This is a genomic window from Flavobacterium sp. ST-158 (genome assembly GCF_058309975.1).
The window spans coordinates 1-57,671 of the sequence record NZ_JBZEEN010000010.1; the positions used below are offsets into that span (position 1 = coordinate 1).

Consider the following 57,671-nt stretch of genomic DNA (forward strand, 5'->3'; position numbering starts at 1 on the left):
AATTTTGCGGACTTGTTTCATAGGTTAAAATTAAGATTATTTCTTAACTTTCTGTGATGGCTAAGTTAGCATGTCCATTACGTAGTGTCTGGTGAGAAATAAATAGCTGCTTTCATACTTAATTTTGCTTATATAAACTTAAATTTGCTTTTTTAAGATGTGTTATCAAAGATTGGTTTGATTGATAATACGACTACGGTAAATAAGATCCTTTACAATAAAAAACAACCATGCAGTTCCTAATTTAGAACTGCATAGCTTGTTTTACCTCCGTATAAATAAAGGACATCATCTCAAAAAAAATAGATACTATTATATATTTGTTTTTTTCTTCCCCCACTTCCGATTATACCAAATGATAACTCCGGTTACGGGCAAGCTAGCACAAATCAAACTAGCTACAAAATAAATAATTTTTGTTGATAATCCTCCAATTGCACCAACATGTAAACCAAAGTTGGATCGAATTAACCATTTTGAAAATTGTTCATCACTAATATATTTGTGCGATTTAGGAAGTAATTGTAAAGTTTGTGAATCAAAATACAAATCCCTCCAAACACCATTATGCATATCCGTACACGCATAAAAATCTTCATTTGGTTTATCTGGAAAATGAATAATAACGGATTCTTTATTTTCTTTTGCGATTTCAGTTCGTACTTTTTTCCATATAAAATCAGCTGATGCTAGCCTATCCATTTTTGGAGTTGAAGTAGTCACTTTTTGAATCACTTGCTCTTTTTTCTCATTCTCATCGGCCCAGCCACCACTAATCCAATAAGTACTCTCTCTTAACCAATGAAAACTCATAATCAATCCAGTAAAAGCAATCAATGCTGCCAAAACAATACTGTAGAATCCTAACACATTATGAATATCATAATTGACCCGTTTGAATTTAGCTTTCCATTTTATTTTAAAACTACTATTAAAAGTAGTTTTATTCCATTTTTTAGGAAACCAAAGTATCAATCCACTAATGAGTAAAAAGAAGAAAATAACGGTTGCCCAAGCCGTTATTTGAGATCCAATTGCTTCATTCAACCAAAGATGACGATGTCCTTCATCAATGATATGAAAAAAGTCTTCATGATCCACCATACCCGTAATCTTACCATTATAAGGATTTACATAAATCAATGAATCCGACTCGATATCTACTTTAACTGATTTATCTAAACCATTATACCATACACCATGAATTTCTTTGTTAGGCAATGCTTTCTGTACCGCAGCATGAATTTGAGATGGCGGAAGTAATTGTTCTGGACTTTGCTGTTCAACATTTAGCCAAGGCGATGTGAGTTGTTTAATCTCTTGTTCGAATACTAAGATACAACCTGTAATTGCCATTATAAATACAATTATTCCAGAAACTAAACCCAACCAAAGATGAAACCATGCGTTGATTTTACTAAAGCGGGATTTAGGTTTTGATTTTGATTGTTGCTTTTTGATAACATTCATTATTATGCTTTTTAATAAAAAATAGATACTACAAAAAACCATATAACCATTACCTGTAGAGCAATGGTTATATGGTCAAAAATAAGGAGCTATTTTTATTTTATTTCTTTTTAGTTAATCTTGTTAATGATGGTAACTCTCCACCACTAACTACAGCACCTGATGTTGCAACTCCTGTAGCAATATCTATTTGATATACTCTTCTTTCATCATTAGTCACGAAACTTTTATATAATTTTCCACTTTCAACTAATACACTTCCAAAACCAAAGTAGTTATCACCTGAGTGGTCAGGCAAATTAGTGACTTTAGTTATTTTTTTAGAGCTAAGATCAATGATAGCACATTTTAATTTATATGATTTATAATTTAAGAAACCCCAATTAGGCTGATCGGCATCAATAGCAGTAGGAATATAATTAACCAATACTTTTTCTCCTCCGGCTGGGTAAGCTGATAAAACTTTTCCTTGAAGTTCACTTGTTTCAATATCTAAGAAGTAATCATCGTCAAACTCTGATTGTCCTTTTTTAATTTTAAGAATTCCTGAGTGAGAAGCAGTTGGAGTATAACCACATAAAACAGAATTTGAAGAGAATGTATAAATATCACCAGACTCTGTTTGAACCATACCTGTATTTGTATAGTATTGACCAATAGCAGTTGTGCGAGAATCTTCAATTGTTTTTAAGTATGTCAATGAAGGATATTCATATACTTTTACAACTGCTTTGTCCTGGAAAAGTTTCCAGTCTTTATCACGTTCAAAAGTTGAAACGAAAAGTCGGTTTCCTGATACACATACACTTGTAGGCCATAAAAAATGTCCATTAGATATCGCAAAATCATCATATTTACTATTCGTAATTTTTACAGTTTCAGGGTCGTAAATTTTAATTTCATTTTGAGTACTACTAGCATCCCAAGGTGAATTAATAGTAACTAATTTCCCATCATCAGTAGTACCATAAGCATAAGTATCTCCTGTAAAAATAGGATTAGTTTTAGCTATTACACCTTCTGAATTAAGATAAAAACCTAGTGATCCTTCTGCATCTCCTGTTAGTGCAAAAAAAGTATTTGCTACAGGTACGAATGAGCCTGCTTGTTCTGTTCCTTTTCCAACCATATCAATAGACCCGGTCATCAATTCATCTACCGACTCGAATTGCCAAACATAGGTATTCCACTCTGTATCCTGATATGATAATAAATAAGTTTCATCAGCCGGATTTCTTTGTTCTGAATTATCTTCATCATTACTACATGAAAAAAGTACTGCCGGCAATACTAATAAAGCTAAAAGTTTTTTAATTTTTGTTATCATTGTTCTTAATTTAAAATTTAATTAATAAAATATCTGAATTTAACCATAAATGATCTTCCTGGTTTTTGTACCCTATAGTAATCATACACTTTAGTATCTGTAATATTATTGCATTCTAAACCAATATTATATTTTCCTTTTCCAAATGTATAAGCAGTATTTATACTTTGTGTAAATTGTTCCGGTATTGTATTTCTATCACCCGGACTACCGTTTCTGGTAGATACCAAGAAGTATTCATCTATATAATTTGCTAAGAGATTAATACTTAAATTGTCATCTGCAGTTCTAATCTTTCTGAAGTTAAAACCTAAATTAGCGTTACCATAAAAAATTGGGGTATTAGCTATTTGATACCCTTTATCTGCATTTCGGGTATTAGACCCCACTGGATCGAAGATACTTTCATCAATTGTTTTCTGGTAGGTAGCATTTATTTCAAAAGTTACGCTGTTTTTATATCCATACTGAAAAGTTCCGTCTATACCACTTACTCTTACGTCAGCCTTATTTATAAAATTAGACTGAGCTCCTGTTGTTTCAGCTTGGATAAAGTTTTGTGCATTTCTATAAATGTAATTTCCCTGAAATCCAAAAGAATGATTTTCTAACTTTTTCTTAAAGCTAAATCCTGCATTAATATTATCACTAGATTCCGGTAATAAATTGGGATTAGCTAAAACAAGTAATCCATTTCCCAGCATTTCTTCGGCAATTGGTAAACGAAAAGCATGTTCATAGGACCCCTTAAGCTGTAAATTTTCACTTAGAAAATAAGACAAAGCCGTTCCATATCCTATATCATCAAAAGAATCACTAAATTCATTGTAAACCCAGTCTTCTTCATCAGCATATTGATCGTCTAGCACTACCATCGTAGTTTTCAAAAAATACTTTTTAGCAAAAGCTGTGAAAGACATTTTTCTATCAAAGGCAGCTAAATTATAAGATAAACCTAAAATATTCTTATTGATTGAAGGCTCACCCGGTCTGGTAATATCATAAAATTCATCATCTTCTTTTCTTTTTAAATTATTGATGGAATAATTTAAAGCAAAATACTGTTGCTCATTTAAATCGTATTTAAAAGTAGTATTTGCCTGAAAAGATTTGTCATCAAAAACATAAATCGATTTATTGTAATTTAATTCACCTCCACTTGTTTCAACTCCGCTCGGAATACTAGTACCATCCCATTTATACCTTAACGATGAAGTATCTACAGCTCTGGTTTTTACAATATTATAAGAAGCAATAAAGTTTACCGATAAGTTTTTAGTAAAAAGGCTGTCTTTTTTAAATTTCAAAGAAGGAACAAATGCCTTACTATCATTAAAAGCCTGTCCTACTACACGCTGCATATTTGTACCGGTTTGAATTTCTTTTTTATTAGCAGAAGCCATTAATCCAAACAATAAATAATCCGCATATTTTTTTCCTTTCACTCCAATCTCTGCCATTATAGCTCCAGATTTATAACCATCATGAAAGTGTTTGTATTCACGTTCTGGATTAAAAGTACCATCCGAATTAAACGTCTGAACATCTACTTTATAATTATTATCCGTATAATTTCCAAAAGCATTAATGTTAGCCACTAATCCATTTTTTCCCATAAATCGGGTGTTTACAGCTACTCTATGCGTATTAAATGACCCAAAACTATAAGAAGCATCAATATATCTTTTCACTGAAGGATTTGTAACAATATTTACAGCTCCACCCAGAGCGTCACTTCCTAGTTCAACAGGTACTACTCCTTTATAAACTTCAATCCTTTCAGCTAAATTTACCGGGATATTATTCAAAGAAAATGAAGATCCATAGCTATCAATAGGAATTCCATCCATAAAAAATTTCACCTGATTACCTGAAAATCCATTTAATGAGAATTTAAAATCAGATCCCATACCTCCAGTTTCTCTAACACGAACTCCAGTAGTAGTACCTAATACCTGATTCAAATCAACAGCTGAATTGTATACTTTTTTTAGATCAATTGCTGCTACATTATAAGCTTGCTCACGCACACGTTCTACCTTCGATTTTCCAGCCACTTGAACTTCATCTAAGGCAGCTGTATCTTCTTCGATTGTTATATTCGAAACTGATTTATCAGCTTCTCCTACAGTTAATTCAGTTAATTTCGATTTAAATCCTATGTAGCTAACCACTAAAATATAATTGCCAGGCTTCGTTGAAATTACATATTCTCCTTTCTCATTTGTTAATGCTGCATAAGCCGTTCCTTTTAATGCTACTGAAACTCCTTCGGCAGGTTTACCGTTATTTGTTAATATAATTCCTGATATTTTTACTTTGGTAGTTTGACAGTAAATATTTGTTATTGTTAAAAATAACATTGTTAAAACTATTATACTTTTTGCACGCATTATTTTAAAATTAGTTCTCATTAAATTTCGGCACAAAAGTATTATTTAAAAACAGTCTAAACAACATTATATTAAATTATTCTAAATAAAAATAACAAATAATAATTAAACAACTAGTAATCAATCTAATAATTACATTCTAAAAATCATTTTTTTCTTATTAAAAGTAATACTATCGAAATTGAGAGTAGAAAAAAGCTACAGCAAATAATCCAATTAGACGAATTCCACAATGCATTAAAATAATACCTAAATTTGTTTTAAAAAATTTAATATTGAAAACTATATTGATCATTGACGACGAAGAAAAACTTCGCGGACTTTTAGCCCGAATCATTAAATCGGAAGGTTTTGAAGTGGTGGAAGCACCAGATTTAAAATCAGGCTTCAAAAAATTAGAGCAAAACGATATTGATGTAGTGCTGTGTGATGTCAAACTCCCAGATGGAAATGGTGTGGATTTTCTTCAAAAAATAAAAATAGCATTTCCATTGGTAGAAATTATTCTTCTCACTGCTTACGGCAAAATATCTGATGGGGTTCAAGCGATGAAAAACGGCGCTTTTGATTACATAGTAAAGGGTGATGATAATGATAAAATTATTCCGCTTTTATACAAAGCAATAGAAAAATCAGAACTCCAAAAGAGAATAAAAAAGTTGGAACAACGAATTTCCGATAAATATTCTTTTGACTCCATTATAGGGAAATCTAAAGCATTGGAACAAGCTATTGATTTAGCCAAAAAAGTAGCGAAAACCGATTCCACAGTATTGTTGACTGGAGAAACAGGGACAGGAAAAGAAGTTTTTGCACAAGCCATTCACGAAAACAGCAACCGTGTAGGGAAATCATTTGTAGCCTTAAATTGCAGTACTTTTAGCAAGGAAATTATGGAAAGTGAACTCTTCGGGCACAGACAAGGAGCTTTTACCGGAGCTTTAAAAGACAAAAAAGGATTTATTGAAGAAGCCAACGGGGGTACTTTATTTTTAGATGAAATTGGCGAAATGCCTATCGATTTACAAGCTAAACTATTACGGGTATTAGAAACAAACCAATACATCCCGGTGGGAGATACCACACCTAAGAAGTCTAATTTCAGATTGATTGCTGCCACCAACAGAGATTTAAAAACAGAAAGTGACAATCATACTTTTCGTCTGGATTTGTATTTCAGACTAAACATTTTTGAAATTAAAATTCCTGCACTACGAGATAGAAAAAAAGATATTGCAACATTAACTACTTATTTTGTCAAACAGTTTTCAGATAAAATCAATAAAAAGCAATTGCTAATTTCAGCCGATTTTCTCCAAAAACTGGAAGCTTATCATTGGCCAGGAAATGTTCGAGAACTGAAAAATATCATCGAGCGTTCCGTTATTTTAGCTGATGAAATCCTTACTCCAGAAGTTTTACCTTATGAAATGCAACATATTCAGGATAATTCTAATAAAACAATGTCGGCTTTTTCAATGCAAAGTATTGAAAAACTCCACATTCAAAAAGTATTAAATTATACGAAAGGCAACAAAGCTGAAACTGCCCGATTACTCGAAATTGGGATTGCTACTTTGTATCGAAAATTAGATGAATACAATATTCATTAGTTATTTTTAAATTGAACTTCCAAAACAATAAAAGCCTATCATTTTGATAGGCTTTTTTTTGCTCCGTTTTTGGCATATCAATTACAAATAGAATAAATACAAGGACTTACCGAATTTTCATTTTATTGGAACAGCTTTTGGCATTAGGCAAATGAACATAAAAATTCATTCTAATGAAAAATCAGGTCACCACCAGCTACAAACAAGCCGAACGCTTTGCTGAAATAACAAAATCAGCGATTATTTCGGGAAATATTGTAAGAGCTAAAAAATGTTTGGCTTTAGCCGAAAAATTATTTACTACCGGAAGCTCCGAAACTAAAAATGCCATTTCTAATGTCTATGTTTTATCGGTTTCCACTTTTATGAAATTACGCCATTGCAGTATTTCTAATCTTTTTCCGAATTCACTCAAGACGGAATATCATAAACAAATAAACACTTCTGGAGTATGACGGCACTTATCCTTACTGCAAGCGGATGGATTGTATTCGCTCTATTTTTTAAAATGATTCTATTCTTTGAAAAAATCTAATTTATGATACCACTTTTCATTATCGCCATAGCAGTTTTTGTATACATCTGTTATGTACTAATTAAACCCGAAAAATTCTAAATATGAACTCTGAAATACTAGGAATTATCGTTATATACGGATTGGTCGTGCTTTTAGCCATTCCGCTAGGTCGTTACATCGGCAAAATATTCAATTATGAAAACACTTGGTTGGACAGAATTTTTAATCCAATCGATAAACTATTCTTTAAGATTGGTGGCATCGATCCATTCAAGGAAATGAACTGGAAACAGCATTTGTTTGCTCTTTTAACTATCAATCTGGTTTGGTTTATCATTTCGATGTTGGTTTTAACCAATATGGCCTGGCTGCCATTTAATCCAGATGGAAATCCGTCCATGAGTGGCGATTTGGCATTCAATACTTCTGTTAGTTTTGTAACCAATACCAATTTGCAACACTATTCTGGCGAAAGCGGATTGTCTTATTTAGGACAATTAACGTTGATGCTTTGGCAATTTATCAGTGCAGGCTGCGGAATGGCAATTTGTGCCACAGTTTTTATGGCTATGAAAGAGAAAACGTCTGCAACTTTAGGAAACTTCTATAGTTTTTTCGTGAGATCTTGTACCAGAGTTTTATTGCCTTTGTCATTTATAGTAGCCATTATTTTAGTGCTGAACGGAACTCCGATGACATTTGAAGGTAAAGATACCATTACCACTCTTGAAGGCAATGAACAAAATGTCAGTCGCGGACCAGTAGCAGCTTTTGTAGCCATCAAACAATTAGGAACTAATGGCGGAGGATTTTACGGTCCGAATTCGTCGAATCCAATGGAAAACCCAAATTACCTGACCAATATAGTGGAGAATGTTTCCATCTTTTTGATTCCGATTGCACTGGTTTTTGCTCTTGGATTTATCCTGAAACGTAAAAAGCTATCATGGACAATCTATAGTGTGATGACTTTAGGTTTTCTGATGCTGTTGATTCCTGCCGTAATTAGCGAAATGAATGGAAATCCTGCTATTTCCAATATGGGAATTGCTCAGGATATGGGAAGTATGGAAGGAAAAGAAGTGCGATTTGGTGCTGCTGCTTCCGCCAATTGGGCTACATATACAACAGTTACAAGTAACGGATCTGTAAATGCAATGCACGATAGTATGATGCCAATTGCAGGTATGACAACACTTCTCGGCATGATGATTAACTGTTTTTATGGCGGTGTTGGTGTTGGATTTTTGAATTTCTACATCTTTATAATCCTAAGTGTCTTCATTAGCGGATTGATGGTGGGTAGGACACCCGAATTTTTAGGTAAGAAAATCGAAGCCAAAGAAATGAAAATTGCCATGATTATAGCCTTGTTGCATCCTTTTCTAATCTTGGTTGGAACGGCTTTGGCTAGTCATTTATATGCATCTGATCCAGAAGCTTTATCCGGTTGGTTGAACAATCCGGGCTATCATGGATTTAGTGAAATGCTATACGAATTCACATCCTCTTCAGCCAATAATGGAAGTGGATTTGAAGGTTTGGGCGACAATACTCCGTTTTGGAATATTGCTACCGGGATTGTGATGCTTTTGGCTAGATATTTACCAATCATCGGACCAGTTGCTATTGCTGGAATGTTGGCTCAAAAGCAATACATCCCTGAAAGCAACGGAACTTTAAAAACAGATACCTCTACTTTCGGATTGATGGTTTTTGCAGTGATTTTTATTGTAGCTGCTTTGTCGTTTTTCCCAGCTTTAACTTTAGGTCCAATCGCTGAATATTTTTCAGCTAAATAATTACAACTATCATGAGTACATCTCAAAATAATTTATTTCAAAAAGAGTTGGTTAACGAAGCCTTCAAACAGGCGTTCGTGAAACTCAACCCTAAAATAATGTTCAAAAATCCAGTAATGTTTACAGTGGAAATTGGAACAGCCATCATGTTGTTTGTCTGTCTTTGGATTTTATCCGGAGAAGGTTCACAAGGAAGTTTCATCTACAATTTCACTGTTTTTCTAGTTTTATTTCTAACATTGCTTTTCGCAAATTTCGCCGAAGCCATTGCCGAAGCAAGAGGAAAAGCACAAGCCAATAGTTTGCGAAAAACACGTGAGGAAACGCCAGCAAAATTAGAAAACGGTCAGACCATTTCTTCCGCTGAACTCAAAAAAGGCGACATTTTTGTTTGTGAAGCTGGTGATATTATTGCAATTGATGGAGAAATTACCGAAGGTCTGGCCACTATAGACGAAAGTGCCATTACTGGCGAAAGTGCTCCGGTAATTCGTGAAGCTGGTGGCGATAAATCATCGGTAACTGGTGGAACAAAAGTATTATCAGATAAAATAAAAGTAATGGTGACATCGGAACCTGGCGAAAGTTTTCTGGATAAAATGATCGCCCTGGTGGAAGGTGCCAACCGTCAAAAAACACCAAATGAAATTGCTTTAACGATTTTACTGGCTGGATTTACTTTAGTATTTATCATTGTAACAGTGACTTTAGCTCCCTTTGCAGCCTATGCCCATGCTCCCATCACAATAGCTGCTTTTATTTCCCTTTTTATCTGCTTGATTCCAACAACCATTGGCGGATTATTATCGGCTATCGGAATTGCAGGAATGGACAGGGCTTTGCGTGCCAACGTCATTACAAAATCTGGAAAAGCAGTGGAAACTGCCGGAGATATTGATGTGTTGCTTTTGGACAAAACCGGAACCATCACCATTGGAAACCGAAAAGCAACAGCCTTTTATCCAACAAAAGGCGTTTCGAAGGACGATTTTATACAATCGGCGGTATTGAGTTCTCTTGCAGATGATACGCCAGAGGGTAAAAGTATCGTGGAGTTGGCTGGTCAGGATGTGGCTAACAAATTGTCTGTGGAAGGTGCGACTTTAATCAAATTCACTGCTGAAACCAGAACTTCTGGTGTGATTTTGAAAGACGGCACTAACATTAGAAAAGGCGCTCAGGATACTGCAAAAAATATCGCAATTCAAGCAGGAAATTCGTTTCCAGAAGATATTGCACAAAAAGTAATTAACATTTCCTCTAACGGTGGAACGCCTTTGGTTGTTATCAAAAACAACCAGGTTCAAGGAGCTATTGAATTGCAGGACATCATCAAAACCGGAATGAAAGAACGTTTTGAACGCTTACGCAAAATGGGAATCAAAACAGTAATGGTTACCGGTGACAATCCCCTTACGGCAAAATTTATTGCTGAAAAAGCGGGTGTTGATGATTTTATCGCTGAAGCCAAACCGGAAGACAAGATGAATTACATCAAAAAAGAACAGTCCGAAGGAAGATTGGTAGCCATGATGGGTGACGGAACCAATGATGCTCCTGCCCTTGCCCAAGCCAATGTTGGTGTAGCGATGAACAGTGGAACTCAAGCTGCAAAAGAAGCCGGAAATATGGTCGATTTAGACAATGATCCAACCAAATTAATCGAAATTGTAGAAATAGGAAAACAATTACTGATGACACGTGGAACGCTGACCACTTTCTCTATTGCGAATGATGTTGCCAAATATTTTGCCATTATTCCTGCACTTTTTATCACTGCTATTCCGGCGTTACAAGGTTTGAATATTATGGGATTACACAGTCCGGAAAGTGCTATTTTATCTGCAGTACTATTTAATGCAATTGTTATTCCGTTGTTGATTCCTTTGGCTTTACGTGGCGTTGCTTACAAAGCAATTGGTGCATCGGCTTTGTTACGTAGAAATTTATTCATCTACGGAATTGGCGGTATGATTGTTCCTTTTATCGGAATAAAATTGATTGATTTAGTTGTATCAATATTTGTGTAGTTAAAGTAATTAGAAAAATAGAATCTGAAACAAGTTCAGATTAAAAAAATAGAAATCATGAAAGAAAATATAAAACCAGCAATCCGCTTAACCCTTTTTTGTGCCCTTTTTTTCTCTGGAATTTACACATCGAGCATTCTTGGAATTGCACAATTGACTCCCAATCAGGGAAAAGGTGAAACTGTTACCGTAAACGGAAAAAATTACCCTATTAATGTGGCTCAGAAATTTACAGAAAATAAATATTTCTGGCCCAGACCATCTGCTGTGGATTATAATGCTGCAGGTTCTGGCGGAAGCAATAAAAGTCCTGATAATCCTGAGTATTTGACAGAAGTGCAAACCCGTATTGGTGCCTTTTTACATAAAAATCCATCCGTAAAACGTAGTGAAGTTCCATCAGAATTAGTTACAGCTTCAGGAAGCGGATTAGATCCAAATATATCTGTAAATGGTGCCACAGTTCAAATTAAACGTATCGCAAACAGTAGAAAATTATCAGAGAACAAAATAGCAGAACTAATAAAAAATAATACTGAGCGCCCTATTTTTGGAATGTTTGGACCTGCTAAAGTGAATGTTTTGCAATTAAATATTGAATTAGACAAATTGAATTAAGCATTAAGATTTTAGTATTAAAAATAAGATTGTGAATTTAAAATAAAGTTCTTTAAAAACGGAATGCCTACACCAGATTGCTTCGCCAGTTCGGCTTCTAGCCTTGGTGCTAGATTAGTTTCAAATAAAAAATAAAATTAGGATGCGATTGCTTCGTACCTCGCAATGACAACAAAATGAAAAAATTAATAATCACTGCTTTAGTAGCATTCGGATGCACAACAGTTAATGCTCAAGAAGCAGATAATCAGAAAAACCCACTAAGTTTTTCGGGATATTTTGAAACGTATTATAGTTATGATTTTGGTAAACCCGACAATCATACAAAACCCGGTTTTTTATACAGTTATAATAGAGCTAACGAAGTAAATTTGAATTTGGCTATGGCCAAAATGAATTATTCGAAAGAAAATGTTCGGGGCGATTTGGCACTTATGGCAGGAACTTATGCCGAATATAACTTGGCAGCCGAACAAGATTTATTGAAAAATGTTTTTGAAGCGAATGTTGGTGTCAAAATTTCCAAAGACAACAATCTCTGGATAGATGCGGGAATTATGCCGTCTCATATTGGATTTGAAAGCGCCATCGGTAAAGATTGCATGACTTTGACCCGAAGTATGGGAGCAGAAAACTCTCCCTATTATGAGGCAGGTGTAAAAATTGGTTACACTTCAAAATCTGAAAAGTGGTATTTGGCTGCAATGTATTTGAACGGCTGGCAACGTATTCAGAAAATCGATGGCAATCATACACCAGCATTTGGAACGCAGCTGACTTTTAAGCCAACGGCAAAAGTGTTGTTGAACTGGAGTACTTATGTTGGAAACGAACAGCCTGATGTGGATGCGAAATGGCGTTATTTTAATGATTTTTACGGAACATTCAAATTGACCGATAAAACGATTGTAATCGCAGGTTTTGATATTGGGGCACAGCAATCGGCTAAGGGAAGCCGTAAGTATGATCTTTGGTATACTCCAGCCGCAATCATTCACTATAAGCCCACGGATAAAATACAATTGTCAGCCAGAGGAGAATATTACCAGGACGAAAAAGAAGTGATTATTCCAACAGGAACACCTAATGGTTTTAAAACCTATGGTTTCTCGGCAAATTTTGATTATTTACCTGTAGAAAATGTGATGTTTAGAATAGAAACCCGAACTTTGAATAGCAAAGATGCTATTTTTTTGAAGGACAATAATCCAATAAACAGCAATATGTGTATAACAACATCTTTGGCTGTATCAATTTAGAAAAAGGTAATAATTATACTTTTTATTAGAAACCATTAAGAAATGAAGTTGTATAAAGCTTCGTTTCTTAATGGTGTAAAAAGTTGGGTTTAATAAATGATTTACATATTAGTTCATGTATGGATATCGAAAAAGATAATAATGTCAGGCATTTTCTCGATTTAATTCAAAAATCAAGAAGAGGAAAGTTTAAAGTGTACATTGGTATGAGTGCTGGTGTAGGCAAAACTTTTCGTATGCTTCAGGAAGCTCATATGTTGTTAAAAAAAGGAATTGATATAAAAATTGGCTATGTAGAAACCCATAATCGTAAAGAAACTCACGAACTATTGGAAGGTTTGCCGGTCATTCCCCGAAGAACTATTTTCTACAAAGGAAAGCAACTCGAAGAAATGGATGTTCAGGCCATTATTAATCTTCGTCCTGAAGTGGTAATTGTAGATGAATTAGCGCATACTAATATAGAAGGGAGTAAAAATGAAAAACGCTGGCAGGATGTTTTGGAAATTTTGGAAGCTGGAATTAATGTGATATCAGCAGTAAATATTCAGCATATTGAGAGTTTAAATCAGGACGTAAAACAAATTACAAATGTTGAAGTAAAGGAACGTGTTCCTGATAATGTTTTGCGATTGGCAGATGAAGTGGTAAATATTGATTTAACCTCCGAAGAACTGATCAATCGTTTAAAGGAAGGAAAAATTTACACCGAAGATAAAATTCAAATGGCTTTGAAAAACTTTTTCAAGTCAGATCAAATTTTACAATTGCGTGAATTAGCACTAAAAGAAGTGGCCAGTCAGGTGGTGCGCAAAGTAGAAAATGAAGTGCCGAAAAATGCAGCACTCCGGCAGGAAAAACTGCTGGCTTGTATTGGTACGAATGAGAAAACTGCTAAAACAGTAATTAGAAAAACGGCTCGTTTAGCGAGTTATTACAATAGCGACTGGTATGTTCTGTATGTGGAAACTCCTAAAGAAAGTAGTGACAAAATTGCACTGGACAAACAAAGGCATTTGATAAATAACTTTAAACTGGCTATCGAACTTGGTGCTGAAGTGATCAAAGTGCAAAACAAAAAAATAACCGATGCCATTTTAAATATAGCTGAACAAAAACAGATTACAACAGTTTGTATAGGAAAGCCTCATTTGAGTTTATTTAAAGTAATTTTGTCAACATCTGTTTTCAGACGATTATTAAATAATCTTTCCAAATCAAATGTTGATCTTGTTATTTTATCGTAATAGTCCATATTAAAACAATTAAATTTAGAGGATAAGACTTTTCATTCCTCGCAATGATGCCATGAGAATTAAAACCAAATTAAATCTGGGAGTTGGATTATTATTTTTACTAATAATTATCCTTACGCTGGTGAGTGCTTTTTATATCTTTTCGATTAAAAAAGACACTGGAAATATTCTAAAAGCCAACTATAATACACTAGAATATTCTCGAAATATGCTTCTTTCATTAGATGAAATAACTACTGATGAAAATAAAGCCATCAGCGTTTTTGAGACTAATCTCAAAAAACAAAGAGCAAACATTACAGAAATTAATGAAGATATCGCAACGCGAAATTTAGCTTTTAATTTTATATTATTAAAGCAAAACAAAAGCAACGAAAAAATTAAAGTTCAAATCCGACAAAACATTTTCGAGATTATGAAGCTTAATATGAATGCTATAAAAATCAAACATGACATTGCCAAACATACTGCGGAAACTGCTAATTTATGGATTGCAATAGTAGGAACTTTGTGTTTCCTGATTGCTTTTAATTTATTAATTAATTTGCCTAATAATATTGCCAGCCCTATCAAAGAGTTAACAGCAAGTATTCAAGAAATTGCAAACAAAAACTATTCGAAAAGAATTCATTTTTTGCATCATAACGAGTTTGGTGACCTGGCCAAATCATTCAACACAATGGCCGAAAAACTACAGGAATACCACAATAGCAATTTGTATAAATTATCATTTGAAAAAAAACGTTTAGATACTCTAATCAATAATATGCACGACCCTATTATTGGTTTAGACAATCAGAACATCGTATTATTTATCAATGATCAGGCATTGAAAATCATAAACAGAAAACAAGAAGAGGTTATTGGAAAATCAGCAACCGATTTGGCTTCAACGAATGATTTAATGAAATCTTTGATTAGCAAGGAACCTGACAGTCAAAAATCAAATCCAATAAAGATTTTTGCCAATGGTAAAGAAAGTTATTTTGAAAAAGAGATGGTAACCATTACCATTACGCCTACCGGAGAGGATCAATCTATAACTATTGGTGATGTGATTATTTTAAGAAATATTACTGTTTTTAAAGAATTAGATTTTGCTAAAACCAATTTTATTGCTACTGTTTCCCATGAATTAAAAACACCAATTTCATCCATAAAAATGAGTTTGCAGCTACTGGAAAACAAAACAACAGGAACAATTAACGAAGAGCAGCAACACCTGATTGACAGTATTAAAGAAGATAGCCAGCGACTGTTAAAAATCACAGGAGAATTACTCGAATTATCGCAGGTAGAAACAGGAAATATCCAGTTGAATATTGAAAAAAGTAATCCATACGAAATCGTTCACTATGCCACCGAAGCCGTAAAAGTAAAAGCGGAACAAAAACAGATTGAAATTAGTATCGATGTCGATACAGACTTACCCGCTGTAAAAGCAGACACTGAAAAAACAAGCTGGGTTTTAATTAATTTTTTAACCAATGCTATTACTTACTCATCAATGAATAGTAAAATTGAAGTTAAAGTAAAAAAAGACCAAAACCAGATTATCTTTCAGGTTATAGATTTTGGTAAAGGGATTGACAGTCGTTACAAAAACAAAGTTTTTGATAAATATTTTCAAGTTCCCGGAAGTAATAAATCGGGAACCGGATTAGGATTGGCTATCAGTAAAGAATTTATTGAAGCCCAAAATGGAAGTATCAGTGTAGAGAGCGAATTAGGTTTGGGGAGTACTTTTAGTATTAAACTACATGTAGCCTGATGATATATACGACTATACTATAACTGATTGAGAGAATAATCAACTAAACCTCTGTACTTTCAGTACAGAGGTTTAGTTTGAAAAAAATAACTTAATTAAAACAAATGGTTGGAAATTTGATAATTCATCATCCAACTAAAATCAAGATTGAATATATTATTTACAATAAATCAATTATCTCCACCAATCGCTCTAAATCCTCTACAAAATGGTTCCAATTTTGTTGAGTGATGGTCACAAGCAAAAAAGCTTGTTTTCAAAAGAAAACAAGCTTTTTTTATATCATTTCCCAACTTTTTAACAAGTTAAAAAATACAAAAACAAGTAATTCAATAATCCTGTAAAGATAACAAGATAGGAATTGAACCACTTTAATTAAAAAAATATTTCAATTTAGGTATGTACTAATCCAAATCAAAAATCTTACCTAAATGTTCCTCCACGACAAAGTATGGATCATTAGTTTGGGTTACAGATCTTATATGAATTAAACTGGTTTTACTCATCATTCTTAACATTTGTCGACGCTCACATTTTAAAATTTTACCGTTTTCTTCGCGCTGACCCGCTACAAAAGCATTTCTACCGTGGGCACATAAATGATTATTAACAAAGATAAGGTCTCCCGCATTCGGAATGTACTCGCTATTTATAAGTTTCTTTGCTTCATTCCAAAATTCCGTTAAATTATACAAGGCTTCCGGAGTTTGTCCGGCATATGGGTTGAATATTTGCTCGGCAGCATCAAATCGGATAAACGGAAGTTCACGATTTCCATATAGAACAGCAGTTGTTGGTCCTGGAACCAATTGCTCTTCGCCATAATTGGCATCTTTTGGACATTGATAAATAGAATCAAATAGTTGCTCCAGCGTTTCATTAATTTTGCCATGAGAACGAATGGAATATAAAGTAGAAGGAACTCTTTCTTCATTTCTCAAATAAAGAAAACTTAAAAAATCTGCCTGATTAAGCAAAAAAGCATCTTCAGTATGAACGTACAAATCAGTCTTTGAACCTGAACCTGTTTGTGTTTCAGCCATTTTCTCATCAGGAATCACTGCATGCATAAGCCCCCCACCTTTTCGCTGTGCATAATACTGGACAGGCTTCGAAGGTACTGCTCCGTGAAGAAGCGAACAGATAAAACCATATTTATTTAATTTACCATAATCAACCTCTTGCCAATTTTCCGGAGTAGGCCCTAATGTATCCTGATCAATCTCTAAAAGTCCCTGAAAAATAATAGCTCCATATTGAGTTGCAGAAAAATCAGTTCCAAACTGAGTTAATATTCTGGTAATTCGTTCTGGTAATAATTGAAAAGCATGAAGATGAAGTGCTGCTATGTATTCGGGATTTTCATAAGTCCCAAATGCCTTTATGAGCAAATTTCCAACATTTGACAAAATATTTCTTTCCTGAGAGCTGACTTCCACTATCAGTGGACTTGTAGGAATTTGATAAGCATAATTTTCTTTTACTGGTATTTCCTCTTCAATGAATGTCTGTGATTTCATTTTATACATTTATTTAATAGTTAATAAAAATGAGATAAATAAAAAACATAAAACACTAAAAACAAACCACATACAAACAAAAATATCGTTCCTGTATATTTTAAATTATAGATGATTTCGTATATTTTTTTTCCGTTTTATTTTTTTTATAAAGATTAATTTCTACATTTGCTTGCCTTGTTTTTATTTATTCTAAATAAAATTTACTTACAAATATATTTGTTTTATCATTTAAAAAAAGAATTTTCTCAAATAATTTTTTAAAAAAATATGAATACTACCACTAAATCCAGTAAAATCAAGATATCAGATTTTGCAATTGAAGAAAATAGAATTTCAAAAATCATCCGGACCAGACGAAGTGTTTATGCTGATGAATTTTTAAAGCAAAATATACCGGATGAATTATTAAATGAAATTTTAATAAACGCAACTTATGCACCCACGCATAAAATGACAGAACCATGGAGGTTTATTATTTTACAGGATACTTATTTAGAACATCTGGGATCTTTTCTGGCTGACTATTACAAAGACTTTTATTCTCAAAAATTTTCTGCTGAAGAAGCTACTGAAAAATACAATCAGCTTAAAGAATACCCTCTTAATTCGGCATGTGTTATTGGAGTTGTACTGGTTCGTAATCGCAAAATAAACCTACCGGAATGGGAAGAAATAGCGGCTGTTTCATCTGCTGTTCAAAACATAGCGCTCAGCTGCACTGCCCATAATATTGGAAGTTACTGGAGTACTTCGGCGGGTGCAATGGATTATGTAAAGCAATTTGATCTGGCCGAAAACGAAAAATCTCTCGGCTTAATTTATGTTGGCTACTATCCTGACAATAGTAAACCGTCAAGAAAAAAGAGAACCCCAATTTCTAACAAAGTAACTTATTTTAAATAATCTCAATTCTAAAATTTATCATTATGCAAAACCTATTAGACAATGCTCAGGATGTCTTTGTTAAAAGTCCTACTGACGATTTTTATCAGGATATTTTTCATGAACATTCCGGAACTGAATATAACAATGCCATAGTGCTGGTACAAAGGCGTGTAACCAGCTTCCTTGAAAATACAAAGATTCCATTTAGCGGTATTAAACCTGATGAAATAAGAAACAAAGTGGACGCTATTAATTTAAATGAGCCACTAAAAGATTATGAAAGCCTTTGGGATGAGATTGATGAGATTTATGTAAATCACGCAACGGCTTATCATTTGCCAGAATATATAGCGCATTTAAACTGCCCTATAGTAATTCCTGCTTTAGCAGCCGATGTACTCATAAGTGCCATTAATTCGTCGCAAGACACGTACGATCAAAGTGCCGGAGGAACATTTATAGAAAGAAAACTGATTGCCTGGACTGGTGAACAAATTGGATACCCAACAGATTGTGACGGAATTTTTACTGGTGGCGGTTCGCAGAGTAACCTTATGGGACTACTTTTAGCAAGGGATTATTTTGCTTTGAAATATCTGGATTGGAACATCAAATTAAATGGCTGTCCTCCGAAATCTAGTAAATTTCGAATTTTTGTTTCTGAGAAATCTCATTTCAGTAATCAGAAAAATGCTTCTATTCTGGGACTTGGAGAACAGTGTATTGTTCAAGTCGTTACCGACAGCCGTTATAGAATGGATGCTACAAAATTAAACCAAGCCATTATTGAAGAGCTGGAAAAAGGAAATATTCCTATTGCTATTATAGCAACTGCAGGCACAACCGATTTTGGTAATATTGATCCATTATCTGAAATTGCAGCTCTGGCAAAAAAATATGAATTGTGGATGCATGTAGATGCCGCTTATGGCTGCGGTTTATTACTGACTGATACATACAAACCCTTGCTAAACGGCATCGAACAAGCTGATTCTGTTACAATTGACTATCATAAATCGTTCTTTCAACCTATTTGCAGCAGTGCATTTATGGTAAGAAACAAACAGCATCTTCATATCATAAAACATCATGCTGATTATCTAAATCCTAAAGAACAGGATTACGATGAACTGCCGGCCCAAATTAACAAATCTCTGGTCCAGAGCACACGTCGTTTCGATGCTTTAAAACTTTGGTGTACACTGCGTTATATGGGTAGAACTAAACTGGGTCAATACACAGAAACCATTATTGAAACTACTCAAAAAACCGCGGCAATATTAGACAACGACAACGATTTTGAGCTTTTAACGCATTCTGATTTAAGTGTTTTGGTTTTTAGGTATAAACGGGACAGCTGGCCTGGAGACACTTGTAAAATGAACTTACACATTAAAAAGAAAATGTTTTTTAATGGTGAAGTCTTGGTAGCAAGCACAAAAGTAGATGGCATTTTCTACCTCAAGTTCACCATTTTGAATCCATTAACGACTATTGCACACATTAATAATATTCTTTCAATAATAAAAAAACACGGAAATGAATACATCTTCTCCTAAAGAGATTGCTCAGGAAGCAGTCGCTATTACGTTTACCATTTTACTTAACTGCTGTGTGCGTGAGCTGGGTAACAGCAGTTTTTATAAAGGGGTTCCTAAATACGATCCTGTACTAAAATCGTATATGTCAAATTACAATCATAAACTTCATTTAAAACTGGATTTTCCTGATGATAAAGTTGAAGTCTATGTGCCAATACGTTACAGATCTGAAACCTTCAGACATTTGTATGACTTTCCGGTAATGGAACGTGATCTTACTAATGAAACCATAAAAGAAATAGATGCTGACCGTTTGTTAGAATTAATTACAACTCATATAAAACAGCAGTATCCGCTGGCAGATTCTAAAAATGTAAAAAAGAGAATGCAGCTGAGTACCGAGAAAATAGCGCAGTTTTTAGAGTATTTTCAAGATTCAGAGCAGCAGTTTAATAAAGCTGAAATGACATTTATTGAAGCGGAACAATTGTTTCCGATAGGACATTTACTTCATCCGCTTACCAAAGGACGTGAAGGTTTTACGGTATCCGAAGTTTTAAAATTTGCTCCCGAAACCGGTGGTCATTTTCAGTTGTATTATTTTTTAGTACATCCTGATTTGGTTACCGAAAAATCAGTAGATGCTATTCTGCCCTCAGATTTTGAAAGAACAGCTGTTTTAGAAGGAAGCAAAGGAGATCAAAAAATACACGATTTACTGGAAAAATATCCGGAATGGAAAGTATTGCCCATACACCCGTGGGAAGCTTCCTATTTTAAAAACCAAACCCTATTTGATACACTGACAAAAGAAAATCTGGTGATTGATTTAGGCGAATTTGGAAAAAAATTCACAGCAACCTCATCAGTAAGAACGGTATATAATAACGAAAGCGATTATATGTATAAATTTTCACTTCATGTAAAAATTACCGGAGCAGAGCGTATTAATCATTATCATGAGCTTTACAGAGGTTATGAAGTATCCCGTTTAATGCAGACTGCATGGGGAGACAATGTTAGGAAATCCTATGCAGATATTGAATTGATCTGCGATCCGGGATTTATATCGGTATCTTATAATGGAAATGTATTGGACAGTTTTTCTACCAGTGTGCGATACAATCCGTTTAAAACTACTGCTTCTGAAAAAGAAGAAAATGTGTGTCTATTGGCTTCTTTATGTCAGGACAGCATATTGGGAGATCCTTCGAGAATGCAGAACGTAATTGAAAATGCTTCACAGCAAACAGGATTTTCTGTAGAAGAAACCAGTGCACTTTGGTTTAAAAAATATATCGATATTATAGTTGGTGGCGTAGTGAAAATGTTTAATGAGCAGGGAATGTTCTGCGAATGGCATCAACAAAATACACTGGTACAATTGGATGCGTCGTTTATGCCTGAAAAACTGTTTTTCCGTGATAATCAAAGTTTTTTATTCCGAAAATCTTTTGAAGAGCAGTTAAATCATATTGTACCGGATTTGTCAGGAAATGGAAAAATGTTTATTCCGGACGATCGTTTAATTAATTTATTACTTCACTATTTCTGGGTTGGAAATATATTGGCCGTTGTAAATACTTTTGGCGCCAACGGACTTGCAGATGAAAAAAATCTCTTGAATATTCTCTATGAGAAATTAGAGGATTTACAAAAAGAAGACCAGAGCGGTCTGGTTACTTTTATTCTCGAAAGCAGGCATTGGAAAGTGAAAGGCAATTTACTTACTGCCTTAAATGATATTGACTGCGGCGGGAATCCTGCTGGTGTGACCCGTATCAATTTTCCGAATGTTTTGCACAAACGCTTTTTCTCAGAACAATTGATAAATCCAAAAGGAAAAGAATTGGTGTACAACCGCTATTTCCCAAAAGAAGATGTGACGATCAGTCTGCGTCCACTCGATTTAGAAAATGATCTGGAAATGCTGCACGAATGGTTTCATCGTGACCACGCTAAAGCCAACTGGAAAATGGACTGGCCGTTACGCGAACTGGAAACCTATTACAGAACACTACTGCCTAGCGACGGCTTGTACAGTTATATCGGAATGGCAAACGGAGAACCGACTTTTAATATCGAAGTATACTGGCCAACCCGTGATGTACTGGGCGATTATTATGATGTGCTGCCAACTGATTATGGAACGCATCAATTTATTGCGCCGACAGATCCGAAACAAAAATTTGTATCGCCCTCTACCCAATGCATGATCGATTATGTATTTGCGCAGCCAGAAGTGGGCAGAATGGTTGGCGAAGGTTCTGTTGATTCCAGAGCTTCGATGATGAACAAAGCTTTTCATGGTTTTAAAATCGATAAAGTCATCAAAATGCCGCATAAAACATCCAATCTTAATTTCTGCTACCGTGAATGGTATTGGGAGAAATTCCCTCAAAACAAAGACATCATAATCAACTCTGAAGCAGAGCATAATCTTATAAAACAATAATATGGAAGATCGTAAAGTATATTCATTAATAGGCATTGGCATAGGACCTTTTAATCTGGGCTTGGCTGCTTTGTTAGAAGCTGTTGAAGACGTTTCATCACTTTTCTTTGACCAGAAAGAACAATTTAACTGGCATCCGGGTTTGCTTTTTGACCATGTTACCCTGCAGACTCCATTTTTATGTGACTGTGTTTCAATGGCAGATCCTACAAGTAAGTTTAGTTTTTTAAATTTCCTTAAAAAGACAGATCGTTTGTATAAATTCTTTATCCGCGAAAATTTCTTTGTACTGCGTAAAGAGTATAATATATACTGTCAATGGGTGATTAAACAATTGAAAAATTGCCGTTTTTCATCGAGTGTAAAGGGAATTTATTATAAAGATGGTCTTTATGAATTGCATGTTTTTCATAAAGATGAAAATCAGACCAAAATTTACTATTGCGAAAAATTAGTGTTAGGAACCGGTACTGTGCCTATACTTCCTGATTTTGTTAATTTAGAAGAGATGGAAAAAGTTTGTCATACGTCAAGCTATCTTTTTAAAAAAGAAGAAATATTAAAACAAGATAGCGTTACCATAATTGGTTCGGGCCAAAGTGCTGCCGAGGTTTTCTATGATCTGCTTCAAAACAGACCTAAAAATTTAAAACTGAATTGGTATTCCCGTCCCGATCGTTTTTTTGCAATGGAATATTCTAAACTAATTTTAGAACATACCTCACCAGATTATATCGACTATTTTCATCAAATGCCATCTTCAACTCGTAAGCTCATGCTAGAGCGTCAGAAATCACAGTTTAAAGGCGTCAACTTTGATTTACTCAATGAGATTTATGATCATCTGTATGCTTTGAGCGTCGATAACGATGACATTGGCGTAAAAATCAGACCCAATATTCAATTGGATGATATCACTACTGGAATTCACACTACTTATGAATTGCATCTGGAGCAAATCGAGCAGCATAAAAAGTTTACAGATCCTGCTGACTATGTAATTCTAGGCACCGGATATCATTATCAGGAACCTCAATTTCTTAAAGATATACAGCATCGTATCAGCAGGACTTCATCAGGAAGCTACGCTGTAAATAGAAACTACAGTATAGATCATAATGGCAGCGAAATTTTTGTACAGAATGCAGAAATACATACACACAGCTACATTTCATCTGATTTGGGCATGGGCGCTTACCGTAATTCTTATATCATCAATGAAGTAGCGAAACGTGAAGTTTATAAATTAGAAAAGAGAATTGCTTTTCAGGATTTTGACCTTTCGCATATTGCAGCAGAAAAAACTGAGGAAATTAGTATTTAAAACACATCAAAATGAATATAGAAACAGTACCGCACTTAGAAGTTTTTACCGCTCCAGTTTGGGAAAAGGTTAATCTTAATCTGCTGGCGAAGAGTTTAGCCGAATTAATGCATGAAGATGTTGCCAAGCCTACAATTACGGGTAGTGAAAAAGACGGTCTTAAGCATTTTAAATTAACAACTGATATACCAGAGGTCTATTATACTTTTTCAGCTTATCCAAGACTTTTAGAGTATTGGCATGTTGAAAAGGAAAGTATCCAGAGATGGGAAAACGGCATAGCAGCACCTGCTAAAGATGTTCTTAGTTTTTTTATGGAATTGCAAAAAACCTTTGGTATTGATTCCTTTACACTAGCGAAATATACCGAAGAACTTCTCAATACCTTATATGCAGATGCACATTTGTACACGAGAGAAAAACTGAGTGCCGCTGCGTTGACACAAGCCAATTATCAAACTATTGAACATCAAATGGAAGGTCATCCTTGGGTTATTGCCAATAAAGGACGAGTTGGTTTCAACTATATCGATTATCACAATTACGCTCCTGAAGCCAATAAAAATACGACTTTGTACTGGCTTGCTGCGCATAAAAAAAGAGCTTTATTTAATTCTTTGGAAACGATCAATTTTAGTGATTTTTATACAGAAGAACTAGGTGCGGAAGTTTATAAAGGGTTTCAGGAAAAGCTTCGTAATAGGAATCTTGCGGTTGAAGATTACGTTTTTATTCCCGTGCATCCCTGGCAATTAAACAATAAAATTTTGCTGCAGTTTCATCAGGATTTGGCTAATCAATATTTAGTCATTTTGGGCAAAAACGACGATGTATATTCGCCGCAGCAAAGCATTCGAACTTTTTTTAATCTAAGTCATCCGTCAAAACATTATGTAAAAACGGCCATTTCAATTTTGAGTACAGGCAATATTCGCGGACTCTCTCCAAAACAAATGGATATTGCGCCGAGAGTTACCAAATGGGTAAAAGAAATGCTCGATAAAGATCCTTATTTTGAGGAAAAAGAAGTGGTTCTTTTAGGCGAAGTTGCAACAGTTTCTTATCGTCATCCGCAGTACAATGCCATAACCGACAGTCCGTATCATTATCGTGAAATGTTAGGTGCATTGTGGAGAGAAAGTGCCGAGAAATATCGCAAGCCTGAAGAAAATTTAATGACGATGGCTTCTTTATTATATATTGATAATAACAACTGTCCTTTTCTGCAGGAACTCATAAATGTTTCAGGATTGAGCACGCAAAACTGGCTTGAACAGTATTTAGAAGCCTATTTAAAACCGTTGCTGCACATTTATTATCAGCATTCTTTATGCGTGACACCTCATGGCGAGAATATTATTTTAGTCATGAGAAATGGCGTGCCGCAACGCATCATTATAAAAGATTTTGTTGATGATATTGTGTTGACAGAAGAAGCTAAAGCAAAATTACCCGAAGATCTTAAAGATGGTCTGATCCAATCTTCTAATAAAGAGAACACACCTTTGTTTATTTTAATTGGTGTTTTTGATGCTTTTTTTAGATACCTATCTGATATTCTGCATACTTATATGGATTATGATGAACATCTTTTTTGGAAAACCGTCATAGGATCAATTGAAGAATATCAGCAGGATAATCCGCATTTGACAGACCGTTTTGAGAAGTATAATCTTTTTGAGCCTGAATTTAAGCGATTTTACATCAATAGTCTAAAACTGCTTAATAATGGCTATGCCGAACAAACCGGTTTTGCCGTGCCGAAAAAAGGAAGTAAACTTCCTAATCCACTTTATGTAATCAGGCAGTACGAAATGAGCGAGTTTACAGAGATTGGAACTGAAACCATACAACAGCAATCATGAAAGTAGTTGTATTACGTCTTCAGTCCTATACGGATTTGTTTCTTAAGGCGGTATTAGGCAGAGAAAAAAAGTTTACTTCGGGCAGTATTAACAGGGCAATTGTATTGCTTGCCGTTCCTATGGTTTTGGAGCTGGTAATGGAATCTGTATTTGTTTGTGCCAGTTTGTTCTTTGTGAGCAAACTTGGCGCAGCAGCTGTTTCTATTGTTGGTTCTACAGAATCTGTTATCAGTTTTTCGTATTCGGTTTCAATTGGTCTGAGCATTGCAGCTTCGACTTTAATTGCAAGACGTATTGGCGAGCAAAACTTTAAGGACGCAAGTCTTACCGCCGGACAAGTAATAAACATCAGCGTATGCTGCGGTATCCTAATAAGCATTATATGTTTTATATGGAGTGATGAAATACTGGGATTAGTAGGACTCTCTCCTACCATTATAAAACAAGGCAGTTTGTATGCCAAAGTAATGTTTGCCAGCTGCGGATTCATTATTATCCGAATTGCGTTAAACGGAATCCTCCGTGGTGCTGGTTATGCTTCTTTGGCAATGCGTACCTTATGGCTGTCTAATGCGTTAAACATACTCTTGTGCCCGCTTCTTATTTTTGGATGGGGTTCGGTACCCGCCTACGGATTATTAGGAGTTGGTATCGCTACAGCCATGGCGCGTTTTATAGGCGTTTGTTATCAGGCATTCCATTTGATTAAAGGAACAACCATCATTCACATAGGAAAACAGCAATTGGCACTTCATCGTGAAACTTTCCAAAAAGTAATAAAACTTACTTTTGGAGGTATGCTGCAGTATTTGATTCCTGCATCGAGCTGGCTGTTTATGATCAAAATCGTTTCTCATTTTGGAGGAAATGCCCTTGCAGGCTATATCATAGCACAGCGTGTTGCTTCTATAGTTACTACTCCGGCTTGGGGTATAGGAAATGCGGCCGGAATTTTAACTGGTCAAAATTTAGGTGCACAACAGCCCGAAAGAGCCGAGAAATCAGTTTGGAGAGCAGGAATGATTAATATGTGCTTTTTGATTACAGTAGCTATCGGGTGGATTTTTATGGCAGATCCGGTTGTCAGAATCTTTTCTGATGTGCCCGAAGTAATTGATAACAGCACCACTTATATTCACATTATTTCTATCGCCTATGTATTACTAGGCTACACAATGGTTATTTCCAGAGCACTTAATGCCGCCGGAAAAGTCATGATGGTTACCCTGCTTTACATTCTCATGTTTTATGTGATACAAATACCGCTTTCGTTTGTTTTTGGAGTTGCATTAGATTTCGGTCCAAAAGGCATTTTTGCAGCGATATTAATTTCAGAGCTAGTATTAGCAATTGGCTGTATCACCATATTCAGAACAGGAAAATGGAAGTTCGCTAAAGTTTAAAATAATAAAATATAAACAAATTAAAATATGATCATTATGAGCACAACACAAGAATTACATCAAGTATTTGCAACTGCATTTGAAATACCTGTAGAATCAATTACACCAGATTTAGAATATCAGGGTATTGTAGAATGGGACTCTATGAGCCATTTGCTTTTAGTTGAGGAACTGGAGCGTTTTTATAATGTGGTAATTCCTATGGAAGATATTCTGGAAATGGGAAACATTGATAAAATAAAAGCAATATTAAAGAAAAACGGTGTAGAAATCCAATAAATTCAAAAGAAAAAAGTATGGAACTTTATGATTTAATTCAAAAAAATAAAAAATTAAATTTTATAGATGCAAAAACCAAAGTTGTTAAAACGTTTGACGAAATACACGAATCTTTAGACATTGAAGATCTGCGCGCCATTGTTTTCATTTACAATGATAATCAGCTGGCGTCAATTGAAGCGTTTTTGAATTTTTATCACAAAAAGTATACGGTGGCTTTGCTTAATGCGGATTTACATCCTCAGTTTAAACAAAAACTGGAAGATGAATATATGCCTGCTTATATTTTCGATCCATCGAGAACCGAGGTTGAGGGTTATGCTTTAAAACAGGCATCTACAGCTATTTCAGTGTTTAAAAGAACGCAGATTAGCCCCTACCCTATACATGGTGACATTAAGCTTTTAATGAGTACATCCGGAACTACAGGTTCGCCTAAATTTGTTAAAATTTCAGATCAAAATCTGGTTCAGAATGCCTTGTCTATCATGGAGTACATGCCAATAACGGAACACGATGTTGTTCCGTTAAATGTACCTATTAATTTTGTGTACGGTTTTTCAATTTTTACAACAAACTGCATCAAAGCAAATACCATTGTATGCACTGACAGAGATGCGCTTCAAAAAGAATTTTGGTCAGATCTTGCTGACTATGGCTATTCTACACTAAGCGGTGTTCCTTATTTTTATGAGCTACTGCATCGTTTTGGTTTCTTCAAAAAAGCGACTCCTTCTATACGTTATTTTACCCATACAGGCGGAATGCTGAATAAAGAGCTGGCAAACGTAATTTCAGCTTATTCTCAAACTTATAACAAACAGTTTTTTGCACAATACGGACAAACCGAAGCCAGCGGCAGAATGGCTTTTTTACCGCCAAACGATTTTCAGACTAAAGGAACTTCTATAGGGTTTCCAGTAAAAAACGGAAGGTTTGAAATTGATGAAACTACAGGAGAACTGATTTATTACGGTCCTAATGTTTCCGGAGGTTACGCCAACAATATTTTCGATTTACAGGATTATAACCATACCGATAAACTTTATACAGGAGATTTGGCCGAAAAAGATGAGCTAGGATATTATCATATTAAGGGACGTATTAAACGAATTATAAAATTATTTGGAGTCCGTTTAAACCTTGATGAGGTTGAGGTTTTACTTAAAAATGAATTAGGAGGACAAACCTTTATCTGTATCAGTGTTCAGGATAAATATCTCGGCATCATACATCAGGATGAATCTTTATCACGTCAAACCATAACTCAGCTAACAAAGGAAAAACTGGGATTACATGCCAGTTCAATAAAAAATTTTTATTTAAACCATGTGCCCCTGACTGTTAATGGTAAAGTAGATTATCCAGCTATAAACAAATATATCAACGAAAATTCATTTGCAGCAGCAAAAACGATTGTCAGCTAATTTCAATTATTTAATAAAAAAATAAACCTATGGAACAGAAAAGTAAAAGAATTGCAGCATTGGATTTGATAAAAGGAATCAGTGTTATAGGAATGATAATCATACATACGTTATTGATATTTGCTGATGTCAAATCGCAGTCTGAAACCTTTATTGGTAATTTTGTTATTTTTCTAGGCAGAGGAACTTCTATTTTCCTAATCTGCATGGGAATAACGTTTATGACCTCACGTCATCAAAGCCTTAAAAGCGCTCTAACACGCGGCATACTACTCTTAGCAGCAGCACTTTCTATGAATTTCCTAAAGTTCGTTTTTCCTGTGATTTTTGGTTTTGCACCAGATAATTTTATACAAAGATACGGATGGCACGGGCCGATCGAACAGCAGTACTTGTATTTGATGTTACTGGGCGATATCCTTCAATTAGCAGGAATGTCTTCGCTGTTCATGGGTTTTATTAGAAAATATGTCAGTAATAAATATGGAATCTTAGCCATCGGATTGCTGACAGCATTAGTTTCCAGAGAAGTGAGCGGCATTAATTTGAATTATCCTGCAATTAATTATGTATTAGATCTTCTTTTCAATAATGATTTTCCAGCATACGTGTATTTTCCTGTTTTTCCTTGGATCTCTTTTATTATCATAGGAATGTTTTTTGGTAAATGGTATCAGGAACTTCATTATGATAAAACACTGTTGTTTAAAAACATGTTGTACATCGGCTTTCTGTTCACTGCTCTAGGCGCGCCTTTAGTTTTTATTTACGGAGATTACAATTACAATAGCTTTTATCATATGGGACCAGGAGGTGTTCTTTATTTTGCTGGCTGGACTTTAATTTTTCTATTTATTGTTTATAAAATATCCGTAAACGTCAAAGAAAATAAATTTATCAAACTTTTAAAATATTGCAGCAAGAACCTGACCACCATGTATATGACGCAATGGATATTGATTTCTTGGGGCAAAGGCATCTTTGGTTACAGATCAAACGGAATAACCATTGTACTGCCGCTAATTGTAATGTATGTTATTCTGACTTTTTTGGTTCAGATGCTAATAGATTTCCTGAGAAAACAGAAGCAGAAAACAAAAGTTATAGAAGCTCTAAATTAAAAAAATAAAAATTTAATTGTTTTTAAGAATAATAGTAATAGAAAATTCCTTACTTTTGAATCTTTATTTATTCTAAATAAAAATAAAGTATAATTCTAAGCAAATCTCATGAAGCTGAAAATAATAACACTCTTTATGTTCAAGACAGCATTTTTAATAGCTCAAAACACAATATCCGGTAAAGTAAATGATGAATTTGGTAATCCATTAAGCAATGTTCATATTCAGCTTGTAGGTACAGAAATAAGTACAGCCACAAATACTGAGGGGGTATATAAACTAGAAAACATAGCAAATGACCGAGTATTAATTGAGGTACGTGCAGATGGGTATCTTGCAAAGAAACAGACAATTCTTTTAGAAGGTTCTTTAGATACTTCGCTCAATGTGGTGGTATTAAAAAAAGAAGTACAGAGATTAAATGATGTCGTTGTAACCCGTTTGTCTGAAAAACAAAAGAAAGAAGCAACGGCACAAGCAGTTTCAGTAATCGAAATGCGGGAAGCTAAATTTAAAACTGCCGATTTGGGTGAAGTCCTTGCACAGACACAAGGTATTAATATTCGACGCACCAGCGGTTTAGGTTCAAGAACAAATTTTTCGATGAATGGACTCACAGGAAATCAAATTCGTTTTTTCTTAGACGAAATTCCTTTGGATTATCACGGTTATACTTTTGGAATTTCAACAGTTCCAGTAAATCTAATTGATCGTGCTGAGGTTTATAAAGGAGTCGTGCCTATCGAATTTGGTGCAGATGCTCTTGGCGGTGCTGTCAATTTAATTACTCCAAAAATAAAGGCAGGTTTCAACGGCTCTTTTGCTGCTCAGGCGGGATCTTTCGGAACTTATAGAACTTCACTCATACTTAGTAATTACAATCAAAAAACTGGTTTCTTTATCAAAGGAAATGGATTTTATGACTCCTCACAAAACAACTATAAAGTTGACGTTGATGCTGCAGATGATGCTGGAAAGCTTAAAAAAGTGACCGTTCCGAGATTTCATGATGCCTATAAAGGTTACGGAGTACAGTTAATTACAGGTGTAAAAAACAGATCTTGGGCAAAGGAATTGAGCATTGAAGGATTCTATACCGATTACAGCAAAGAAATTCAGCATAACCAATTAATGGTTGGAGTTCCTTATGGAGAAGTTATAACGTACCGAAAAGCGGCTGGAACTGTCCTTACTTATCGCAATAACTTTGGTGAAAATATTAAATTAGATATCATTTCAGGATATAATTATAGAGAACGTCAGTTTACAGATGTATCTGATTATGTTTACAATTGGTACGGCGATCGAATTGAAGGCTCTGCTGGAAATGTCAGCGGTGAAATTTCAGAATCTACTGGTCCAAGCGATACTTACACTTGGAACAATGATGTTTTCTCACGCCTGAAAGCTTCATGGAAAATCAGCGAACAATACGCTGTGAGTTTTACTTCAGCCCCTACCTATTCGAAACAAAATGGAGACGACAGACTTATTACGGGTTATGATCCCACAAGTGCTGTAAGAGATTTGCTTACTTGGGTAAATGGAGCAGATTTTAAAATAGATGCCTTTAATGAAAAATTAGAAAATATTGTTTTTGTTAAAAATTATCTTCAAAAAATCAATTCAAAAGAAAAAATACCTTCTAATAACACAGTAATAAAAGAAGAAAGAAACAGGAATTATTTTGGTTTTGGAAATGGTTTGCGTTATAAATTTACAGCGCAATTTTCTACGAAGCTTACTTATGAATATTCAACCCGTTTACCTCAGACTGACGAATTATTTGGAGACGGGCAATTTATTCAAGGCAATTTAAACTTAAAACCAGAACGCAGCCATAACTTCAATTTTGAGTTTTTCTTAAAGTCTAAAATAAATGCTGAAAGAAGCAGCTGGCAGGCTCAAACCAATGTGTTTTTAAGAAAAATAGACAATCAGATCTTATTTGTTCCAGCTTTGGATCGTAATAATATCTATCAAAATGTATTTGCTGCAACTTCTAAAGGAATTGAGGTTTCTGGAAGCTGGACTTCTAAAAATGACAGACTTTCATTTCACGCTAACAGTACTTACCAGCATTTTTATAATAACTCAGAAGAAGGAATATTTGCAGCTTACAAAGGAGACAGGGTTCCTAATCAGCCTTACTTTTTTGCTAACGGTGGGGCAAATTACTCTTTCCGTAACCTAATTAGCAAAGAAGATAAATTGGCTCTTTTTCTGGATACAAGATATGTGTACGAATTTTTCAGAAGCTGGGAGAGCGCTTCTGTAAACCCATTTGTTATCCCGAGCCAATACACTATTGATTTAGGAACAACTTATCATAATAGCCTACGTGGTTTTAAATATTCCCTAACAGCAGAATTACAAAACCTAACCAATGAAAAAAATTATGATTTTTTTGGTGTGCAAAAACCTGGGCGATCATTTAATATCAAATTAGTAACACAATTTTAAATATAAATAATTAATACGTATGAAAACAAATCGATTTTTTAAAAAATACACTGCACTAGCATTGATGTGTTCAGTATTTTCATTAACTTCCTGCAGTTCTGATGATTCTAAAACAGATGAAGGTCAAGGTCAGGGTGATAATCCCGCAGTTATTGCCTCAGTTCGTGTAAATACTCCCGGAGGCAGAGTTTTTTATCTGGGAGCATACGATAAATTCCCTTCAACCCTTGATTATAAAACAATGACAGAGATTGGTCCTGGTGCGACCATCTATTCTTATGGCAAACACCCTTATGTTTGGAATGGTACAGCTTCGACTTTAACCAAATACAATGTAAGTAATGATATGAAAATTTCGGATGCAGATGCTTTAAGTCTTGCAAATACTGGCGTTAGCGGTACCTTTGGACCTCCAGCTTTCGTATCTGAAACTGAAGCTTATTTTTTCGCCCTAAATGATGGAAAAATTATTAAGTTCAATCCAACATCTATGACGATAACAGAAACCATAGCAGTAACTCCATTGCCGTTAAGTAATGATCCTGCTGTTAAAACATCTACTTACATGAGTTATGTTACTTCTGCAAAAAAAATTATTTTACCGGTGGCTGCAACTCCTACTGATTTTAATAAGTTTCCACAATATGCTCAAATTGCTGTTTTTGATATAGCATCAAAAACGGTTACTTATGTTTCAGATTCCCGTATGTCAATGGGATATGATACGTTTGCTAAAGGAAATGATGGTACTTTGTACTACAGGCCTTCACGCGCTACTTCACTGTCCCTAGATTACAGCACCGTAACAGGCGCTCCTCCAGCTGGCGGATTATTAAAGGTAAATCCTGATGGAACATTTGATGCTAACTTTTTTGTAGACTTAAAAGTACCTCTTAATGCACATTCAGTAAATGTGGTAGCTTATGTTCACGGAGATAAAGCCCTTGCTCAGTATCTGGATAATAGCTTTACTCCACCAGTAAAACCTGCTGATTGGTATAATGCCCCAACAAAATTTGCTCTTGTAGATTTAAAAACTTTACAAGTGGAACCTTTTACATCTTTTGAAAAATACGGTACTGTTTATACTGTTGGCACAATTGATGGTGTAGAATACTATGGTAATATCACTGCTCCTGATGGCAAATACAGCCTTTTGAAGCAAAATGGAGCTGCTGATTTTGAAGTAGTTTCTGAAGCTATTGGCGGTAGCTTGATATTTGTTGGGAAATTAAGGTAATTTAAGAAAGACATTCTACTTTTAATATTGATTTTCATTCCAACAAAAATAGTCTTGATGAATATATAATAAAAAATGGCTTAAAATAATTAGTATAATTATTTTAAGCCATTTTTTATTAAGTTGCATTCGATTAATAAATAAAGAACTTCTAAACTCGGGGGAATTCGTAGGTATGGTTGCTGATGATCCTGATTCTAAAATTGAATTAAAGGCTTTTCATGCTAAAATAATAAACGATCATGAAGCTCTTAAAAATGAACAGTCGAATTATAAAGACATTGCTATAATCCGCAAATTAGACAATAGCATGGTTCAAAGAAATTATCTACAAATCAAACAGGATGTTCAAGATATTATTCTTTCTAAAATAGAAAGGCTGTTACATGATCCTGGACTGGCTTACCTTGTGGTGAAGAAATAAAAGTATATTTTAAAATCAGTATCGTTTTGTAATATAAAAAAGGTTCTGGAAAATCACAATGAGCCAATTAGTAAACTCACTTTGCGAGTTCCGCTGGTAGTCTGTACTTTCTAATCTAATAGAAACATTGCTTTTACTTCTTAAAAATTCACTTTAAAAAGACATTAATTCCATTTTAAACTAAAAACTGATAAGTAGCCAATAGGGCCAAAGGGATGCTAAACAGGCTTTTTTTATACTATTGTAATCTAAATTTGGCTCCATCAGGCTAAACCCACAACCAATCCTAAATTCTTTACAATAAACACTTTACTACTAGTTTTTTGTTTTCAAAACAAATATAAAAACTTAACTTTAAATACAATAATAAACCTACAAATATCAACTAAGTGAAATTTTTTTTATTATAACATCCAACATAAAAACAAATTAGCAATACAATAACTATCCTGATTAGAACCGCAGATGATTTTTTAAAGCTTCGGAAATTAGCTATCTATAAGGAGGTTTTATACCCAATATAATATTAATACTGTTCTATATGCTACCTATAATCGGAATATTTCCGATTATAACTGCGTATAAAGACAAAAAATGTAATAAAATTTGCTTTAAATCGGAAAATTTCCGATTTTAGCTAAATATTTTAACAAAAATGGATTTCAAATATTCAATTAGATCATTTAGTACTGTCCCGCTGAACAGACAAGTCCTGCTTGATATACTTAAAGATTATAAGAGACCCAATGACAAGATTAGCGAACTGATCAAAAGTGGGGAACTAATTCCATTAAAAAAAGGGCTTTATATCGCTGGAGTACGAACCGATTTAACAGCTCCCGAACCATTCCTAATTGCAAATCATTTATGGGGACCGAGCTATGTATCTCTTGAATCGGCTATGTCTTACTGGGGTATTATCCCTGAACGGGTATATGAGGTAAGTTCTATTACTATAAAAAGTTCCAAAAAATATAAAACTCCTATAGGAAGATTCAGCTACCGTTCAATCCCTGCCCCTTATTACAGCTTTGGAATTAAAAGCATCGAATTAGCAACAGGACAGCTAGCACTCATAGCATCTCCTGAAAAAGCCTTATGCGACAAAATAATTACTACCTCTGGACTTTCTTTACGAAGTCCCTCCCAAACACGTAATTTTTTATTGGATGACCTACGAATAGATCCACAATGGCTCCGTAAATTCAATCTTAAAGAGATGAAATCCTGGGTTGAGGATGCTCCAAAAAAACAAAGTCTAAGAATGCTTATAAAAACATTAGAGAAATTATGATTAAAGAATGGATTAAGGAATATAACCCCAAAAACACCGAGGAGGTACTCTCAGCCCTAAGGGAGATTATGCAGGAAGTTACACTGGCAGGCCTTTCCAGAACTGATTTCTTTGAAAAAGCAGCTTTTTACGGAGGAATAGCTTTAAGGATATTTTATGGATTGGATCGCTTTTCTGAAGATCTCAATTTCTCCTTGCTGGAATCAAACCCTGAGTTTTCTCTTGAACCTTATTTCAACGCTATAGTAACTGAGTTTAATGCTATCGGTATGCAGGTGAGCATTCGAGAGAAGGAAAAGAAAGAAAAAACGAATATTGATTCGGCTTTTCTAAAGTCTGAAAACGAATGGAAAGAACTGATACTTGAGAATATTGTAAAGCAAGCGGGTATACAATCTACTAATAGGACGATGAAAATTAAAATAGAAGTAGATCGCCGCCCTCCTCTTGGGTTTACCACCGAAAACAAGCTGATAACCCAACCATTCTCTTTTTATGTAAAGTGTTTTAGCAAGCCTAGCTTATTTGCCGGTAAAATGCATGCGATCTTGTTTCGAAAATGGAAAAATCGGGTTAAAGGGCGCGATTGGTATGATTTGGAATGGTATATTAAAAAAGGAATTCCACTAGATTTACAGCACTTTGCTTTACGGGTAAAAGATACAGGAGACTGGACAAAAGAAAGCTTAACACAGGAGGATGTCCTTGTGATGCTTCGGGAAAAATTTAAAACTGTATCCTTTGACAATATAAAAGAGGATGTTGCTCCTTTTATAAAAGATGATCAAGTTCTTGAAATTTGGGGAGAACACTATTTCAATGATCTCTTAGAAAAATTAAAATTTCAATAAAATACATAAATCCTCTTTCTAATTATTCTATTTAAAAAAAAATATTCAAAAAAAGTAAATCCAGTACCCAATTGTACTGGCGTATTCGCTTGTTGTTGTTACAATTATTTTTGCTTTTTTCTTTGTTGCAATTGCTGCATTTTTTTAACGTAGCTCTGTAAATGGGCGGTTTAATTTGGTAAGAGGTGTCCCGTACTGAAATAACTATACAAACCCTCTAAAGATACATTATCTAATGCAGATAAATTTAAGTTTATATTTTGTTGATACAATCATCCTTAACGATATCCATCAATCTTTATACCTGCTGTACTGTAAATCAAACGCAAGATATAGTACTCAGAGGGAGCATTGAGACTTATATTTTTACTTTGTTTGCCTAATTCTAAATTGTTGCATTGTGTCTTAGAAAGAAGATTACCCGCTAAACTGTAAATATTAGCTGTAACATCCATTTTTTGTACTAAATCAAAACTCAATTCAAAGCTGTTGCCAAATGGATTGGGATAAACTACTACTTTAGAGAGTATTTCACTTTCGGGAGTAACTGTAACTAGGGCTAGTTTTTTTTCTAAAATCAGTTACATCGGTTTTTCATTCTCGCGTTCCTTGATGTTATAGAGCTGAAGATTTCCTACCAGAAAAAGGGATTCATCGGTTTGTAATAATTCTAACTTGGCATCTTTAAATTCATAGGCATTGAGTCTCCCTTGGTAAAATGTTCGGTACGGTAATCTCAGCTACTCCACAAAAAAGCCTGAGAAGTCAATGCTTACGTTTTGTGTTTTCTAGTTAACAATTCGATATCTTTTTTGTTAATCCTATTTAAACCATGTCCGTGTTATTTCTATTAAACTGTAATAAGCAAAAATATTCAACAATAAATAAGTTAATTTCTGATCCTAAAGCGGTAAATAATTTAAATTATCAAACTTCTATTTCCACCAATCGCTCCAAATCCTCTACAAAATGATTCGACATTTGTTCGTTTGAGGTCACTTAAAAAAAGTAAAATCCTGAGAATTTAAATTCTCAGGATTTTTTTATGGTTCTACCCCATCAATAAGATGATTGATATTTTCAACAATCAATATGAAACACAAATCAAAAAAAAAGGTAAAACAGACGAAGTAAAGTCCAATGAGAACATTGATAAAGTTTAAGATTTGAACTAAATCCAAAACGTACTCAGCGAACACATCTAAATCCTATATGATTTGCAGAAGATTTGATTTCTCCGTACCCTCGTGAACCTACTAAGTATCTGGTACAATAGTCATCGGTACATAAAAACGATCCTCCTCTGTGAACCTTTACTAATGCATTAGGTTCGGCAGGATCATGACTCGATTTTGGTCCTTGCGGATTTCTGGCTACTGCACCACTTTCAGCTAAAACCTGGTAATAATCCTCGCTATACCAATCATTAATTAATTCCCACACATTACCAGCCATATCATACAATCCATAACCATTAGGTTTATACTGAGCTACAGGAGCCAATCCCACAAATCCGTCTTCGGCAGTATCTCCTTTGTCAACTGGGAATTCTCCCTGATAAATGTTGGCCTGAAATTTTCCATCTGGTTTTAAAACATTCCCCCAAGTATATGAAGCTCCTGTCTTACCACCTCTGGCTGCAAATTCCCATTCTGCTTCTGTAGGCAATCGTTTACCAGCCCATTTAGCATAGGCAACCGCATCTTCATAGGCAATCTGTACTACCGGATAATTATCCTTTCCAATGATGTTACTATCTGGACCTGAAGGATGCCTCCAATTAGCCCCTCCTACATATTGCCACCAGGCCAAATAATTATTTAAATCCACTTTATCAGGAGTAGGCGTAAAAACTGCTGATCCAGCTATTAAATTAGACAAGGGAACTCCTGGGAATTCTTCAGCTGATGGCTTTTTCTCTGCAACCGTCACATAGGATGTCGCTTTTACAAATTCAGCAAATTCTTTATTGGTTACCTCGGTTTTATCCATCCAAAATCCGTCTACATAAACCCTATGAATGGGTCTGGCATCATTGGTCACTCCTTTAATACTGCACAAACTCTCATCATCAAAGTTACTTCCCATCGAGAATTCGCCTCCGGGAATCCAAACCATTCCTTCAGGTGTTTCTTTAGGCTTATTGTTTTTGTTTTCGATGGTTAATTCAAATTTTGGTTCTAAAGTTCCATGGTCTATATCTTCAGTAACTGAGATTTTGTCTTTGTTTTTTATAATGGGATTATCCGTTAAAAAACAAAAAAGACCTAATAAAGGAATTACCACAAAAATCACAATTCTAACTATTTTTTTTTCCCTAGTAGTCATATTATATTTTTATTAAAACTCTTTTTTTCCAAATTCACTATCAATAAACTTCGATTTATTCTTAGTTTTAGTAAAGGTATACGATAAATTCAGAATGACCATATCTACTTCATACACATAATTTGTTGTGGTATAAAAGGCATTTGGCGAATAGGTTGTAATTCGTTGTTCATTTGAATTCAACCAGCCCATATCTATATTCTGCCATTGCAGTGTGGCTACCAATTGATTCTCGAAAAAAGTTTTTCTAAAACTTAAATTTGGTGAGTAAAATCGGGAATCTTCTCCCTGTGCGGTTATGCGCTCTGAGAGATAATTTAACGTAAACTGTAACGATGCAGTTTTAGAAAAATCGTAAGTACTGTTGGCATTGATTGAAAATTGAGTTGCATTTGAGTCCACTGAACGACCATCAAAACGACCCTCTATCTGCTGATTATAAACATTTCCGCCAATAAAATTATTCCATTTATTGCTGATTTTAAAATTAGCTCCTACTTCTAATCCTAATGCTCTTCCCCTGCCTACATTGGTATATATTCTGTCCAAAATAGTATCGTTTAAAACACCCATTTTATCATACGATCGGGTATTGACACGGTTTATTAGATTTTGAACATTTCTGAAATAAGCAGTAGCAAAAACAGAATTCCCAGCATTAAAATTTTTATTGATTCCTAATTCTATTAAATCGGTAAACTCTGGTCGCATGTTTTTATCCCCTTGCTCAAAAGTTTCTGAATGTTCTCTTTCTTTAAAAGGATTCATTTGATAAGTTGGCGCACGATCAACACGTTTACTGTATCCTAATTTTAATTTTAAATTATTATCCATTGTATATTGAGCGGAAGCCGAAGGAAATAACTTCACATAATCATAGGATAAATTTTCAGCTGGCTGATTATAACCTTTCAAGTAAAAGTCCCTATTCATCGATTCCAAACGCAATCCAGCAGCATATTCCCATTTATTGGATGTCCCGTTTAGTTGTGCATACCCAGAATGTATAATACGGTCTAAGTTAACTACGCTGGTAAACTCAGGAACTATTTCAAAATCAGCTGTTGTAAGATTACGTCTTTCGTAAATAAAATTACCGTTGTTTTTCAATCCTCTGTATTGATAACCTACCTCAACTTTACCAAAGCTAAATGGTTTAAAGCTATAATCTACTTGTGCTCTTGTTCCGTAAAGTGGATTGTCATTAGTATTATACTCGTCTTGATAGACTTGAGTTTTATCTACACTTAGATTCAGGTTAGTTGTTGGACCTCCTAACAAACTGTATTCATACAAAAAGGAAGCAATTAATTTGGATTTATTTTGAAAAGAATGGGTGTAATCAAAACTTCCCAATGCAAAATCTCCATCTCTTGTTCTTAAATTTTCATTCAAATAATTAAATGCCCGAAGCTCACTATCGTCACTTAAAGAAGTAGTTCTGTTTTGATAAACAATATTAGCTGTTCGGTCATTTTTTCGTTTTCCTCCATAAAAAGCTAAGGCAAAAGTATTACTATTATTAGGTGTAAAATCAACTGTAAATCGACCGTTGTAATCTAATAAATCAGTGCTACGCTCACCATCAGACGGAAATTGGGTTTTATAATTTTCAACATCGTTGATTGTAAACACATCCCCTTCTCTTCGACCAGTTATATCACTACGGGAATAACTCCCTCCTAAAGCAATATCCCATTTGTTCTTCTTTATCGAGTAAGTCCCATCGATTCCGTAACGCTGTGCAGGATCTTGATTGTTATAATCTTCTATTGAAGGAAAACCTCCTTTGATATTTAATTGCGCATAATTACCGTTTGTAGCCCCTTTTTTGGTAATAATATTTAAAATCCCAGCTTTTCCATCAGGATCATATTTGGCTGAGGGTGCTGTAACGATTTCGACACGTTCAATAGCATTAGCTGGCAATTGTCCTAAAATGGTTGAAACACTTCCCTGAGTAGGTTTGCCATTCAATAAAACTTTAAAACCTGTAGTACCCCTGACGCTTATTTCTCCTTGACCATCAATGGCTATTGAAGGTAGGTTCTTTAAAACATCAGTTGCTGAACCTCCTCTACTATTCTGAAAGGCTTTAACATCATAAACCTGACGGTCAATTTTAGTTGTTACCGTTTTATTCCCATTTTGAATCACCACATCACTTAATTGGTTTTCAGCTGATACCAATACTATTGTTCCTAAATTAACAAGCTGATTTCTATACTTTACCTGAATAGTATTGATGGTTTTCTGTTTGAAACCAATAAATGATACTTCTAAATAATAGCTTCCGTTTTTTATGTTTTTAATTGTGAATTTCCCCGATGCATCTGTAACAACACCTGTAATTAATGTTTTATCTTTTGCTGAAAACAAACTCGCCGTTGCGTATTCTAATGGATAATCTCCATCAACAACTTTACCCGTTATTTGACTAAAGATTTTAACAGTCAATAATAAACTGAGTGTTATTAACAATTTGTTTAACTTCATTTTTATTTATTTTACAAAAAAGCCTGAAAAAACAATGCTTTTCAGGCTTTTTATTTTAAAAATCCTCTTTTAAAAGTAACACACTTTTAGAAAACTATTCCTATTTAGCATAATTTTTAATTTCCATAGCTTTATCTTTTCCAAAAGTTGATTCCAATTTAGCATTAAAACTAGCATTAGATTCTCTCTTTTTTGCGGCAGCTTCTTTTTTATCTTCTAATTTATTTGCCTCTAGAAAAGCAGTTCTATTTTCGCATTTTAAATCCATAAGCTTGGCTTTTTCATCAGCTGTTAATTGCACCTTAGCCGATACACTTTCTACATATTTAGTAGAAAAATTAACAACACCTTTACCATATTTTTTTTGAGCTGTTGCAGAAAAAGTTACCGTTAAAAAAACTACACATAACAAAATAAATTTCTTCATAAGTTTTTGGTTTTAAATAAATTAATAAAATTACAGATACAAATCTAATTTTCTATCACGGACTACTCTTGTTGTTTTTGGTCATTTCATTGTTAATATTGACCATTTTAATACATTTACCTATATGTTAATCTATAGAGTCTAAAGTTCAAATATACAGTCCATCAAAACCCATTTTTCTCCTGGTTTTGAATTAGGTAAAGCTTTCTGATATTTCCACATTAAAGTTTCCCACTTTTGTACAATAGGATTCTCAGCATCTAATTTCCCTTTTTTTTCAAGAGAAAACTCCGCATTAGTATCAATTAGTAAAAACAGTCGGTCAGCAACATGATAAATCTCAGCATTTTCAATGCCAGAAACTTTTAAACTTTGTATAATTTCCGGCCATACATTCTTATGATATTCAATATATTCTTTAATCAATTCCGAATCGTTAATTAAATCCAGAGCAAAACAATATCTTTTCATTTTTTATAAATTTATAAATTAATAACAAACCTGCAGAGGTAGTATAAGCAGGATATCCATTGACTTCTAAATTAGCAATACGCTCTTTTTTTGTAGCTTCTTTAACTTTTTAGCTTAACCAAGGCTTCTTCGGGAGTTATAGCATCAGTAATATACGTAAAGTAAACACAAGACATGAACTCTTCCATACTCATCCCTACTAAAAGCATCTAATCCGTCTAATGATAAACTCTTTGGAAATTGAACATCCTACTTAAATGTTCATCCTAATGATTTATTGCTTCATATTTCTAATTCTTTGTTCTTTCAAGAAGTCTATAAACATTCTCAATTTCAGATGAAATTAAACTTCCCGTTTTTAAAGTTTTACTGAATACTTTTATCTTCACGTAAAAATTATTTTTATCTTCTGTGCAAATTCCAACAGAGAAAAACCCGCTAGGATAATACACTTCCAAGCCATTCAATTCATCCATTAAAAACAAATCAAACTCCCCTTTTAACCAATTAAGAAATTGATGGTAACGTTCCATATTTTCTATTTTTTTCCTACTCCTGAAAATATGAAATGGGCTTTCAAAAGAAATTTCCATTTAAATTAAATTTTTAATTTCAGCAACAAACCTTTCTGCTAATTGATTGGCATTTTCTTGAGAAGTACTTTCAGTATATATTCGAATAATTGGTTCCGTATTCGATTTTCTTAAATGAACCCATTCTGTAGCAAAATTAATTTTTACACCGTCAATTGTGGAAACATCTTCTGTACTATACTTTGTTGCCATTTTTTCCAAAATAACATCAACATTGATTTGCGGTGTAAGTTCTATTTTATTTTTACTCATAAAATAAACCGGATAACTATCTCTTAACGCTTTGCAAGACATTTTAGAATTTGCTAAAAGAGATAAAAATAAACCAACACCAACCAAAGAATCTCTGCCATAATGCGACTCTGGATAGATAATCCCTCCATTTCCTTCACCACCAATTATAGCTCCCGTTTTTTTCATTAGCTCTACTACGTTGACTTCTCCAACAGCACTTGCCTCATACTTACCACCGTGTTTTTCCGTAATATCCCTCAATGCTCTCGATGAAGATAAATTAGAAACCGTATTTCCTTTTGTTTTTCCTAAAACATAATCAGCACAAGCTACTAAAGTATACTCTTCCCCAAACATAGAGCCGTCTTCACAAACTAACGCAAGTCTGTCAACATCAGGGTCAACCACAATTCCAAAATCAGCTTTTTCCTTTACTACAAGTTCTGAAATATCTGTTAAATGCTCTTTTAGAGGTTCTGGATTATGAGGAAAATGACCATTAGGTTCGCAATACAATTGGATACATTCAACTCCTAGCTTTTCTAATAAAGCTGGAATAGCGATACCACCAGTGGAATTTACAGCATCAACAACTACTTTGAAATTTGCTTTTTTAATTGCCTGAACATCTACTAGTTCTAATTTTAAAACGGCTTCAATATGTTTTTCTATATAACCGTTCTTTTCACTATAATTTCCTAAATTATCTACTTCAGCAAATTCAAAATCGCCTTCCTCAGCAATTTTTAATATTTTTTCTCCTTGTTCAGCATTTAAAAATTCTCCTCTATTATTCAATAACTTTAGAGCATTCCATTGTTTTGGATTATGACTGGCCGTAATAATGATTCCTCCATCTGCTAGTTCTAATGGAACAGCTATTTCAACAGTAGGTGTTGTTGACAACCCAATATCAATAACATTAATACCTAAACCTATTAATGTTTTACTCACTAAATCACTTATCATTTCTCCCGAAATCCGAGCATCTCTACCAATAATAATTGATACATTTTGTTTATTAACATCTTGTTTCAACCACATCCCATAAGCGGCTGCAAATTTGACTGCATCAATAGGAGTTAAATTATCATTAATTCCTCCACCTATAGTTCCTCTAATTCCTGAAATTGATTTTATTAATGCCATTTTTATTATTTCTTTGAATTCGAATAATTTGTAAATTATTTTTCTTAATAGATAATTATTCGAGTAATTAATTAGGACTAACTAATAACACAATCATTTAAGATTGCTATAAAAGCTAGTCCCTTAACTTGAATTAAATTTTTAGTATTCCCACCTTACAAAGGCTTCCATAGCTGCATAATTAGCAAGTCCTAATTTATTGTACAACGCTGCTGTTTCTCGGTTTCGGTCTTCGGCTCTTTGCCAAAATTCTCTAGCATCTGATCCTTGAAAAACTACTCCATCTTTTTGAGATTGATGTTTAAAGATTCCATGTCTTTTTGCCAAAACCTGATCCGGACTCATAGGTACAGCCATTTCGATTTCGTCAATCCCCCATTCTTGCCATGCGCCTCTATACAACCATAACCAACAGTCTTTCATGAAATCTTTTGATTTTAGATTTTTAACAGCTTCAAAAATAGCGTCCAAACAAACTTTGTGAGTACCATGCGGATCAGCTAGATCTCCTGCAGCATAAATTTGATGTGGTTTAATTTTTTCGATTAAATCCATTGTTATTTGAACATCTATTTCTCCAATAGGATTTTTTTCAATAGTTCCTGTTTCGTAAAAAGGAAGCTCCATAAAATGAATTTGGCTATCTGGTAAGCCTACATAATAACTTGTTGCTCTGGCTTCTCCTTTTCTTATTAAACCTTTTATATAACGAACTTCTGGAATATCAATTTCGCTGCTTTTTTTATTTTTCAAAAATTCAATCGACTTCTTGAAAATAACTTCAGCCTCTGGACTTTTTATCTCAAATTTCTCATTATAATCACAAACAAAATTGGCAAAACGAAGCGCTTCATCATCGGCCACAGCAATATTTCCTGAAGTTTGATAAGCAACGTGTACCTCATGTCCCTGATCTTGAAGTCGCATAAAAGTTCCTCCCATACTAATAATATCATCATCAGGGTGTGGACTAAAAATAAGCACTCTTTTTCTGGCTGGTTCAGCACGTTCTGGTCTGTTGCTATCGTCTGCATTTGGTTTTCCTCCTGGCCAACCAGTAATAGTATGTTGTAATTTATTAAATATATCGATGTTAATATTATATGCTGGACCTGAGTCGGCTAATAAATCACTCATTCCATTTTCAATATAATCAGCATCTGTAAGCATTAATATAGGTTTTTCTAAATGCAAGGCCAATCCTAATACAGCTTTTCTAATTAATTTATCCGTCCAAACAATTTTTTCAACTAACCAAGGAGTGTTTATTCTAGTCAGTTTGGAAGAAGCCTCTTTATCCAATACAAAAACAGCATTATTATGCTCTTGCAAAAAAGAAGCTGGAATTTGATTGGTTACCGTTCCTTCAACAGAAGCTTTTACAATATTCGCTTTTCCTTCGCCCCATGCCATCAAGATAACTTGTTTGGCTTCCATTATCTTTTTTACTCCTAAAGTAATAGCTGTTCTTGGTGTATTACTTAATCCTGAAAAATCGCCACTTGCTGCTACTCTGGTAATATGATCCAAGGCTACTAACCTTGTTTTGGAGTTTTGTAAAGAACCTGATTCATTAAAACCAATGTGTCCATTACCTCCGATACCTAAAATTTGTAAATCGATCCCTCCTAGTGCTTCGATCTTTTCTTCGTAGTTTGCGCAATAAGCTGCAATTTCTTCTTTTGACAAAGTTCCGTCAGGAATATTATAATTTTCTGGTAAAATATCCACCTTATCCAACAATAATTCCTTCATAAATCGGACATAACTATGGATTGAATTAGGTTCCATTGGATAATATTCGTCCAAATTAAATGTGATAACATTTTTAAAACTCAATCCTTCTTCTTTGTGTAAACGAACTAGTTCTGCATACAAACCTTTAGGTGTAGAACCTGTAGCCAAACCTAAAACACAAGATTCATTATTTTCTTGTTTTAATTTAATAACTGTGGCTATTTCTCGTGCAACTACTTTAGAGGCTTCAATTGAATTTTCAAAAACTACAGTATCAATATTTTCAAATCTTTTTTCAAAACCTGTTGCTTTGTCAATATTACTTTTTAGCATTGTTAGTTTTTTTTATAATTTATATTAAGTTATTCGTTTATTTTCTTACCCAGCTAGAATATTTATGCCCTTTGTGTGCAAAAAAGAAAATCATTAAATAGGCTGGAAAAAGCATTAAATACGCTATTTGATTTCCTGATTTTACAGTTGTCAAAGTGTGTGTAACCCCGTTGGACACATTAATACTTTCCGCCAGAAGTCCGTATAATAATGGAAAGATAGCACCTCCTATAATAGCCATAATTAATATAGCACCTCCTATTTTAGTATATCCGCCTAAATTTTGAAGTGCCAGTGGCCAAATTGCAGGCCAACAAAGAGCATTAGAAAGTCCCATAAGTGCCACTAAAATAACAACCAAAGGTAATGCGGGAATTAAAGGCAATTGAATCATAATACTTGGAGACAGCAATACAACTAAAAACACTAAAATCATACCTAGAATACCTGATATTTTTAATGCATTTACCTGAGAAAGGTATTTAGGTATAAAAGTAATTCCAATAATGTAACCAATTAGCATTGCTGTCATGGTAAATGAGGTCAACTTAAGATAAAAATCCCCATTTTCTCCATATACTCCAAGCTGTTTTCCAAAAGTTCCAATTGTATCTCCCGCAATAACCTCGGCTGCAACATATAACATTAAAGTTATAGCGCCCAAAACAAGTTGTGGATATTTTGATGCATTTTTAATTTGCTTATAAACACTTAAATCTGCTACATGACCTTCTTCATCTAATTCAATTTCAGGAAGTGGTGATAACTTAGCCAATACTGCCAAAATAACAATCACTATTCCCATATAGATATAAGGGATTTGCAACTGAAGTGCTAGTAAATCCAAAGTTTCTGATTTTGCAAATTCGTCAAGCATGGCTATCTTTTCCTTAGTATAATCCTGCATATTTGACAAGACTAAAGTAGTCAAGACTAATGGCGCAATAAAACCAGCTAATTTATTGGCTATTCCCAAGACACTTATTCTGGCAGCTGCACTTTCTCTGGGACCTATTACCACCACATAAGGATTTGCAGCTGTTTGCAAAATTGCCAATCCTGTTCCCATGATAAACAAAGCCACTAAAAACAATAGAAAAGTTCGTGTTTCGGCAGCTGGATAAAACATAAAGGCTCCTGTAGCAATTACAATTAATCCAAGCGAAATTCCATTTTTATAACCTACTTTTTCAATAATCCAAGAGGATGGAATAGCCATTACAAAATAAGCAATGTAAAAAGCAAAAGCTACAAAATAAGCTTGTGAACTACTTAAATCACAGGCTATTTCAAAAAAAGGAATTAAAGGACCATTCAACCAGGTAACGAATCCTAATATAAAAAATAAGCTGGTTAAAATAACCATTGGAATCAAAACATTACTTTGAGATTTTTCTAGTGCATTTTTAGTTTGTATCATAATTGTGACAGTTAATGAGGTTATATATGCCTGGTTTTATTTTTTTGAGTTATCCATCTATTTTAATAGTTCCTGATGATAAAAAGCAATAGTCTCCTCTAAAGCAGTTTCAATAGAATGACTTGGCTTAAACCCTAAATCATTAAATTTAGAAGGATCTGCTTTTGAATGTTTAATATCACCTGAACGTTCTTCTAAAAATTGGATCTGTGATTTAGAATTGGTTATATCTATAATTTTTTCAGCTAATTCTAAAATAGAGGTACTATAGCCCAAAGCCACATTATAAGTTTCATTTCCTTTTTGAGAAGCTAAAACATTTGCCTTGACCACATCTTTCACATAAATAAAATCTCTGGTTTGAGAACCGTCACCATAAATGGTTAAGGGTTGGTTTTGAAGTGCTTTATTTATAAAAATTGGTACTGCAGCAGCATAAGCGGATTGTGGATTTTGTCTTGGTCCAAAAACATTAAAATAGCGCAATGATGCCGTAGGAACATTCCATTGATCCTGATACATTTTTAGATAAAACTCGCCATCTAATTTAGTAATTGCATAAGGAGTCATTGGTTCAGGAATCATGGTTTCTACTTTTGGTAATACCGGATTATTTCCATAATTAGCCGCTGAAGAAGAAAGAACTACCTTACATCCATTATTTTTTCTTGCTGCTTCCAGAATATTAATTGTTCCAATGGTATTGATATCGATACATTCGTCTAAACGCAATAATGATTCAGGAACACTTACTAATGCAGCTAAATGAAAAATTCCATTGGCATTTTGTGCTAATTCATCCACTAGCACTTTATCTCTGATATCTCCTTTTACAAATTGGACATTTAATCCATTCAAGTTATGTTCAAATCCAGTTCTTAAACTGTCCAATACAATGACTTGGTGACCTTCTGCTGATAAATATTCTGCTATATGACTGCCTATAAAACCAGCACCACCTGTGATTAGGTATTTTCCCATTTTTATTTTTTTAAAGTTATCATGCTTTCCGAAAAGCTTTCTATTAGTTTGAATTGATTTTTAGCGCGATCAAAATTATGTTCTGGATATTTAGTTTTATAGTATATATCTCCATTTAAATAATCTGTTAAAAATCGCAAAGCCATTATAAACATCATTGTTTTTGCACTCAGCGGCAAATAATCAATTTCAATTGGAGACAATGCGGTCTGCATTTCTTTTAAAAACCCTTCAGAATAAGCTTTGTAATACTCCATATTAAAGCTTACTAAATCCAAATTCGTTTCATCTTCAGCAGCCGTATTACAAATAGTACGTATGGCATCGCCAAAATCGTAGTGTACAATTCCAGGCATAACCGTATCGGTATCAATAACACAAAGTGCTTTATTTTTTTTACTAAAAAGAATATTAGATATCTTAGTATCATTATGAGTAACACGTGTTTTTATTGCTCCAGATTCTTTCAGGGTTTGAATAACATGCATTTCTGGTTTTAGTTTTTGAACTAATTCAATCTGGACTTTTGCATTATTCAATCGCTCTGTTGAAGCCACTTTTAAAGCATCTTCAAATTGCGAATAACGAAATGACATATCGTGAAACCTGGGAATAACTTCAATTAATCGGGACGCATCAAAATCACTTGTAAGTGTTAAAAATTTCCCCATTAATCGTCCACCTTCATAAGCTATCTCTTTATTATTTACAGTTTCAAAAGTGACACTATTCTCAATAAAATACATCAAATTCCAATAATTGCCTTCTTCGTCTTTATAGTACGATTCCCCAGTTTTGGTTTTAACAAAAGTCAATACACGTCGCTTTTGTTTTTTCTTCGATAAGTCTTTTAATTTTTTTCGAATATGACGGCTTACAGCTACTTTATTTTCAATTAGCCCGGGCACATCTTTAAAAACACCGTGATTGATACGTTGCAATACAAAAAAAGGTTTCTTTACTGTTTTTATCAAATAAGTATCGTTGATATGACCTGAAGCCAATTCCTCAAAAGATTCAAATTCCCCCTTATGCTTGAATTGCTCAAAAATGTACTTTAGTTTTTCTGTTGCCATCTTACCAAAGATTACGTGGATAAAAATTATTCTTTTTTAATTCTCCAATAGCTTCCTGAACGATTTCTTTATCCTCTTTATAAGTCACCCCAAACCATTTTGCATCAGATTTTAAAACTTCTACACTAGCTTTTCCAGATTTTAAAATTTCATTTACAATAGAAGGCAAGTAAAATTCTGCTTTCAAGTCAGTTTTAGTTTCCTCTAAAAAAGTTTCAAATAACTGGTTCCCAAATTCAAAACATTTTGGAGTAAATCCCCAAAAATTCATTGATACAACCGCATTTTTATCAATTTCAACAAATGCTCCATTATCATCCTTACGCATTAATACACCGTCAATCTTTTCAATATGAGTTCGTTCGGTTACTCCAGTCAAAAAGCCTTTTTCATTTACATCACATTCACCTCTTGAAACAAATCCATGATCAGAAACTGTGTTTTTCAACAAATAAGCCATCGTATTAAAATCATAAGAATCCTTATCTTTCTCCATTAAAGATTTGGCCATTACCTTAAAAGCTTCTGCACCATAAAAATCATCCGCATTAATAATTGCAAAATTCTCCTGAACGGCATCTTTAGCCATCAAAAGCGCATGACCAGTTCCCCATGGCTTTGTTCTTTCCGGGTTAATATATTTTTCAGGAACATTTTCAAGTTCTTGATATACATAAGCGATTTCGGCTTTGCCTTCAAGTTTTTTATTAAAAATGGCTTTAAATTCTTTTTCAAAACTTTTTCTAATAATGAAAACAAACTTCCCAAAACCTGCCTGAAGTGCATCATATAATGAAAAATCAATTATAGTATCTCCTTCAGGAGTAAAGGTGTCAATTTGTTTTAATCCTCCGTATCTACTCCCCATTCCAGCAGCTAAAATCACAAGTGTAGGCTTATTCATTTTTTGTTCTTTTTTATGTTTCTACTTTTACTTCTTAAATTACACGCAATTACTTATAAAACAACAATTTATAAGCTAAAAAAAGCTAAATCACTTTCTAAAAACCCTTAACTTTTTTACAAATATATTAAAATAAATTAAAAATGTGCTCGAGAACACTAAAAAAATGTGCTCGAGCACAAAAAGAATTTATTTGTTTAGTCTTTTTTATATATTTGTTTCATGATAAAAAAATATACTATACGCGATATTGCTCAATTAGCAGGAGTTTCTAAAGGCACTGTTGACCGTGTTCTACATAATAGAGGAAAAGTTTCAGAAGATGCTTTAATAAAAGTGAATAAAATATTAGATGAAATAAATTTTATTCCCAATCCTATAGCCAAAAATCTTAAAAACAATAAAGTATACCGAATTTGTGTGCTTTTACCCAATCCTGAAAAAGATGCTTACTGGAGTCCATGTGTAGTGAGTATCAATGATGTAATTTCAGAATTTAGAGCTTTTGGCATTAAAATAGAAACTTATTTTTTTGACGCTACTGATATAAGTTCATTTTTAGAAGCTAACTTAGAGATTCAAAACTCAGCCCCTGATGCCGTATTATTAGCTCCAATATTCCTTAAAGAAGCAAGTATAGCAATAGAAAACTACACTAAAGCAGGAATTACAGTTTCCAATTTTAATAATCAAATCGACTCTGAAAATATAAAAAATTTTATTGGACAGGATTTATATCAAAGCGGAAGAGTAGCCGCAAAATTATTGCATGCTATCTTAACAGATGGAGATATTGCTATCATTCATATTGATGAAAAATATAAGAATGCCATTCACATGCAAGAAAAGGAAAAAGGATTTAAAAGCTATTTTAATGATTTAAATGGTTTCCAAAATAAGATACTTACTTACAAACTAAACAATCCTAAATTTGAAGAAAAACTCAGAAGTATCCTAAACGAACAGCCTAATTTAAAAGGCATTTTTGTATCTACTTCAAAAGGATATCAAGTTGCCCAGATTATTAAAGAGCAAAGCTATCCTAAAATAGCATTAGTTTGTTATGATTTATTGAATGAAAATGTAGACTTTTTAAAAAATGGTGTTATTGATTTTCTAATACATCAAAACGTAGGACAACAAACTTATCTGGCACTCAAATATCTAGTTGAATATTTCCTTTTGGGAAAAGAAATTCCAAAAAAAATATTAATCCCTATTGACATCATTAATTCCGAAAATGTTACCCCATTTATAAAAGATTAAAAAACTTTTTCAACAAAATGCAAAATACCAAAAGAGGAAGCTATATGAAAATTAGGTAATGTAGTATCAGGATTAATCCAAGTACTCCAAAGAGGTTTATAAGTTCCATCAGTTTGTTTGTAATACTTAGCCCTATAAATTCCTGTTTCCATTTTGCCTTGTTTTAACAAATCTAATCTAGCGAGTGAGAAAATACTAATAGCCCCTTCAACTACATAACCATTAGCATTCAATGACGATTTTACCTCTATGTCATCTGATGGCCAATTCCATTTAAAATCAAATTGTTTATTGGGGTGAGCTTTAAAATCCATAATTCGGGGACTTGGATCTATTTCCAAACAATAATAAGGATTAAGCGAATCATTAATTCTAAAAAACAACTCAACCCTATCAGAATTATTAATACTGCTTTTAGAATTATCAGTTGTATCTATATAAACCTCTGGATCATTTACTTCAAAACAGAAAAAAAACATATCGGTATCCCAAAGCGCTTTAAATTGCATATTAATGAATTTGTTACTATCCCACGGAGAACAAAAGTTAGTCAAATTATTGGCTTTAGCCCATAGAGGATGGTTTCCTTTGCCATTTATTTTTAAAGTATTCTTCTCAATTTGTATTACATTATAGCTTTCCATAATAATCCATTCATTGTTTTTATTTGTCAAATCTAATTTCTTTTAAACTATAAATGTTTATAATAATTAAAAAAGGAGCAAAACTACTATTGTTTTACTCCTTTTTTTAGAAATTTTGTTTTTGATACTCTAGAAGTTTATGTAGTACTTTCTTTTTCTAATCTTTCTTTATTGAAGTACATTATACCCTAGAAAATATTAATCTGTTTGTTATTCAATATAAAACTTCTTAACAACAAGATTATTTTCTGTATTCACTCTAATTATCAAAGCCTTATTTTTCAAGTTTTCACAAGGAATATGCACTTCTTTTTTATTACTTACATCTTGACCTAAAACTTTTTTCCCATTAAAATCATAAATACTGACATTTGAAATTTCATTTTCCGACTGAATCGTTAATAAACCACTATTAACCGTAAAAGTCATTTCCTTCAGTTTATTTTCAACAGGCTGTTTGCTTGAAACTAAGCGTAAAGAAGAGCCACAACCTGTTAGCACTTTATTAGTTTCATAAGAATTCACTTCTTCAATAGCTTCTGTTGTTAAGCTATCATAATTTAACCTTAATTCAGAATCAGGGAAAAAGAAAGATATGGAAGCACCATCTTCTAATAAAAGATTATCAATACAAGTATTACTAGCATCTTTATCAATACGTGTTGGTGCATCGCCTCTAATTTCTATATTTTTAAGTTTAGCTCCTGTAACGCTATATAAAGCAAATGGATCATCACCTGTTCGTTCAGCATAATAATCTTCAATAACAACATCATCTACAATTGGATCACCATATTGATTAACCTGTACCCCTCCTAATGAAGCCGAAATACACGGAGTCTGACCATTGATAGGATCTCCATTTAGAATACTACATCCTTTGTATTTTATTTTATTAGTAGATCCACGAGTTACAATTCTTGTAGAGTGCGTCAATTTAATATTCTCAAATGTAATATCATATACTCCTCCCGTAACAAAAAAAGCATTTCCATCAAATTTAGAAAGCACTGATACATAATCGCCTGGCTGAAAATAATAAGGTGCCTGATCTGGATACACAGTTCCTTGAGCAACAAATATTTTCCACCTGTCACCTGAAATTAATTGAGGGACATAAGCAATATTAGTTCTTCCCCAAGCAATATGTGGATAATATTCATTAGTTACCGTATCTCTAACACGAACAGGATTTGTAGCGCTATTAGTATATCTCGATAAATATTTCCCTCCTGTTTGAGTGTATATCTCTAATGGAGTTGGAAAACCTGGTGAAATATCTACAATCATATAGCCTTTTCCGGTAGACACTAAGGTTCCTTGCGTAGCTGTAGGTGAATTTCGGGTGATATGGAAATCTTTGAACTCAATTCTTTTTGTCTTTTTTACAGTAATACTATTGATTCCAACATTAAAAACTAAGTTGGTACTATCCTTTCCTGCACCTTGAAATATTAAACGTCCCATTTTTGAAGCGTTCATATTAATACTATCTATTTCAATAGCATCCCCTATAGTATAAGTTCCTGCTGCAATCTTTACAACAACAGTATCATTATCATAGGTCAATAAATGATTTTTGGCTTTTGCAATTACTGCATTTAGACCGTCATGTGAAATTCCATAAGGCTCATTAGCTAATTCCCATTGAACAAGAGACTGTCCTTTTACAAATAGAGTTGGTAATAACAAAAGAATAAAAAATAGTAATTTTTTTTTCATAATTAATTGTGGGTTAATGGTTAATATAAAATAATTAATAACAAAAAGTATACATCATAACAAGCAGCAATTTTCACAAAAGAAACACAAACTACTGATAGTCAATTTACTTATTAACCAAAACTAAACTTAAAAACATTTAGAAATTATAATTTATCGTTCAAATTATAACACTTATTGATCGCTCTGCTATTCCATTGTTTTAGAATCAAGAAAAAACAAAAAAACGCCATCAATTGATGGCGCTTAAATAAAAAAAACAAAAATCTATTTTAACTTTTTTTAGACTCTTTTACAACATGATGCGTGTTAGGAACATTCCCTATTAGCTCTAATTTAATTACGCTTGCAATTTTGTCTGGAGCATTAGCAGGCAATTCCACTCTTAAATCACCATTAGCCAATACAGCCGTTTTCAAGACATTTCCATTAGCTATTAGTGTAGCTTTAGAAACTTTGTTCTTTAAATCTGAAATTTTAATCACACCACTTTTTGGCCAACTAAGGACTGATAAATACAATGTAGTATTACCATCTTTAGTATCTTTTTTAGTGATTCTACCCCACTCCACAGGACTTAATGGATTGGCTTTTGTTCCATAAATAGCTTCACCATTTACTTTCATCCAATCACCTATTTGTTTTAATCTTTCTACACTTTCAATTGGAAAAGTACCATCGCCTTTAGGACCTACATTTAAAAGAAAATTTCCCCCTTTAGAAGCAATATCTACCAAGTTAGTTATTAACTGCTCTGTTGACTTCCATCTGTGATCATAACTTTTATATCCCCAACTTGTATTCATGGTATTACAAGTTTCCCAATCTTTTCCGTCTAATTCTTCTAAACTTGGAATAACGCGTTCCGGTGTTTTAGTATCTCCTAAGAAATTAGGTTTCTTTAACCTGTCATTAGTAATAATTCCGGGTTGTAATTTTAAGAGATCATGCAGTTTTTGTGCGGTATCATCTCTCATATTTCTTGGGGTATCCCACCATAAAACAGATACTTTACCGTAATTAGTCAATAACTCTTTAACTTGTGGCACAGCAACCTGATCAATATAATCATTAAAAGATCTGGTTTTTTGTATTGGATCCCACTGACCGTCATTCTCCATAGCATATTTATCTACAGCCGTACTATCTGGATTAGCCCATCCACGATTCATTGTTCTAGAAGATGTTGCTCCTCCAGGATTATTCCAATCTTGTGCTTGCGAATAATAAAAACCTAGTTTTATTCCGTATTTCTCACATGCTTTTGCAAGTGGAGCTAAAACATCTTTTCCATAAGGACTAGCGTCAACAATATTCCACTTACTGGCATTGGTTTTAAACATCGCAAAACCATCATGATGTTTCGCTGTAATTACAATATATTTCATTCCGGCATCTTTGGCAATTTTTACCCATTCGTCCGGATTGTATTTTACAGGATTAAAATCTTTTGCATACGCCTGATACTCTTTAGCAGGGATTTTCATAATATTCATAATCCATTCAGCAGCTCCTGTTTTTTGTTTCATACCCTTATAAGATCCTGATAATTCAGGTACAGAGTACATTCCCCAATGGATAAACATACCAAATTTCGCATCTCTCCACCACTCCATTTTTTCATCTTGTGACATCTCTTGCGAATAAGTATTGCTAAAACAACACATAGTCAATAGAAGAATTAATAATTTTCCTCTTAGTTTAATAGCTTTCATTTTTAAGTTTAATTAATTGTTGAACAATAATTTATTGATGTAATTCATATTGCGTTTAAGAACAATTTTTATCTTACATTTTACATACGCAAGATAGCTATACTCAATTTACTTAAATATTCAATATCGTTCAAAAACTTATGCTAAATGAACGAAAAGCAATAGATTTCAAACAATTATGAACTCAGCAATCAATTTGAAAACTATTTAGAGAAAATTAATTATTCCGATTAATTCAAAAAAAATATCTGAATAAAACCAAATTAATTATTAATGCTAAATTTTGACTGATAACCACAATGCCTTACAATAACACATTACTAAGTTTGTATACCTATTTATAGATTACCAACCAAAAATAAATAAAAAATGAACCTACAAAAACTCTATTTATTCCTCTTTATTTGTTTAATGACAACTTCCTTTACAGGACAAGCTCAACAAAAAAAAACAGTTTCATTCGCTATAGACAATGAAAACTTTTTAATGAATGGAAAAAAATTCCAAATCATAAGTGGTGAAATGCATCCGCAAAGAATTCCAAAAATATATTGGAAACATCGCATCCAAATGGCCAAAGCTATGGGATGTAATACCATTGCAGTTTATATTTTCTGGAATGATATTGAAGAAACAAAAGGACAATTTGATTTTACCTCCAAAGAAAGAAATATTGCTGAATTCGTCAAGTTGTGTCAACAAGAAAACATGTGGGTAATTATGAGACCTGGTCCGTATGTTTGTGGAGAATGGGATTTTGGTGGTTTACCGCCCTATTTATTAAGCATCCCTGACATAAAAATCCGTTGTACTGATTCAAGGTATATGACTGAGGTTAAACGTTACATAGATCGGGTGGCAAAAGAAATTGTCCCGCTACAATGTACAAATGGAGGACCTATTGTAATGTTACAAATTGAAAATGAATACGGGAGTTATGGTAACGATAAAGCATATTTAGAGTCACTTAAAAAACTTTGGCTAGCAAACGGGATAAAAATTCCTTTTTATACCGCAGACGGCCCAACTGCAGCAAGACTTGAAGCAGGAACGCTTAATGGAGCAGTAATAGGTTTAGACAGCGGAAGTAATGAAAAAGATTTTAAGCTAGCTCAATCTTTAAATCTAAAAACTCCCATCTTTAGTAGCGAAACATACCCAGGTTGGCTAACACATTGGGGGAAGGATTGGGCTAAACGTGACACTACAAGAACATTTAAAGAAACCAAATTCGTACTAGAAACTGGAAGATCACTTAATTTTTATGTTATACATGGTGGTACCAATTTTGGTTTTACCGCAGGAGCAAATAGTAAAAATCCTACTAATTTTTTACCAGATGTTACCAGTTATGATTATGATGCTCCAATTAACGAACAAGGACAAGCTACAGAAAAATATTATGCCCTTAGAAAAATAATCGCTAAAAATGTTGATTATAAACTTCCTGCTATCCCAAAACCAATACCTACAATGGAATTACCGGAAATAGAAATGAGTGCTTTTACCTCGCTTTGGGATAACTTACCAGAAACAAAAAAAATCATTCAACCACAGCCTATGGAAGCTTTAGGACAAAGTCAAGGTTTTATAGTATACAGCACTCAATTAATAGGCGAAAAAAGCGGCAAACTAACAATAACTGAACCTCATGATTTTGCTTATGTTTTTTTAGATGGAAAATATATTAACACCATACAGCGAAATGGCGGAAACTGGACCATTACACTCCCTAAAACCGATGTAAAAAATCCGAGGCTAGATATTGTTGTTGAAGCAATGGGACATATCAATTACGGTCAATATATGATAGACCGAAAAGGAATTACCGACAGGGTGACGTTAAACGAAATGACATTAATGAATTGGGATGTATATTCATTAGCTTTTAAAGAAGATTATATTAAAAATCTGGCTCCTACCACAAGCCAAGATAATGCTAAAAAAATGTACTTTTTTAAAGGAAATTTCAACTTATCAAAAACCGCAGACACTTATATCGACATGAGTAAATATCAAAAAGG

At 33.8% G+C, this 57,671-nt stretch carries 44 protein-coding genes (1 of these 44 running past the window's edge); 25 read left to right on the plus strand and 19 right to left on the minus strand.

The features are described from left to right. Positions 1 to 312 precede the first annotated feature (312 nt). The 3 genes from AC4FRF_RS14410 to AC4FRF_RS14420 form a co-directional block, all read right to left on the minus strand. Positions 313 to 1,470: a PepSY-associated TM helix domain-containing protein gene (locus tag AC4FRF_RS14410; protein WP_491160419.1), complete on the minus strand. Its 1,158-nt coding sequence runs from the start codon at positions 1,468 to 1,470 to the stop codon at positions 313 to 315. A gap of 100 nt (positions 1,471 to 1,570) precedes the next feature. Beyond that, positions 1,571 to 2,797 (minus strand): DUF4374 domain-containing protein, encoded by a 1,227-nt coding sequence (locus tag AC4FRF_RS14415; protein WP_491160421.1) that lies wholly within the window; start codon positions 2,795 to 2,797, stop codon positions 1,571 to 1,573. 17 nt (positions 2,798 to 2,814) lie between these two features. Continuing rightward, the gene (locus AC4FRF_RS14420) at positions 2,815 to 5,160 is read right to left on the minus strand and encodes a TonB-dependent receptor (RefSeq protein WP_491160423.1); all 2,346 of its coding nucleotides are present in this window, start codon (positions 5,158 to 5,160) and stop codon (positions 2,815 to 2,817) included. 302 nt (positions 5,161 to 5,462) lie between these two features. On the opposite strand from AC4FRF_RS14420, the gene AC4FRF_RS14425 reads away from it, so the two are divergent. The 9 genes from AC4FRF_RS14425 (at position 5,463) to AC4FRF_RS14465 (ending at position 16,056) form a co-directional block, all read left to right on the plus strand. Continuing rightward, positions 5,463 to 6,803, plus strand: coding sequence for a sigma-54-dependent transcriptional regulator (locus AC4FRF_RS14425; RefSeq protein ID WP_491160611.1), 1,341 nt, complete (start codon positions 5,463 to 5,465; stop codon positions 6,801 to 6,803). A 173-nt stretch (positions 6,804 to 6,976) separates the two neighbouring features. Continuing rightward, positions 6,977 to 7,258 (plus strand): DUF7674 family protein, encoded by a 282-nt coding sequence (locus AC4FRF_RS14430; protein ID WP_491160425.1) that lies wholly within the window; start codon positions 6,977 to 6,979, stop codon positions 7,256 to 7,258. An 83-nt stretch (positions 7,259 to 7,341) separates the two neighbouring features. Continuing rightward, entirely contained in the window at positions 7,342 to 7,419 is a 78-nt protein-coding gene (locus AC4FRF_RS14435; protein WP_084625983.1) for a potassium-transporting ATPase subunit F, read from the plus strand. Between the two features lie 2 nt (positions 7,420 to 7,421). After that, positions 7,422 to 9,122, plus strand: a complete 1,701-nt coding sequence (gene kdpA, locus AC4FRF_RS14440; RefSeq protein WP_491160427.1) for a potassium-transporting ATPase subunit KdpA — start codon at positions 7,422 to 7,424, stop codon at positions 9,120 to 9,122. An 11-nt stretch (positions 9,123 to 9,133) separates the two neighbouring features. Further along, complete coding sequence (gene kdpB, locus AC4FRF_RS14445; protein ID WP_491160429.1) at positions 9,134 to 11,152, plus strand: potassium-transporting ATPase subunit KdpB; 2,019 nt, start codon at positions 9,134 to 9,136, stop codon at positions 11,150 to 11,152. Positions 11,153 to 11,209: 57 nt separating this feature from the next. After that, complete coding sequence (locus AC4FRF_RS14450) at positions 11,210 to 11,770, plus strand: K(+)-transporting ATPase subunit C (RefSeq protein ID WP_491160431.1); 561 nt, start codon at positions 11,210 to 11,212, stop codon at positions 11,768 to 11,770. 176 nt (positions 11,771 to 11,946) lie between these two features. Beyond that, positions 11,947 to 13,029: a porin gene (locus AC4FRF_RS14455; protein ID WP_491160433.1), complete on the plus strand. Its 1,083-nt coding sequence runs from the start codon at positions 11,947 to 11,949 to the stop codon at positions 13,027 to 13,029. Between the two features lie 119 nt (positions 13,030 to 13,148). Beyond that, positions 13,149 to 14,276 carry a universal stress protein gene (locus AC4FRF_RS14460; protein WP_491160435.1) on the plus strand — a complete coding sequence of 376 codons (1,128 nt, stop codon included), beginning with the start codon at positions 13,149 to 13,151 and terminating at the stop codon, positions 14,274 to 14,276. Between the two features lie 61 nt (positions 14,277 to 14,337). Further along, entirely contained in the window at positions 14,338 to 16,056 is a 1,719-nt protein-coding gene (locus AC4FRF_RS14465) for a HAMP domain-containing sensor histidine kinase (RefSeq protein ID WP_491160437.1), read from the plus strand. A 404-nt stretch (positions 16,057 to 16,460) separates the two neighbouring features. Here the strand turns inward: AC4FRF_RS14465 and AC4FRF_RS14470 are convergent, their stop codons facing one another. Beyond that, the gene (locus AC4FRF_RS14470; RefSeq protein WP_491160439.1) at positions 16,461 to 17,576 is read right to left on the minus strand and encodes a Fe(II)-2OG oxygenase family protein; all 1,116 of its coding nucleotides are present in this window, start codon (positions 17,574 to 17,576) and stop codon (positions 16,461 to 16,463) included. Positions 17,577 to 17,846: 270 nt separating this feature from the next. On the opposite strand from AC4FRF_RS14470, the gene AC4FRF_RS14475 reads away from it, so the two are divergent. The 14 genes from AC4FRF_RS14475 (at position 17,847) to AC4FRF_RS14540 (ending at position 36,151) form a co-directional block, all read left to right on the plus strand. Next, a complete protein-coding gene (locus AC4FRF_RS14475) occupies positions 17,847 to 18,482 on the plus strand; it encodes a nitroreductase family protein (protein WP_491160441.1) in 636 nt (211 codons plus the stop codon). A 23-nt stretch (positions 18,483 to 18,505) separates the two neighbouring features. Continuing rightward, positions 18,506 to 20,023 (plus strand): pyridoxal phosphate-dependent decarboxylase family protein, encoded by a 1,518-nt coding sequence (locus tag AC4FRF_RS14480; RefSeq protein WP_491160443.1) that lies wholly within the window; start codon positions 18,506 to 18,508, stop codon positions 20,021 to 20,023. Then, positions 20,004 to 22,460, plus strand: a complete 2,457-nt coding sequence (locus AC4FRF_RS14485; RefSeq protein WP_491160445.1) for a GNAT family N-acetyltransferase — start codon at positions 20,004 to 20,006, stop codon at positions 22,458 to 22,460. The genes AC4FRF_RS14480 and AC4FRF_RS14485 overlap by 20 nt, the downstream gene beginning before the upstream one ends. Before the next feature lies 1 nt (position 22,461). Continuing rightward, entirely contained in the window at positions 22,462 to 23,784 is a 1,323-nt protein-coding gene (locus AC4FRF_RS14490; protein WP_491160447.1) for a lysine N(6)-hydroxylase/L-ornithine N(5)-oxygenase family protein, read from the plus strand. An 11-nt stretch (positions 23,785 to 23,795) separates the two neighbouring features. Continuing rightward, entirely contained in the window at positions 23,796 to 25,649 is a 1,854-nt protein-coding gene (locus tag AC4FRF_RS14495) for an IucA/IucC family protein (RefSeq protein WP_491160449.1), read from the plus strand. Further along, positions 25,646 to 27,052, plus strand: coding sequence for an MATE family efflux transporter (locus AC4FRF_RS14500; protein ID WP_491160451.1), 1,407 nt, complete (start codon positions 25,646 to 25,648; stop codon positions 27,050 to 27,052). Before AC4FRF_RS14495 ends, AC4FRF_RS14500 begins: the two co-directional genes overlap by 4 nt. 36 nt (positions 27,053 to 27,088) lie before the next feature. After that, entirely contained in the window at positions 27,089 to 27,331 is a 243-nt protein-coding gene (locus AC4FRF_RS14505) for an acyl carrier protein (RefSeq protein WP_491160453.1), read from the plus strand. 17 nt (positions 27,332 to 27,348) lie between these two features. Further along, positions 27,349 to 28,758, plus strand: coding sequence for an AMP-binding protein (locus AC4FRF_RS14510; protein ID WP_491160455.1), 1,410 nt, complete (start codon positions 27,349 to 27,351; stop codon positions 28,756 to 28,758). 29 nt (positions 28,759 to 28,787) lie between these two features. Continuing rightward, positions 28,788 to 29,879, plus strand: coding sequence for a heparan-alpha-glucosaminide N-acetyltransferase domain-containing protein (locus AC4FRF_RS14515; protein WP_491160457.1), 1,092 nt, complete (start codon positions 28,788 to 28,790; stop codon positions 29,877 to 29,879). A gap of 135 nt (positions 29,880 to 30,014) precedes the next feature. Then, positions 30,015 to 32,342, plus strand: coding sequence for a TonB-dependent receptor domain-containing protein (locus AC4FRF_RS14520; RefSeq protein ID WP_491160459.1), 2,328 nt, complete (start codon positions 30,015 to 30,017; stop codon positions 32,340 to 32,342). A 19-nt stretch (positions 32,343 to 32,361) separates the two neighbouring features. After that, entirely contained in the window at positions 32,362 to 33,582 is a 1,221-nt protein-coding gene (locus AC4FRF_RS14525) for a DUF4374 domain-containing protein (protein ID WP_491160461.1), read from the plus strand. A gap of 175 nt (positions 33,583 to 33,757) precedes the next feature. Then, a complete protein-coding gene (locus tag AC4FRF_RS14530) occupies positions 33,758 to 34,006 on the plus strand; it encodes a hypothetical protein (RefSeq protein ID WP_491160463.1) in 249 nt (82 codons plus the stop codon). A gap of 655 nt (positions 34,007 to 34,661) precedes the next feature. Continuing rightward, positions 34,662 to 35,300 carry a type IV toxin-antitoxin system AbiEi family antitoxin domain-containing protein gene (locus AC4FRF_RS14535; RefSeq protein ID WP_491160464.1) on the plus strand — a complete coding sequence of 213 codons (639 nt, stop codon included), beginning with the start codon at positions 34,662 to 34,664 and terminating at the stop codon, positions 35,298 to 35,300. Next, positions 35,297 to 36,151 carry a nucleotidyl transferase AbiEii/AbiGii toxin family protein gene (locus AC4FRF_RS14540; protein WP_491160466.1) on the plus strand — a complete coding sequence of 285 codons (855 nt, stop codon included), beginning with the start codon at positions 35,297 to 35,299 and terminating at the stop codon, positions 36,149 to 36,151. The genes AC4FRF_RS14535 and AC4FRF_RS14540 overlap by 4 nt, the downstream gene beginning before the upstream one ends. A 278-nt stretch (positions 36,152 to 36,429) precedes the next feature. Here AC4FRF_RS14540 and AC4FRF_RS14545 read toward each other — a convergent pair whose 3' ends face one another. The 12 genes from AC4FRF_RS14545 to AC4FRF_RS14600 form a co-directional block, all read right to left on the minus strand. Next, positions 36,430 to 36,732: a T9SS type A sorting domain-containing protein gene (locus AC4FRF_RS14545; RefSeq protein ID WP_491160614.1), complete on the minus strand. Its 303-nt coding sequence runs from the start codon at positions 36,730 to 36,732 to the stop codon at positions 36,430 to 36,432. Between the two features lie 607 nt (positions 36,733 to 37,339). After that, entirely contained in the window at positions 37,340 to 38,479 is a 1,140-nt protein-coding gene (locus AC4FRF_RS14550; protein WP_491160468.1) for a formylglycine-generating enzyme family protein, read from the minus strand. A 12-nt stretch (positions 38,480 to 38,491) separates the two neighbouring features. Further along, complete coding sequence (locus tag AC4FRF_RS14555) at positions 38,492 to 40,975, minus strand: TonB-dependent receptor (protein ID WP_491160470.1); 2,484 nt, start codon at positions 40,973 to 40,975, stop codon at positions 38,492 to 38,494. Between the two features lie 100 nt (positions 40,976 to 41,075). Then, positions 41,076 to 41,402, minus strand: coding sequence for a hypothetical protein (locus AC4FRF_RS14560; protein ID WP_491160472.1), 327 nt, complete (start codon positions 41,400 to 41,402; stop codon positions 41,076 to 41,078). Positions 41,403 to 41,543: 141 nt separating this feature from the next. Continuing rightward, positions 41,544 to 41,873 carry an L-rhamnose mutarotase gene (locus tag AC4FRF_RS14565; RefSeq protein ID WP_491160474.1) on the minus strand — a complete coding sequence of 110 codons (330 nt, stop codon included), beginning with the start codon at positions 41,871 to 41,873 and terminating at the stop codon, positions 41,544 to 41,546. Positions 41,874 to 42,163: 290 nt separating this feature from the next. Further along, a complete protein-coding gene (locus AC4FRF_RS14570; RefSeq protein WP_491160476.1) occupies positions 42,164 to 42,466 on the minus strand; it encodes a hypothetical protein in 303 nt (100 codons plus the stop codon). Beyond that, a complete protein-coding gene (glmM, locus tag AC4FRF_RS14575) occupies positions 42,467 to 43,849 on the minus strand; it encodes a phosphoglucosamine mutase (RefSeq protein ID WP_491160478.1) in 1,383 nt (460 codons plus the stop codon). A 141-nt stretch (positions 43,850 to 43,990) separates the two neighbouring features. Next, positions 43,991 to 45,919 carry a glucosamine-6-phosphate deaminase gene (nagB, locus tag AC4FRF_RS14580; RefSeq protein WP_491160480.1) on the minus strand — a complete coding sequence of 643 codons (1,929 nt, stop codon included), beginning with the start codon at positions 45,917 to 45,919 and terminating at the stop codon, positions 43,991 to 43,993. Positions 45,920 to 45,956: 37 nt separating this feature from the next. Beyond that, positions 45,957 to 47,339: a sugar MFS transporter gene (locus AC4FRF_RS14585; protein WP_491160482.1), complete on the minus strand. Its 1,383-nt coding sequence runs from the start codon at positions 47,337 to 47,339 to the stop codon at positions 45,957 to 45,959. 57 nt (positions 47,340 to 47,396) lie between these two features. After that, the gene (locus AC4FRF_RS14590; RefSeq protein ID WP_491160484.1) at positions 47,397 to 48,320 is read right to left on the minus strand and encodes an NAD-dependent epimerase/dehydratase family protein; all 924 of its coding nucleotides are present in this window, start codon (positions 48,318 to 48,320) and stop codon (positions 47,397 to 47,399) included. A 2-nt stretch (positions 48,321 to 48,322) separates the two neighbouring features. After that, positions 48,323 to 49,396 carry a phosphotransferase enzyme family protein gene (locus AC4FRF_RS14595; protein WP_491160486.1) on the minus strand — a complete coding sequence of 358 codons (1,074 nt, stop codon included), beginning with the start codon at positions 49,394 to 49,396 and terminating at the stop codon, positions 48,323 to 48,325. A 1-nt stretch (position 49,397) separates the two neighbouring features. Next, on the minus strand, positions 49,398 to 50,300 hold the full coding sequence (locus tag AC4FRF_RS14600) for a nucleotidyltransferase family protein (protein WP_491160488.1): 903 nt from the start codon (positions 50,298 to 50,300) through the stop codon (positions 49,398 to 49,400). A gap of 222 nt (positions 50,301 to 50,522) precedes the next feature. Between AC4FRF_RS14600 and AC4FRF_RS14605 the strand changes: the two genes are divergently transcribed. Beyond that, positions 50,523 to 51,566, plus strand: a complete 1,044-nt coding sequence (locus AC4FRF_RS14605) for a LacI family DNA-binding transcriptional regulator (protein WP_491160489.1) — start codon at positions 50,523 to 50,525, stop codon at positions 51,564 to 51,566. Here the strand turns inward: AC4FRF_RS14605 and AC4FRF_RS14610 are convergent. The 3 genes from AC4FRF_RS14610 to AC4FRF_RS14620 all read right to left on the minus strand — a co-directional run bounded on the left by AC4FRF_RS14610 (position 51,563) and on the right by AC4FRF_RS14620 (position 55,647). Next, positions 51,563 to 52,240: a sugar-binding protein gene (locus tag AC4FRF_RS14610; protein ID WP_491160491.1), complete on the minus strand. Its 678-nt coding sequence runs from the start codon at positions 52,238 to 52,240 to the stop codon at positions 51,563 to 51,565. The two genes, AC4FRF_RS14605 and AC4FRF_RS14610, sit on opposite strands and share 4 nt — an antisense overlap. A gap of 180 nt (positions 52,241 to 52,420) precedes the next feature. After that, positions 52,421 to 53,932 carry a DUF8694 domain-containing protein gene (locus AC4FRF_RS14615; protein ID WP_491160493.1) on the minus strand — a complete coding sequence of 504 codons (1,512 nt, stop codon included), beginning with the start codon at positions 53,930 to 53,932 and terminating at the stop codon, positions 52,421 to 52,423. 272 nt (positions 53,933 to 54,204) lie between these two features. Further along, a complete protein-coding gene (locus AC4FRF_RS14620; RefSeq protein WP_491160495.1) occupies positions 54,205 to 55,647 on the minus strand; it encodes an alpha-L-fucosidase in 1,443 nt (480 codons plus the stop codon). Positions 55,648 to 56,016: 369 nt separating this feature from the next. Here AC4FRF_RS14620 and AC4FRF_RS14625 point away from each other — a divergent pair, with 369 nt between their 5' ends. After that, a protein-coding gene (locus AC4FRF_RS14625) for a beta-galactosidase (protein ID WP_491160497.1) crosses the window boundary here: on the plus strand, positions 56,017 to 57,671 show its 5' portion. Its footprint extends 169 nt past the window's final position; the window shows 1,655 of its 1,824 coding nt (coding positions 1–1,655); its start codon is at positions 56,017 to 56,019; its stop codon lies off the right edge, out of view.

Excerpts from the sequence above, each read along its gene's own strand:
- AC4FRF_RS14410 (WP_491160419.1), bottom strand. The coding sequence starts at position 1,470 with ATGAATGTTATCAAAAAGCAACAATCAAAATCAAAACCTAAATCCCGC.
- AC4FRF_RS14415 (WP_491160421.1), bottom strand. The coding sequence starts at position 2,797 with ATGATAACAAAAATTAAAAAACTTTTAGCTTTATTAGTATTGCCGGCA.
- AC4FRF_RS14420 (WP_491160423.1), bottom strand. The coding sequence starts at position 5,160 with ATGTTATTTTTAACAATAACAAATATTTACTGTCAAACTACCAAAGTA.
- AC4FRF_RS14430 (WP_491160425.1), top strand. The coding sequence starts at position 6,977 with ATGAAAAATCAGGTCACCACCAGCTACAAACAAGCCGAACGCTTTGCT.
- AC4FRF_RS14435 (WP_084625983.1), top strand. The coding sequence starts at position 7,342 with ATGATACCACTTTTCATTATCGCCATAGCAGTTTTTGTATACATCTGT.
- kdpA (WP_491160427.1), top strand. The coding sequence starts at position 7,422 with ATGAACTCTGAAATACTAGGAATTATCGTTATATACGGATTGGTCGTG.
- kdpB (WP_491160429.1), top strand. The coding sequence starts at position 9,134 with ATGAGTACATCTCAAAATAATTTATTTCAAAAAGAGTTGGTTAACGAA.
- AC4FRF_RS14450 (WP_491160431.1), top strand. The coding sequence starts at position 11,210 with ATGAAAGAAAATATAAAACCAGCAATCCGCTTAACCCTTTTTTGTGCC.
- AC4FRF_RS14455 (WP_491160433.1), top strand. The coding sequence starts at position 11,947 with ATGAAAAAATTAATAATCACTGCTTTAGTAGCATTCGGATGCACAACA.
- AC4FRF_RS14460 (WP_491160435.1), top strand. The coding sequence starts at position 13,149 with ATGGATATCGAAAAAGATAATAATGTCAGGCATTTTCTCGATTTAATT.
- AC4FRF_RS14465 (WP_491160437.1), top strand. The coding sequence starts at position 14,338 with ATGAGAATTAAAACCAAATTAAATCTGGGAGTTGGATTATTATTTTTA.
- AC4FRF_RS14470 (WP_491160439.1), bottom strand. The coding sequence starts at position 17,576 with ATGAAATCACAGACATTCATTGAAGAGGAAATACCAGTAAAAGAAAAT.
- AC4FRF_RS14475 (WP_491160441.1), top strand. The coding sequence starts at position 17,847 with ATGAATACTACCACTAAATCCAGTAAAATCAAGATATCAGATTTTGCA.
- AC4FRF_RS14480 (WP_491160443.1), top strand. The coding sequence starts at position 18,506 with ATGCAAAACCTATTAGACAATGCTCAGGATGTCTTTGTTAAAAGTCCT.
- AC4FRF_RS14485 (WP_491160445.1), top strand. The coding sequence starts at position 20,004 with ATGAATACATCTTCTCCTAAAGAGATTGCTCAGGAAGCAGTCGCTATT.
- AC4FRF_RS14490 (WP_491160447.1), top strand. The coding sequence starts at position 22,462 with ATGGAAGATCGTAAAGTATATTCATTAATAGGCATTGGCATAGGACCT.
- AC4FRF_RS14495 (WP_491160449.1), top strand. The coding sequence starts at position 23,796 with ATGAATATAGAAACAGTACCGCACTTAGAAGTTTTTACCGCTCCAGTT.
- AC4FRF_RS14500 (WP_491160451.1), top strand. The coding sequence starts at position 25,646 with ATGAAAGTAGTTGTATTACGTCTTCAGTCCTATACGGATTTGTTTCTT.
- AC4FRF_RS14505 (WP_491160453.1), top strand. The coding sequence starts at position 27,089 with ATGAGCACAACACAAGAATTACATCAAGTATTTGCAACTGCATTTGAA.
- AC4FRF_RS14510 (WP_491160455.1), top strand. The coding sequence starts at position 27,349 with ATGGAACTTTATGATTTAATTCAAAAAAATAAAAAATTAAATTTTATA.
- AC4FRF_RS14515 (WP_491160457.1), top strand. The coding sequence starts at position 28,788 with ATGGAACAGAAAAGTAAAAGAATTGCAGCATTGGATTTGATAAAAGGA.
- AC4FRF_RS14520 (WP_491160459.1), top strand. The coding sequence starts at position 30,015 with ATGTTCAAGACAGCATTTTTAATAGCTCAAAACACAATATCCGGTAAA.
- AC4FRF_RS14525 (WP_491160461.1), top strand. The coding sequence starts at position 32,362 with ATGAAAACAAATCGATTTTTTAAAAAATACACTGCACTAGCATTGATG.
- AC4FRF_RS14530 (WP_491160463.1), top strand. The coding sequence starts at position 33,758 with ATGGTTGCTGATGATCCTGATTCTAAAATTGAATTAAAGGCTTTTCAT.
- AC4FRF_RS14535 (WP_491160464.1), top strand. The coding sequence starts at position 34,662 with ATGGATTTCAAATATTCAATTAGATCATTTAGTACTGTCCCGCTGAAC.
- AC4FRF_RS14540 (WP_491160466.1), top strand. The coding sequence starts at position 35,297 with ATGATTAAAGAATGGATTAAGGAATATAACCCCAAAAACACCGAGGAG.
- AC4FRF_RS14550 (WP_491160468.1), bottom strand. The coding sequence starts at position 38,479 with ATGACTACTAGGGAAAAAAAAATAGTTAGAATTGTGATTTTTGTGGTA.
- AC4FRF_RS14555 (WP_491160470.1), bottom strand. The coding sequence starts at position 40,975 with ATGAAGTTAAACAAATTGTTAATAACACTCAGTTTATTATTGACTGTT.
- AC4FRF_RS14560 (WP_491160472.1), bottom strand. The coding sequence starts at position 41,402 with ATGAAGAAATTTATTTTGTTATGTGTAGTTTTTTTAACGGTAACTTTT.
- AC4FRF_RS14565 (WP_491160474.1), bottom strand. The coding sequence starts at position 41,873 with ATGAAAAGATATTGTTTTGCTCTGGATTTAATTAACGATTCGGAATTG.
- AC4FRF_RS14570 (WP_491160476.1), bottom strand. The coding sequence starts at position 42,466 with ATGGAAATTTCTTTTGAAAGCCCATTTCATATTTTCAGGAGTAGGAAA.
- glmM (WP_491160478.1), bottom strand. The coding sequence starts at position 43,849 with ATGGCATTAATAAAATCAATTTCAGGAATTAGAGGAACTATAGGTGGA.
- nagB (WP_491160480.1), bottom strand. The coding sequence starts at position 45,919 with ATGCTAAAAAGTAATATTGACAAAGCAACAGGTTTTGAAAAAAGATTT.
- AC4FRF_RS14585 (WP_491160482.1), bottom strand. The coding sequence starts at position 47,339 with ATGATACAAACTAAAAATGCACTAGAAAAATCTCAAAGTAATGTTTTG.
- AC4FRF_RS14590 (WP_491160484.1), bottom strand. The coding sequence starts at position 48,320 with ATGGGAAAATACCTAATCACAGGTGGTGCTGGTTTTATAGGCAGTCAT.
- AC4FRF_RS14595 (WP_491160486.1), bottom strand. The coding sequence starts at position 49,396 with ATGGCAACAGAAAAACTAAAGTACATTTTTGAGCAATTCAAGCATAAG.
- AC4FRF_RS14600 (WP_491160488.1), bottom strand. The coding sequence starts at position 50,300 with ATGAATAAGCCTACACTTGTGATTTTAGCTGCTGGAATGGGGAGTAGA.
- AC4FRF_RS14605 (WP_491160489.1), top strand. The coding sequence starts at position 50,523 with ATGATAAAAAAATATACTATACGCGATATTGCTCAATTAGCAGGAGTT.
- AC4FRF_RS14615 (WP_491160493.1), bottom strand. The coding sequence starts at position 53,932 with ATGAAAAAAAAATTACTATTTTTTATTCTTTTGTTATTACCAACTCTA.
- AC4FRF_RS14620 (WP_491160495.1), bottom strand. The coding sequence starts at position 55,647 with ATGAAAGCTATTAAACTAAGAGGAAAATTATTAATTCTTCTATTGACT.